Here is a 55910-nt window from a genome sequence, read left to right as displayed (position 1 = left end):
CCGCCAAGGTAGGCCTGGCCGCTCCGCACGCGGTGCTGACGCTGGACGGCCACGCGCTGCGCTTCGGCGCCGCTGCCGCGATCGGCCACCGCTGCTACGTGCAGCGCGGCGCGCGGGTGGCCCTGGTCTCGCTGCGCTACATGCCGCAGGCGCCGCGCAGCGAACGGCTCGACCTGCAGTGAACCGGCTGCGGCGATAATCGCTCCATGCCCGAACTCCCCGAAGTCGAGACCACCCGCCGCGGCATCGCTCCGCACCTCGTCGGCCGCCGCATCACCGCGGTGACGCTGCGCCGCCCCGACCTGCGCTGGCCGATCCCGCGCGAGGTGGCCGAGCGGCTGCCCGGCCAGCGCGTGGACGCGGTGGAGCGCCGCGCCAAGTACCTGCTGCTGCACACTGCCGCCGGCAGCGCCCTGCTGCACCTGGGCATGAGCGGCATGCTGCGCGTGCTGCCGCCGGACGCGCCCGTCGGCCCGCACGACCATGTCGACATCGGCTTCGAGCGCACCGCGGCGGAGGGCCCGCGCGTGTTGCGCTTCACCGACCCGCGCCGCTTCGGCTGCCTGCTGTGGCAGCCACCCGGCGCAACGCACGAGCTGCTCGCCGGCCTCGGCCCCGAGCCGCTCACCGACGCCTTCGACGGCGAGCTGCTGTGGCACCTCTCGCGCGGCCGCCGCGCCGCGGTGAAATTGTTCCTGATGGACAACGCCGTCGTCGTCGGCGTGGGCAACATCTACGCCAGCGAGGCGCTGTTCGCCGCCGGCGTCGACCCGCGCCGCGCCGCCGGCCAGGTCTCGCGCGCACGCTACGCGCGGCTGGCGGCGGAGGTGAAGCGCATCCTCGCCTACGCCATCGAGCGCGGCGGCACCACCCTGCGCGACTTCCTCGCCCCCGACGGCGCGCCGGGCTACTTCTTCCGCGAGCTGATGGCCTACGGACGCGCGGGCGAGCCGTGCAAGGTCTGCGGCACGCCGATCCGCCAGGCGGTGCTGGGGCAGCGTTCCACGTTCTGGTGCCCGCACTGCCAGAGATGATCCGCCGGCGCTAGAGGCGCAGTTCCCGCTCCATCGCCTCGTCGACGTCGCAATAGGCGTGCGCCGCCTCGACGCGCCGCTCGAAGCGGAAGTCGAACGGCGGGCGGCCGGGCAACCCGTCGCTGTTGCGTTCGAAGCGGTAGATGTCGAAATGCACCGGCGCCGCCGCCGCATAGCCGGTGCCGATCGCGCGCCAGGCCCGCACCAGCCGCGCCGCGCTGCCGCTGTCGAAAAGGGCGAAATCCTGCAGCCGGCAATCGGCGCCGCCCGAGACGGTCAACTCGTGACGTTCCTTCAGCGCGTTGCCCGGTTCGCCGAACACGGGCACCAGCAGCAGCCGGCCGGCATCGCCCTTGCCGGGCCTGGCGTAGATCGTCGCCACCGAGAAACCGTGCGCGTTGTAATTCTCGCGCCAGGCATAGGCCACGATCGCCTCGTGACCCGCCAGCGTGATCCGGTTGAAGCCGTTGCGCAACGGGACCTCGCGGAACCCGCGGGACGCCGGCGGGGTCGCGGCCTGCGCAGCCATGCAGGCGAACAGCACGCCAGGCACCCATCGCCGGACGATCGTTTTCATGGGCCCCTCCGCAGGATCACGGCGACCAGCCTACCCGTCGCATCGGCGTTTTCCCCGGCGCCGGGGTGGCAGCCGCATGGAGTTCAGGGCCAGTGCAGCGCGATATGCGTGTTGTTGAACCGCGGGTCATCCATGCCGCCGCCGAGCCGCGCCACGAGGCCGCCCGGCACGCCTTCCACCTCCAGCGCCTGGCCGTCGGCGAAACGTGCGCCCAGCGCCTCCAGTTCCACCAGCCGCTGGCACAACGCGCCGGCGCGGTCGAGTTCGCGGTCGGGCACGCCGTGCAGGCTGATGTCGGGGCGGCCGAACTTGCGCAGGCCGCGGGTGTGGATCCAGTGCCGGCCGGGACCGTCGTCGTCGCGCAGGATCAGCACGTGGTGGCGGATCGGCGCGCCATCCTTCACCAGGTAATGCCGGCGCCAGCTTCCGGCGTCGAACAGGCTGAGCATCTGCGGATCGAGCACGGCCACGCCACCGCTGTCCAGCAGCGCCGCCAGCACGCCCTGCACGTCGCGCAGGTAGCCGGTGTCGGGGCGGTCCGGCAGGCTGCCGCGCAGCACCAGCACTTCGGGGGCGTCGAGCGCGCGCTTGTAGGCCTCGGGCGCGTCGTCCTTGAACATCCGGCCCAGCGCGCCCTTCAACGGATAGCCTTCCCACTGGCGCAGCGCGGCGTGGTGGTGGCTGCTCAACTCGATGCCCTTCGGCAGGCCGGGGCTGCCGTAGCGTTCGGAGGGCACGCGCTCGGGCGTGAAGCGGCCGAACACGTAGAACTGCAGCACGATCGTCTCGTCGCCCGGCTGCCAATGTGGGCGCTGCCAGGCGGGGATGGTCACGGGGGCGGTCATGCGGTTCGTTCCTTGGTGATGGTAGAGAGCCGACGCAGTGCAACGCGACTGTTCGGGCCAGCCGTAATGCCGCCGCCGTGAAGTCGATGCCCGCGCGGAAGCGCCTTCGACTCCGCCGCTATGCGGCTACGCTCAGGGCGAACGACGGCCGGGATCGTCCTCGCCCAGCGGCAATACGGCCTGCTGCAATTCGATCCGGCCGCGGCCCTCGGTGATCTTCTTGAACTCGGCCCGGCTCACCGAGACATAACGGTCGTTGCCGCCGATCTCAACCTGCGGGCCCTCGGTGACCGCGCGTCCCTGTTCGTCGACGCGCACCACCATGGTGGCCTTGCGGCCGGTGTGGCAGATGGTCTTGATCTCTTCCAGGTTGTCCGCCCAGGCCAGCAGGTAGCGGCTGCCCTCGAACAGCTCGCCGCGGAAGTCGGTACGCAGGCCGTAGGCCAGCACCGGGATGTCCAGCCGGTCGACCACGTCGCTGAGTTGCCACACCTGCTGCTTGTTCAGGAATTGCGCCTCGTCGACGAACACACAATGCAACGGACCACGCGCAGCGATATCGGCCCCGACCAGCGCGAAGAGGTTCTCGCCGCCGCCGAAGCGGCGCGCGTTCGCCTTCAGCCCGATGCGCGAGGCCACCACCCCCTCGCCGTAGCGGTCGTCCAGGGCCGGGGTGAGGATCAGCGTGCGCATGCCGCGCTCGTGGTAGTTGTACGCGCTCTGCAGCAGCGTGGTGGTCTTGCCGGCGTTCATCGCCGAATAATAGAAGTAGAGCTTGGCCATGTCGGTACGCCGGGTGCCGGATCGTGCATGGTAGCGCGCCGGGTCGCGGCCGGCCGCTCTGCTACCATCGGCCGCCGCCCCACGACCGCGTCGATCCATGCTCAATCCGCAACAACTGGCCGCCATCGAACACTGCGATACGCCGCTGCTGGTGCTGGCCGGCGCGGGTTCCGGCAAGACCAGCGTGATCACGCAGAAGATCGCCCACCTGATCCAGCGGCGGAAGCTGCCGGCGTCGAAGATCGCGGCGATCACCTTCACCAACAAGGCCGCGCGCGAGATGCGCGAGCGCGTGGGCAAGCTGGTGTCGGCCGAGGACGCCGCCGCGCTCACCGTATGCACCTTCCACGCGCTGGGGCTGAAGTTCCTGCAGATCGAGCACGAGCGCGCAGGCCTGCGCCGCGGCTTCTCGGTGCTGGACGCGGACGACAGCGAGGGCATCGTGAAGGAGTTGGCGCCCAAGGGGGCGAAGCCCGACGTGCTGTTCGGCCTGCGCAACCTGCTGGGCCGGGCCAAGAACGCCGGCCTGTCGCCGGAGGAGGCGCTGGCCGCCGCGCGCAGCCCGAAGGAGCTGGAGGCAGCGACGATCTACGAGCTCTACCAGGCCCGCCTGGCCGCCTTCAACGCGGTGGACTTCGACGACCTGATCCGGCTGCCGCTGCGCATCCTGGAAAGCGACACCGGATGCCGCGACGCCTGGCGCGAACGGCTACGCTACCTGCTGGTGGACGAGTACCAGGACACCAACGACGCCCAGTACCGGCTGCTCAAGGCGCTGGCCGGCGAGCGCGGCCGCATCACCTGCGTGGGCGACGACGACCAGTCCATCTACGCCTGGCGCGGCGCCAATCCCGAGAACATCGACCAGCTCGGCCGCGACTGGCCGGATCTGCGCGTGATCAAGCTGGAGCAGAACTACCGCTGCGGCAGGCGCATCCTGCGCGCGGCCAACCAGCTGATCGCCAACAACCCGCACCTGCACGAGAAGAAACTCTGGAGCGAGCACCCGGAAGGCGCGCCGATCCGCGTGCTGGAATGCAGGGAAGCCGAGCACGAGGCCGAGAAGGTGGCGGCGATCATCGCCACGCTGGCCGAGAAGCACAAGGCGCGCTGGCACGACGTCGCCATCCTCTACCGCGGCAACTTCCAGGCGCGTCCGCTGGAAAAGGCGCTGCGCCTGGCGCGCATCCCCTACCACCTCACCGGCGCGCTGAGTTTCCTCGACCGCGCCGAGGTGAAGGACCTGCTCTGCTACCTGCGCCTGCTCACCAACCCCAGCGACGACGCCGCCTTCCTGCGCGTGGTCAACGTGCCCAAGCGCGAGATCGGCGCCACCACGCTGGAGAAGCTGGGGCAGTTCGCGCAATCGAGGCATTGCTCGCTGCTGGAAGCCACGCGCAGCGACGCCGTGCTGCGCCAGCTGTCGCCGCGCCCCGCCGCGGCGCTGGCCGGCTTCGCCGACCTGGTCGACGAACTGCGCAGCGCCTCGCTGCACGAAAGCGCGGCCGACCTCGTCGAGCGTGTGCTCAAGCGCACCGGCTACGCCGCGCAGCTCGCCGCCGCCACCCCCGACGCCAGCGTGCGCGAGCGCAAGCTCGGCAACCTGCGCGAGCTGGCCGACTGGTTCCGCGCCATGCAGAAGGACGGCAACAGCGCGGGCGACCTCGCCTCGCAGCTCGCCCTGCTCAGCCACGCCGATCGCGACGACCCCGGCAACGCCGTGCGCATGATGACCCTGCACGCCGCCAAGGGTCTGGAGTTCCGCTTCGTCTTCATCGTCGGCTGCGAGGAAGGCACCCTGCCGCACGAAGGCGCCATCGACGAGGGCCGCATCGACGAGGAACGCCGCCTGATGTACGTGGGCATCACCCGCGCCAAGGAAATGCTCACCCTGTCGTGGTCGGCCCGGACGAAACGCTACGGCGAGATTCACGCCAACCAGCCCAGCCGCTTCCTGCACGAACTGCCGCAGGACGACCTGCACTGGCAGGGCAAGGACCCCGAGGCCGACAAGGAAGTGGTGCGCGAGACGGCGGAGTCGCACATGGCGAAGATCGCGGCGATGCTGAACGCCAGGTAGAACCTTCGGCAGTTTGCCGCTCACATGATGGCTTGAGGAAAATACCGTGATCCGGCCATCGTTCCTGTGGCATAAAAGCGAAGCCCTCCTTTTGGGAGGGCTTCGCTTAATTGGAACGCCTTCGGCTTCGATCAATTGCCTGCGTTGCCGAACTTCCAGTCCGCCTGCAGCATGATCTCCCGACCGTACACGTTGTAGTTCTGCGTGTTGTAGTACGGGAAGCTGGCCTGGTACGAGGGATCCCTGGGCGGCATCTTGTTGGTCAGATTGTCGACCATCACCGAGAGGTCCAGGCCCTTTAGGAGCGACGGCGAGTACGTGAGACTCCAGTTCCAGGTAATCCATGGCGACACGCGTCCGGCGCCCGGATAGTTCGCACCATTGACCAGTCCCGTATAGTTCGGGGTCGGTCCGTAGCGATGCCAGTACAAGGTGCTTCCCCAAGTGCCGTGCAGCGACCAGCTGAGGGCTCCGCTTGCAATGCTCTTGAACTCCGAGCTGTAGAGTGGATTGGTCAACTGGTCGATCTTCGGGCTGCCGGGATAGACCTGGTAGTCGTGCTTGAGCATGTCGTTGTAATCAAACTTCAACCCGAAGGTGCCGACCGGCGTCGGGTTGAACTGGTAACTTGCCTGCGCGGTTACCGACTCCGTCGACTCGTTCGAGATGTTGACGTTGTACTGCGTGATGCTGGCGACCTGGCCTGTCGTCGGATCGCGCATGACCTGGTTCAGCGCCGCCTGACAATCCGGCGAGTCCGCCGGAAGTTGGCCCAGCCGACACTGCGCCTCTTCCTTCAGCAGCAGATCTGCGGATTGCGGGGCGATTTCATTGGCGATGTTGATATGCAGATAATCGACCGCCAGGCTCATTCTCTCGATAGGCGCCCATACGAAACCTACCGTCCAGCTCTTGGCGGTCGTGGGTTTCAGCTTGGGGTTCGCCAATGTCTCGCCGGATACTTCGTAGTTCCAATTGGCGTTGCAATCCTTGCCGCCACCTTGCGTGGTGCAGAGGTAGTAATCGGTAATGTTCTGGTAATTGCCGCTCGGGCCTAGGAACAGCGCCGACATGTCAGGCGCGAGGAACGAGGTTGCATAGTTGCCGCGCAACAGCAGGCTCTGGAACGGACGGTACTCGATGCCTGCCTTGTAGGTGAACTTGTGGTTGGCGGCCGCATCCGTCTTGTAGTGGTCGTAGCGTCCGGACAAATCGAGGGTCACCTGCTGGAGCACCGGCAGGTTGAGCTCGAAGGCCGATGCGTAATGCGTGCGCTTGCCACCACCCGACGTACCGGTGAGCCCCCAGACCTCGTTGTTGAGGATCAGAGGGTTGAGCGGCTCGTACCAGGCTTGGCTGCCGCCTTCGATCAGCCATGCAACACCCGCGTCTCCGCCCGGCAGGTGGAACAGGCTGTCGTTGCTGACCGTGGCCCGCGTGTTGTTGACCCAGGTGTTGGAAGACCCGCTGATGTTGCGCATGAAGCCGGCCAGTTGGGCCGTCGTCAGTGGCGTATAGAAGGCCTGGTAGTTCGGGTTGTACATGGCCAAGCCGAGTTCGTCGTAGCCGACAATCGGGCCAAGGATGTTGCTGAAGTATGCATCCACGGGCTCTTTCATACGTTCGGGCGAGCTGGTGTTAGTGCGGTCGCCCGAACGCAGGTAATACACGTCCCAGTTCCAGCCGGAATCACCGAAGGTGCCGTTCGCGCCGATGTCGGCTTGGTAGAGCAGGTCGTTCTGGCGCCCGAGCTGGTTGTAGTAGTCGTTACCCACTTCCTCGGGTCCGAACACGCGTTCTGGATAAAGGATGTCGCCCGTCTTCGCATCGGCAATGTAGCCACCGAGATCGCCTGGGCCCCACCAGTTGAAATTGGAACCCGGAGTCCATTTCTCCTGCTGCCAATCAACCAGCATATCGCTGTAGAAGCGCAGGTTCTCGTTGACGTTGTAGCGTAATTTCAGCATGCCGTCATAGCTGCGGTTCTGGTTCTGCAGCGTGGTGTAGCCCAACACATCGCGCGAACCGCAATACGTGCCCGTACGCGTGGTGACGGTCGAATGCGTTTCATGGGTAGTGCCATGGAACAGGCCGCTCATAGCGGCGCATCCGTCCGCCGGACTGACGTAGCCTATTTCCTTGAGATATCCATTATTGAAATAATCGTCGGGCGTGCCGTAGTTGGCAATCAGCGCGACAGCCTCGGGCGAACGATTCTGACGAGTGAGCGAGCGCTGGTATGCCCAGATCGGCGACTGGTTGTCGAACTCGAACGAGCCGAGGACATTGAGCTTGCCGAAGTCGTGCCCGAACGAGAGGCCAATGCGCTGGTTCGCGCCGCCACCATCCTTGTAGTTGCCCGTGCGCACGAAGACCTCGGCGCCGTCCATGTGCTGCTTGGTGATGATGTTCACCACGCCGGCGATGGCCTGCGAGCCGTAGATCGACGATCCACCGCCAGGGATGATGTCGATATGGTCGATCATCGACAGCGGGATGTTGGAGATGTTGGTGAAGTTGCTCTGGCCGTTATAGAGCTGACCGAACTGGGTGATTGGCTTTCCGTCGATCAGCGTCAACGTGTATTCGGGGTTCAGGCCGTAAAGGCTGATCGTCTGCGCGCCCTGGGTAAAGCCGCCGCTTTCCTGCGGGCCTTGTACCGAACCGGTGGCCATGACCGAATTCTGCAGGACGTCCTGCACGCTGCTGAAGCCGCGTGCTTTGATGTCGTCCGCGGTAATCGTATAGGTGGGCGTGGCCGTCTGGATCTGCGCATTGTTGATCAGCGATCCGCTGACCACCACGGTATCGAGCCTTTTGGCCTGCTTTTCACCGGCAGTTGCAGACCCGGTTTTCGTATCGGTATCAGTGGTCTGCGTGTCGGTGTTCGCTGACTGGCTGTCGCCCTGTGCCTGGCTTGGCGACGGCTGGACCGCGGCATATGAAACCGAGACAGCACCGAACGCCAAAGCTGCCACGACGGCAACCGTAAGCTTAGATTTCAGCATGGTGTTCCCCTAGCTTGAGTACTTGGACTCACGCGTAGATGCGGCTCCGCCAAACCGCTTCCTTATCTTCCCGGATCTTGCTCACGCCCTGACGCGGCGGCGGACCGGCTCCCCACAGGATGACCTGCTTGGCCTCTGTTTAACACAGACATCACTTTTGGTACAGCAAATTAGCCACGTAAAATCATGTAGTTACGTACTTTTTTGCGATTCAAAACGCAATAATTTGCGCATCAAATCAACCGCCCGGCCTCCAGCTCCCGCTTCAGATACGCGTAATAGATCGGTGCCGCGATCAACCCCGCCAGCCCGAACGCGGCTTCCATCGCCAGCATCGCGACCAGCAGTTCCCAGGCGCGGGCGCGGATGCGGGTGCCGACGATGCGGGCGTTGAGGAAGTACTCGAGCTTGTGGATCAGCACCAGGAAGCCCAGCGCCGCCACACCCACCCACAGCGACACCGACAGCGCCGCGATGGTCACGGCGGTGTTGGAGACCAGGTTGCCGACCACCGGCAGCAGGCCGACCACGAAGGTCACCACCACCAGGGTCTTGGCCAGCGGCACGTGGATGCCCAGCAACGGCAGCGCCCCGAGCAGGAACACCGCGGTGAAGGCGGCGTTGATCAGCGCGATCCTGACCTGGGCGAACACGATGTCGTGGAACGCCCCGGCCAGCTGGCGGCAGCGCGCGCCCAGCGCCACCGCCAGCGGCCCGGATTCGTGCACCGGGCGGGTGCGGCTGAGCGCCACGATCGCGCCCAGCACCAGGCCGATGATCACGTGCACCAGGGCGCGCGCGGTTTCCTTGCCGGCCATCTGCAGCTTGCCGGCATGCTTGTGGGTGAGGTCGACCGCCATCACGCGCAGTTCGTAGACGCTGTCCGGCAGCCAGTTGGTCAGTGCCGCGGGCAATTGCTGGCGGGCCTTCTCCACCAGCGGCATCAGCTGCTGCTGCCACAGCAGGCCGGGATCGCCGAGTTCGTGGCGGAAGAAGCTCACCGCGCCCAGCGTGAGCAGGGTCAGCACGCCCACCACCACCACGCCGAGCGCGGCGACTACCAGCATCCGCGCGCGGTCGCCGGAAATGCGCCGGCCGAACAGCGGCGCGATCGACTGCACCAGTTCGTACACCAGCAGCCCCGCCAGCAGGGCCGGCAGCAGGCGCAGCCACAGCACCAGCAGCAGGGCGACGGCGGCCAGCACGATGCTGGAAAGGTAGGTGGCGCGAGGCGGCAGGAAACTCGGTTCCATGCGACATCCGTGGCGGTGGGGAATGCGCCGAGTCTGTCAGCAGCACGCCAAGGCCGCCAGCCTCGGCGCGGTGCCGGCTGTCATGCGCCGTGTCGTACACTCCGGCCCCGCGATAGCCAGACATCGAAGAACCATGTCCCGATCCCTCCCGGCGCTGCTGGGCGCCTTCCTGCTGCTGGCCGGCTGCGCCAGCGTTTCCCATGGACCGGCCGCGCCGACCGCCCTGCCGCCGCCGGCCGCGCAGGTCCCCGCCGTCCCGGCCGACGACAACCTGAACGCGGTGGCCTGGGCGCAGACCGCGATCGAGCACGACCTGATCTACCTCGAGACCTACCGCTCGGCCCAGGCGCAGCTGCTCGCCGCGCTGCGCGATCCCGCCTGGGACGCGCTGCCCGCCGCCGACCGCGTGGCCCCGGCACGCGGCCTGAAGCCGGCCGTGGTGCTGGACATCGACGAGACCGTGCTGGACAACTCGCCCTACCAGGCGCGCCTGGTCCGCAGCGGCGGCGAATACAACGAGGCCGACTGGGCGGCCTGGTGCAAGGAGGAACGCGCCCGCGCCCTGCCCGGCGCGGTGGCGTTCACGCAGTTCGCGGCCAGCCACGGCATCGCGGTGATCTACATCTCCAACCGCGACCAGAGCCTGGACCAGGCCACCCTGGCCAACCTGCGCAAGGCGGGTTTCCCGGTGTCGGGGCCGGACGCCTTCCTCGGCCTGGGCACCTTCGTGCCGGGCTGCGAGCAGGACGGCACCGAGAAGAGCTGCCGGCGCCAGCTGATCAGCCGCAAGTACCGCGTGCTGATGCAGTTCGGCGACCAGCTCGGCGATTTCGTCAGCGCCGTCGCCAACACCGACGCCGCCCGCGCCGAGGCCGCGGCACCCTACATGGAATGGATCGGCCGCCGCTGGTTCGTGCTGCCCAACCCCACCTACGGCGCCTGGCAACCGGCCCTGTTCGGCAACGACTGGCGCGCGCCGCGCGAGGAGCGCCGCCGGCGTACCATTGACGCACTCCGTTATCAATAAATCCTTTGAAAACATTGAACTTCGACCCAACACATAAAGTATTGCCTTAGATTTTACAACTGGGTAACATCTCCCCCGCCGATCCTGCCCACCGCCCTCCGGCGTCGCAGGCAAGGCCATTTCCCTTCCGGCACTGCCGGCATGAACCCCGCGCGGCAAGCCTGCCCGTGGGGTTTTCTTTGGGCGCCGCCGCCCTTACCCTCCGCCCGTCATCGCACCCGTCCGGGTGCCACATCCCGCCGGCGCCCCAGGCGCCCCCTGCCGCGAGATCTCCCATGCGATTCCCTGCCCTGCACCGCTTCCTGTTGCCGTTCGCCGCCGCGCTGGCGCTGGCCGCCTGCCACCACCAGAACGCCGCCGAGACCTCCGGCGGCAGCACGCCGGAAGCCGCCGTGCAGGAATCGGCCCAGCTGATCCGTGACGGCGACTTCAACGGCTTCTGGAAGCACGCGCTGCCGCCGGCGGACTACGCCACCATGCGCGCCGACTGGAGCGAGCTCCGCCCGGCGGACCGGCCGATCAGCCCGGCCGACCGCGCCCGCTTCGAACAGGCCATGCGGCAACTCACCGCGCCGGACGCGGAGAAGACCCTGTACGCCGAACTGAAGCCCAAGCTCCAGCAGATGGAAAAGCAGTACAAGGACCAGATGCCGGTGATGATCGGCATCGGCCAGGCCATCGCCGGCACCGCCATCGCCCAGTCCAAGACCCTCAGCGAGGGACAGAAGAAGCAGGCCAACGACGTGCTGGCCACCCTGCTGCCGTGGGCGCAGCAGGCCCCGTGGTTCGACCAGGACAAGGCCCGGCAGGCCGTCGACGCGCTGGTGGCCACCGCCCGCCAGCTCGACCTGAAGACCCCCGACGAACTGCGCACCCTGGGCTTCGACGACGCCATGAAGAAGTACGGCGAAGCCTTCGGCGGACTGAAGAAGCTGCTGGCGATCTACGGCCTGTCGATCGACGACACGCTGGATTCGGTGAAGGCCACCACGGTCTCGGTGGAACATGGCCAGGCCCACGTGCAGATCGCCTACACCCTGCTCGGCAAGCCGCTGACCGCCGACGCGCAGATGATGCTGGACCATGGCCGTTGGTACGACGCGGCGCTGGTGCGGAGCGTGCGCCAGGCGCACGAACGGGCGCAGCAGAGCCGGGCCGCCGCCGCGGCCAGTGCGGCCGCTCCCGCGCATGCCGCCAGCATCGCGCCCGCCGCAGGCAGCAGCGCCGCCGCGCCGGCGAGCGCCGGCAGCGTGCGGGCGCCGGCCAAGGCGCCGGCGCAGCACTGATCCCCGGCCCTGCCGGTACAATGCGCCGATGCCGATGCCGAACATGATGACCGCGGACAGCCCCGCGCGCAGCCGCACGCCCTGGTGGTTCCGGGCCGCCGGATACCTGCTGGAGCCGTGGGTGCGCATCCGCCGCGAGCCGGCCGAGCCGGCCGGCCTGCTCAAGGCCGGCGCGCCGGTGTGCTACGTGATCGAGCGCGACGGCTTCTCCGACGCGCTGATCCTGGAGCGCGCCTGCCGCGAGGCCGGCCTGCCCAGCCCGATGCAGCCGCTGGCCGGCACGCGCCGGCGCCGCTCGGTGTTCGCGCTGGCCCGCCGCGACGGCCGCCTGCTCGGGCGCAACCGCCACCGTTCGCCGAACGAGCCGCTGGGCCAGCTGGCCCGCGCGCTGGAGGCCGACCCGGAGCGCGACATCCAGATCGTGCCGGTGTCGATCTACGTGGGCCGCGCCCCGGGCCGCGAATCCGGCTGGTTCAGCGTGCTGTTTTCCGAGAACTGGGTCGTGGTGGGCCGTTTCCGCCGCCTGCTGGCGGTGCTGCTGAACGGGCGCGACACGGTGGTGCACTTCTCCGCCCCGGTCTCGCTGCGCGCGGTGCTGGACGAGGGCGGCGACGTACGCCCGGAGCGCTTCGCGCGCAAGATCGCGCGCGTACTGCGCACCCACTTCCGGCGCATCCGCGCGGCGGTGATCGGGCCCGACCTCTCGCACCGGCGCACCGTGGTCGATTCGGTGCTCAACGCCGAGCCGGTGCGCGCCGCCATCGCCGCCACCGCGGCGAAGGAGAAGATCAGCCACGCCAGGGCCTGGCGCAACGCGCACAAGCTCATGCTGGAGATCGCCGCCGACTACTCGCACCCGGTGGTGCGCTCGGCATCGCTGCTGCTCAGCAACTTCTGGAACAAGCTGTACGACGGCATCACCATGCACCACTTCGACAAGGCCCGCGCCGTCGCGCCCGGCCACGAAGTGGTCTACGTGCCCAGCCACCGCAGCCACGCCGACTACCTGCTGATGAGCTACCAGCTGCACATGTCGGGCGTGGTGCCGCCGCACATCGCGGCGGGCGTGAACCTCAACCTGCCGCTGATCGGCCCGTTCCTGCGCCGCGGCGGCGCGTTCTTCCTGCGCCGCACCTTCAAGGGCAACGCGCTGTACTCGGTGATCTTCAACGAGTACGTGGCCCAGCTGATCGACCGCGGCGTGCCGATGGAGTATTTCATCGAGGGGGGCCGCTCGCGCACCGGCCGCCTGCTGGCGCCGCGCGCCGGCATGCTGGTGATGACCGTGCGCGCCTTCCTGCGCGCGCCGCGCCGTCCGGTGCTGTTCCAGCCCGTCTACATCGGTTACGAGAAGCTGATGGAGGGCAAGAGCTATGCCGGCGAGCTGTCCGGCAAGCCGAAGGAGAAGGAATCCCTGCTCGGCCTGCTGAAGGGCCTGAAGGTGCTGCGCCAGCGCTACGGCCACGTGGCGCTGAACTTCGGCGAGCCGATCGAGCTGAACCCGCTGCTGGACGAGGCCGCCGCCGACTGGCGCAGCGTCAGCGGGGATCCCGACGCCAGGCCGGAATGGCTGAACGGCGTGGTCGACCGCCTGGCCGAGAAGATCCAGGTCAACATCAACCGCGCCGCCGACGTGAACCCCATCAACCTGCTGGCGCTGGCCCTGCTGGCCACGCCCAAGCACGCGATGGCCGAGAACGACCTGCTGGCGCAGTTGGAGCTGACCAAGGCCCTGCTGGAGGAGCTGCCGTACTCCGACCGCGTCACCCTGACCCCGATGGACCCGGCCGCGATCGTCGCCTACGGCGAGCAGATGGGCTGGATCCGCCGCGTGGCGCACCCGCTGGGCGACGTGCTGGTGGCCGACGACGAGCCTGCGGTGCTGCTCAGCTATTTCCGCAACAACGTGCTGCACCTGGTCGCCACCGCGGCCTGGGTGGCCTGCTGCTTCCTCAACAACCGGCGCATGACGCGGGCCTCGATCCTGCGCCTGGGCCGGATCATCTACCCGTTCATCCAGGGCGAGCTGTTCCTGCCCTGGGACGAGGACGGCTTCGCCGCGCAGCTGCAGGCCACCATCGACTTCTTCGTGCGCCGCGGCCTGCTGGAAACCGCCAGCGAGGGCCGCGTGCTGGAGCGCGGTCCCGGGCAGGACGACGCCGCGTTCCGACTCAAGGTGATCGCACGCAGCCTGATCCAGGCCTTCGAGCGCTACTACATTGCCATCGCCGCATTGGCCAAGCACGGCCCGCACGCAATCACCGCGGCCGAGCTGGAGAAGGCCTGCACGCTCACCGCGCAGCGGCTCAGCCTGCTCAGCGAGCAGACCGCGCCCGAGTTCTTCGACAAGGCGCTGTTCCGCGGCTTCATCCAGAAGCTGCGCGAGCGCGGCGTGATGTGGACCGACGACGACGGCAAGCTCGACTACGACAGCGCGCTGGAGGACATGGTGCGCGACGCACGGGTGATCCTGGCGCGCGAGATGCGCCACTCCATCCTCAAGATCACCGGCGGCGAAGAGCGGGAATCGCCGCGACCCGCGGCATCCGCCGCCGAGCCCGAAGCCACCGGCACGGAACTGCACGAGCGGCACGTGGAGGCCGAGCGGCAGGAACACGCCGCCGACGCCGAGCGCAGGCACTGACTCTGAAGCCCCTCTCCCGCTTGCGGACGCGGGGAAGGGCCATGGATGGCCCTGCTTTGAGGAGCGAGGAAGAGGAATTGGGGAGAGGGCGCGGCAACGCCGCCACGCCCCGCTCCGCCCGCACCTCTCCCGGCTGCCGCCACCCTCTCCCACGAGTGGGAGAGGGATGCACTCGGAAGCGCCCGGCTCAGCGCGCCGTGCCCGTGCCTTGCCCCAGCAGCGTGCCGTTCACCACGGTGCCGTACAGCGACTGCGGCGTGTCGTGGTATTTCGCGCGCGTGGCCTGCACCGAGCCTTCGTAGCGCGGGTCCTGCGGGCGCTCGTGGGCGTCCATGAAGTACGCCACGTCCCAGGCGTCCTGGTCGCTCAGCGTATCGCCCCGGCCCAGCGGCATGTTGGCCTTGATGAAGCCCGCCGCGTTGTTCACCTGGTGCATGCCCGCGCCCCAGTTGAACGAACCCGGCCCCCACAGCGGCGGAAACACCGTGCGACCAGCCACCCGCTGACCCTGGCCATCGGCGCCGTGGCATAGCGCGCAGTCGCGCTTGAACACCGTCTCGCCGCGCGCGTAATCGGGCGCCTGCGCCGGCCGGGGCAGCTTCGGATAGCCGCGCCCGGGCAACGCCTTGCCCACCGGCGCACCCTGCGACAGCCAGTAGGCGTAGCTTTCCAGCGCCACCAGCACCGGGTCGCCGGCCGGCGGCGCCTTGCCGTTCATGCTGAAGCGGAAGCAGCCCTGCAGGCGCTCGGCGAAGGTGTTCACGTGGCGGTTCTTGCTGCGGTACGCGGGATACATCGGCCACGCGCCCCACATCGGCGCGGCGTTCGCCAGCCGGCCGGCGTCGAGGTGGCAGTTCTCGCAGCTCAGGTGGTTGCCCACCCAGGCGGCGGCATACTTGTCCGGCTCGAGGAAGATCTTCCGGCCCAGTTCCACCTGCTTGCCGAAGTCGTCGTCAGGAATGGCGGAGTCCGGCGGCGGCGTGAAAGCGATCGCCTTGGGCGCGGCCTTTGCCTGCCGGGTAGACGACGACGCCGATGCGGCGGCGCTTGCCGCCGAGACCGGCGCCGCGGGCGGAGCCGGCTGTCCGTCGCGGCCGCAACCGGCCAGCAGCATGAGCAGCACGGATGCGGCGGCCAGTTGCCGGCCGGGTTTCGCGAAGACGGGCGTCATGGCTGCTGTCCTCCCGCGACGGGCTGCGCGGCGTACCACGCACTGACCGCCGCGATGTCGGCCTCGTCGAGCTTGCCGGCCACCGCCTGCATCAGCTGCAGCGGATCGTTGCGGCGCATGCCCTTCTGCCAGGCGTGCAACTGGTTGGCGATATAGACGGCCGATTGCCCGGCCAGCGGCGGGAAGTGCCCGCCCACGCCGACGCCACCGGGTCCGTGGCATTGCCCGCACCCCGGCAGGCCGTGCGACCAGCGCCCACGCGTGGCGAGCCGTTCGCCCAGCGCTTCCTGCCGTGGATCCGTCACCGGTGTTGTCGACATGGCCGGCACCGGCAGCTTGCTGTAGTACGCCGCCAGTGCGGCGCGCTCGTCTTGGCTCAATCCCGCCGCCACCGGCTGCATGGTGGCGTTGCGGCGCGTGCCATGGGCGAAGTCGTCGAGCTGCTTGAGCAGGTAGGCCGACGGCAAGCCCGCCAGGCGCGGGAAGCCCGCCGCCGGCTGGCCGCCGCCGTCGGCGTTGTGGCAGGCCGCGCACGGCGCCACGCCGCGGCCGTTGCCCTGGCGCGCGATGGTCGCGCCGTCGGGCGTGCCGGCCGACGCGGCGCCGGCGAGCAGCAGTCCGGCGAGGCCGGCGATCCACGGCGCCGCCTTCATGGCCGCGGCGGCTGGAAGCCGTACTTGCGGTATACCGCCTGCGCGGCGGGCGACTGCATGAAGGCGAAGAAATCCTTCGCCGCCTGCGGGTGCGGCGCGTCCTTCATGCGCGCGGCGGTGTAGGTGGCCACCGCGTTCTGCGCCGCGGGAATCGCCACCGTCTCCACCGGGTGGTGCAGGATATGCTGCTGGAAATACGCCTCGGTGGCCCATACCGGGGCCGCGTCGGACTCGCCCTGCAGCACGCGCAGCGGTGACTGGCGGTGGTGGATGTGGGTGAGGAAGGTGCTGCCGTCCTTGACCTTGGTCACCATCACGGCGTGGTCCAGCGCCTCGCCGCCGGCCTTGCGGTAGCTGGCCTCGATCTGCTTCGCAATGCCTTCCCATGCAGGGTTGGGCATGCTTACGCGCACCTCGGGCCGGGCCAGGTCCTGCAGTCCTTCGACGTGCTTCGGGTTGCCCCTGGCGACCAGGATCGCCAGCGGGTTGCGCGCGTAGTCGGCGGTGGCGGCGAACCAGTGGTGCTCCTTCTGCCGCGCGGCGATGGCGCCCTTGCCGGCGGTGTAGATGTCCGGCTTCAGCGCGATGCGCAGGTTGCCCATCACCAGCGAACCCGTCTCGATCTGCTTCGCCAGGATCCCCGGCGGCAGCGTCTCGACGTAGATGCGCGTGTACTGCGGATAGGCCTGCTTGAACGCCGCCACCAGGTCGTGCACCACCATGAACTGGTTGCCGGCGAAGAACACGGTGAGCTGCGGATCGACCACGTCGCCGTGCAGGTCGGCGATCGCGTCCACCGGCGGCACGCTGAAGTGCTCGCCGCCGGCGGGCGGCGGGTTCCACGGCGGCAGGTAATCGGCCTGGCCGGCGGACGCGCCGGCGCAGGCGGCGGCCAGCACGCCGGCCAGCAGCGCGCGGCGCCAGCGGGGAGCGGCATGCCTCGCCATCGTCCGCCCCCTCACAGCGGCATCAGGGCGTAGCCCTGCTGTTCCAGTTCGGTGATGGTGGTGAGCGCGGACAGCGCCACGTCCACGTCCTTCGCCACCCAGTCGTCCTGGAAGTGGTTCTCGGCCACCGCCTGCCCGCACACCGCCACGGTGACGCCGGCCTTGCGCAGCTGCGCGATCACCGGCAGGTTGGGATTGGCCGTGCCGAACTTCGCGCGGTAGTGCGCGTCGTCCAGCACCAGCGCGGTGGCCGGCCCGTAGGCGATGGCGACGAACTTCAGGTGGTCCAGCGGCACGCCGGCCGCGGCGTACAGGTTCACCGTGCGGGCCACGCGTTCCAGCGCGGGATTGACCTGGTCCGGCTTGCCCGGCTTGGTCATGCCGAACACCACCTTGTAGGTGGCATTGCGGTCGGGCTGGAAGGCCGCGTGCGGCAGCGGGTGGAAGTTGCCCGCGGCGGTGATCGCCTGCGCCGGCGCCGCGGCGGCGGCAGCGCCCAGCAGCAGGCCGAGCGCGCCGACGAGGAGGGGAATGGGACGGTTCATACGGGCTTCCTCCGGTGAAGGTTCGTGACGTGGGCGCAACGCTACGCCCGCGGCACCGATAAGGCCACTTCATGTTCCGTATACGGCGCATAAGAACGCCTTATCCCCCTCGCCGATCCTGTAGCATGCGCCCCATGAGCGAGCAGCAAACCACCCATTTCGGCTTCCGCGACGTGCCCGTCGCCGAGAAACAGAAGCTGGTCGGCCAGGTGTTCACCTCGGTCGCGCGCAACTACGACCTGATGAACGACCTGATGTCGTTCGGCATCCACCGCCTGTGGAAGCGCCACTTCGTGGCGGTGAGCGGCGTGCGCAAGGGCGACCGCGTGCTGGACCTCGCCGGCGGCACCGGCGACATCGCTGCCCTGCTCAAGCCGGTGGTGGGCGAGGATGGCGAGGTGGTGGTGGGCGACATCAACGCCGCCATGCTCGGCGTGGGCCGCGACCGGCTCACCGACCGCGGCCTGGTCGGCGGCCTGCGCTGGGCCCAGCTCAACGCCGAATGCCTGCCGTTCCCGGACAACTCGTTCGATGCGGTGACCATGGCCTTCGGCCTGCGCAACGTCACCGACAAGGACAAGGCGCTGGCCGACATCTGCCGCGTGCTCAAGCCCGGCGGCCGCGCGCTGGTGCTGGAGTTCTCGCGCGTGCAGAGCGAGCTGTTCGGCAAGCTCTACGACTTCCACTCGTTCAAGGTGCTGCCGAGGCTGGGCCGCCTGTTCGCCGGCGACGCCGACAGCTACCAATACCTGGCCGAGTCGATCCGCAAGCATCCCGACCAGGAGACGCTGAAAGGGATGATGGAGCGCGCCGGCTTCGGGCGGGTGGAGGTGCGCAACCTCAGCCACGGCATCGTGGCCATGCACAGGGCGTACAAGCTCTAGCCACCCGCAGGTCCGCCGCAAAGCACGAAGGTACGAACCCGCCCGGCGCGATGGCCTCCTCTCCCCTCCGGGGAGAGGATTGAGGTGAGGGGCGGGTGCTCGCGGAAGCGCACAGCGAAGGCGCGCTCCGGTGCAGAACTCTCGCGAGGTTGCCCCCTCACCCCGGCCCTCTCCCCGGAGGGGAGAGGGAGAAAGGCCCTGCGCCTATGCGGAGCGACGCAAATCCTCCAGCCATACGCCCGCGCGCCGTGCCTCGTCCTCGTGCTCCGGGTCGCGCCAGGACTCGGCCAGCGCGGCGGCGTACCACTCGCACATCGCGGGCAGGTCGAGCAGGCGTTGCGCGTAGGCCATCGACGCTTCGTCCAGCACCAGGCCGTAGCTCTGGATGCGGAACGCCACCGGCGCGTAGAACGCATCCACCGCGGTGAACGCGGTGCCGGCCAGGAACGGGCCGCCGAAGCGCGCCAGTCCCTCGTTCCACAGCTCGCCGAGGCGGGCGATGTCCTTGCGCAGAGCCGCGTCCGGCGCGTCGACGCGCACGCGCACGCCGCAGTTCATCGTGCACACGCTGCGCAGCGCGGGGAAGCCCGAGTGCATCTCCGCCGCCGCGCAGCGCGCCCAGGCGCGCGCGGCGGCGGCGGCCGGCCATGCGCCGGGATGGCGCTCGGCGAGGTATTCGGCGATCGCCAGCGAGTCCCACACCGTGACGTCGCCGTCGCGCAGGCACGGCACCTTGCCGGTGGGCGAGAACGCCCGGAACGCGTCCCAGCTCGCGCCCGCGCCGCCGGCGAACGGCACCAGCGTCTCGGCGAACGGGATGTCCAGCGCGCGCATCAGCACCCAGGGCCGCAGCGACCACGAGGAGTAGTTCTTGTTGGCGATATGAAGCTCGTACATCCTGGTTCCCCTTCTCGATGGATGGATCGTGCTCACGGCGTCTTGCACGCCCCGGCAGCCTGCACCGCCGCCGGCGCCACGGTACGCCGCCGCGCGTTCGCCAGCACCACGCCGCCGATCACGATGGCGCCGCCCGCCAGCACCACGACGCCGGGAATCTCGTGCAGCCACAGCCAGCCGATCGCGATGGCGATCGGCGGCGACAGGTAGATGAAGCTGGATACCCGCGACGCGCTGGCGCGGTGCACCGCGAGATTCCACGCCAGGTAGCCCACGAAGCTGGGCGCGATGCCCAGCCACAGCAGCGCGGCGGCATGCGGCCACGGCGCCGCGGCCAGCGCCCACGGCAGCCGCCAGCCGAACGGCAGCGTGGCCAGGGTGCCGGCGAAGAAGGTGCAGGCGGTGACGACGAGCGTGCCATGGCGTGCGAACAGCGGCTTCTGTCCCACGAAGTAGACCGCCGAGGCGAGCACGCAGACCAGCACCAGCAGCGCCTTCGGATCGGCCTCCACGCGCTGGCCGCTGGCCAGCACCACCATGACCGTGCCGGCCAGCGCCACGCCCAGCCCGACCCAGGTGCGCAGGCCCAGCCGCTCGCGCAGCCACAGCGCCGACACCGCCGCGGTGGCGGCCGGCACCAGCGAGATGATGATCGCCGCGGTGCCGCTGGCGATGCGCGTTTCCGCGTAGTTCAGGCAGACGTGGTAGACGGTCAGGCCGACCACGCCGAGCAGCGCCAGCCGCGGCCAGTCGCGCCATGCCGGCAGCGGCACGCGCCGGATCGCCAGCAGCGCCGCGAAGCACAGCGAGGCGATCAGCAGCCGCGCCAGCGCCACCTCGCCCGGGGTGAACGAAGGCAGCGCGTAGGCGATCGCGGCGTAGGCCGACGACCAGGTGAGCAGGGCGACGGCAATGGCGAGCAGCGCGCCGCCGTCGAGGCGCTCGGTGGGACTCATGCAGGTGGATTCCGCTGGGTGGGGGACGTGCGCATCCTAGTCTTGGCCCGAGGGCCGCGGAATAATGGATCGACATGCCGACGCGCGGTTTCGCCGTCGATCGAAACATCGCCCGAGGATTCCGACCTTGGTTTCGAAACCCGAACTGGACCACAAGGACTGGCAGATCCTGGAGGCCCTGCAGCACGACGCGCGCCTGGGCTACGCCGAGCTGGGACGCACGGTGCGGCTGTCCGCGCCGGCGGTGGCCGAGCGCGTGAAGCGGCTGGAGGAGGCCGGCGTCATCGCCGGCTACCGCGCGGTGGTGGAGCCGAAGCGGCTGGGCTACGCCATCGACGCGATGGTGCGGCTGCGCTGCGACGGCGGCATCTGCGCCCGCATCGGCCAGCACGTGGCGGACATCCACGAGGTGCTCGACTGCCGCCGCCTGGCCGGCGAGGACTCCGCCCTGCTGCACGTGGTGGCGATGTCCATCGCGCACCTGGAAAGCGTGCTCGACCGGCTGCTGAAGATCCATCCCAGCGTCAGCACGACCACCCTGGTGGTGCTGCAGTCGCCGCACACCCGGCGCCCGATCACCCGCGCGATGTGGGACGCGGCGCGCGCGCTGTCGCACGATTGAATGCCGGTGCGCGGCGCCTGCGTGGCATGCAGGCGCCGCGCGCATCCGGTACTTTTGCCGGACGCGCCGGTCCGTCGCCTCCGCACATACTGCCGGCCCGCCCTTCGCCATCGACGCCCGCCATGACCGAGAAAAAGCCGCCCACCACCGACGCCACTCACGCCACCGAGGCTCCCGCGGACCCCGCGCGCCGGCGCCTGCTCGGCGGCATGGCGCTGGCCGGCGCCGCGCTGGCCGCCGGCGGTTGCCAGCGGCAGGACGCGACGGGCAAGACCGCCGCCTCCGCGGCTGCCTCCGCCGCCACGCCGCGCGACGAGGCCGCGTTCGACGCCGCGCTGCGCGAGCACATCCGCCACGTGGTGGTGATCTACGCCGAGAACCGCAGCTTCAACAACCTGTTCGCCGACTTCCCCGGGTTGCAGAGCCCGCTCTCCGCGCTGAAGCCCGAGCAGTACCGCCAGCTCGACCGCGATGGCACGCCGCTGGCCACGCTGCCGCCGATCTGGCGTGGACTGGTGCCGCACGAGCAGGTGGTGAACCACCGCACCTGGCAGATCGGCGAGGACGCCATCACCGGCCTGCCCAACGCGCCGTTCGCACTGGCCGCGCCGGACGGCACGCCGCTGCCGCACGGCGTGGTCACGCGCGACCTGTGGCACCGCTTCTACGAGAACCAGCGACAGATCAACGGCGGCCGGAACGACGGCTTCGTCGCCTGGGGCGACAGCGGCGCGCTGGTGATGGGCCACTACGGCGACAGCGCCGGCAACCTGCGCCTGTGGCGGCTGGCGCAGCAGTACACCCTCTGCGACAACTTCTTCATGGGCGCCTTCGGCGGCTCCTTCCTCAACCACCAGTACCTGGTGGCCGCGCAGCCGCCGTTCTACCCGCACGCCGACCAGGGCCCGGCGAAATTCCAGATCGCGCGGCTGGAGGGCGACGACCCTGCCGGCATCGTGCTGAAGCTGGCCGGGGATTCGCCCGCCAGCGCGATGCAGGGCCGCCCCAAGGCCGCCGGCCCCAGCGCGCTCACGCCGGACTTCTGGGCGGTGAACACGATGGGCCCGGCCTACGCGCCGGCCTTCACCCGCGACCCGGCCAACCCGGCGCTGGCCGATCCCAACGACTACGGCACGCTGCCGCCGCAGGAGCACGCCACCATCGGCGACCGGCTCAGCGCCAAGGGCATCGACTGGGCGTGGTACGCCGGCGGCTGGCAGATGGCGCTGGACGGCCACGGCGACGAGGGCCTCAGCGCCGAGTTCCCGCCAAGCCCCAACTTCCAGGTGCACCACCAGCCATTCAACTACTTCAAGTCGTTCGCGCCCGGCACCGCGGCGCGCACGCAGCACCTGCGCGACGGCGGCACCGGCGAAACCGCGAACACCAACCGCCTGCTCGCCGACATCGCCGCCGGCACGCTGCCCGCGGTGACCTTCTACAAGCCGCAGGGCGACCTCAACCTGCACGCCGGCTATTCCGACGTGGAGGCGGGCGACCGCCACATCACCCAGGTGGTCGATGCCCTGCGGAAAAGCCCGCTGTGGCCGCAGACCCTGGTCGTCATCACCGTGGACGAGAACGGCGGCTGGTGGGACCACGTGGCACCGCCCAGGGGCGACCGCTGGGGGCCGGGCACGCGCATCCCCGCGCTGGTCGTGTCGCCGCACGCCAAACGCGGGCACGTGGAGCACACGATCTACGACACCGGCTCGATCCAGCGCTTCCTCAACCGCCGCTTCGGGCTGGAACCGCTGCCCGGCATCGTGATGCGCGACAAGGCGATGGTCGCCGCCGGCGGCAAGGCGCCGGGCGACCTCACCGAGACGCTGCAGTTCGGCGCCTGACCCCCTCCCGACCTCCCCCTGCAAGCAGGGGGAGGCGTCCACCCCGCCACCGGCCGGACATCTCCCTCCCCTGCCTGCAGGGGAGGGCCGGGGAGGGGTAAGGCTTTTCCCGCCCCACCCGGATCCCCGCCATGCGCGAGCTGTACCCCGAGATCGAGCCCTACCGCACCCACCGCCTCGCGGTGGACGCGCGCCACACCCTGCACGTCGAGGAATGCGGCAACCCCGGCGGCCTGCCGGTGGTGTTCCTGCACGGCGGGCCCGGCGCGGGGCTGTCGCCCTACCACCGCCGCTTCTTCGACCCGGCGCGCTGGCGCATCGTGCTGTTCGACCAGCGCGGCGCGGGCCGGTCCACGCCCTTCGCCGACCTGGTGGACAACACCACCGCGCACCTGGTGGCCGACATCGAGGCGATCCGCGAGATGCTCGGCATCGAACGCTGGGCGGTGTTCGGCGGCTCGTGGGGTTCCACGCTGGCGCTGGCCTACGCCCAGGCGCATCCGGAGCGCGTGCTCGGCCTGGTGCTGCGCGGCATCTTCCTCGCCCGCGACGAGGAACTGCGCTGGTTCAACGAGATGGACGGCGGCGCGCGCTTCATCTTCCCCGAGCGCTGGGCGCGCTTCCGCGACTTCATTCCCGCGGCCGAGCGCGGCGACATGATCGAGGCCTACTGGCGCCGCCTCGACAGCGACGACGAGGCCACCCGCCTCGCCGCCGCGCAGGCGTGGAGCGCCTACGAGGGCGGCAGCACCACGCTGCGGCACGACCCCGACGGCGCCGGCGACTTCGCCGACCCGCAGGCGGCGCTGAGCGTGGCGCGGCTGGAGGCGCACTACTTCCGCCACCGCATGTTCCTGGAACCGGACCAGCTGCTGCGCGGCGTGCCGGGGATCCGCCGCATCCCCGCCACCCTCGTGCACGGCCGCTACGACATCATCTGCCCGGTGAAGACCGCCATCGACCTGCACGAGGCATGGCCGGAAGCGGAGCTGCGCATCGTGCTGGCCGGCCACAGCGCCGCCGATCCGGCCATCGTGGACGCGCTGGTGCAGGCCACCGACCACCTGGCCGACCGCCACGCCTGAACTTCCCGCGCAAGCAGCGGATGGCGGCCCGCGCGACGCGCATCGACACTGTGCGCTTCCCGCCACGGAGAACGTCATGCTCACCCTGTTCGACTACCCGCCCTCGCAGAACGCCTGGAAGGTGCGCCAGTTGCTGCACCACCTCGGCCGCCCGCACCACACGGTGCTGGTGAGCATCTTCGAGGGCGAGGGGCAGCACGCCGACTACCTGCGCATCAGCCCCACCGGCACGGTGCCGGCGATCCGGCTGGACGACGGCCGCACGCTGGCCGAGTCGAACGCGATCCTCGCGTACCTGGCCGACGGCACGCCCTACCTGCCCGCCGACGCGTTCGGCCGCGCCAAGGTGCAGCAATGGCTGCACTTCGAGCAGGAACGGGTGGAATCGGTGATCGGCACGCTGCGCCACTGGACGCTCACCGGCAAGCTGCCGCGCCGCCCGCCGGCGCTGGTCGACATGAAGCGTGCCGCCGCGCAGCGCACGCTGGCCATCCTCGAACGCGAACTGGCCACGCGCCCGTTCCTGGCCGGCGACGCCTACACCATCGCCGATATCGCGGTGTTCGCCTACGGCAGCCGCGCGGAGGAGGCCGGCCTGCCGCTGCGGCCCTGCCCGCAGGTCCGCGCGTGGATCGCGCGGGTGGAGGCGCAACCCGGCTTCCTCGCCGAGATGCACCCGTACAGCGAGGACCCGCACAGCGGCGGCGAACTGCCCTGATCCAGCCCGTCCGCGCGCAGCGGGCGGGGCGGCAAACGGCGGGGCGTCATGCCTGATCCGGCGGCGTGGCCGGCGGGGGCTTCTTCCGCCGGGCGCCGCCGGCGCGCGCCGGCCTGCGGGCGGCGGCGCCATCCGCGTCATGGCCGGCGACGGCGCCGCCGCCCAGTTGCTCCATCCACGTCAGCACGTCGACATAGGCGACGAAGTGCTGCAGGTAGCCCGGCGAGACATCGCGCATCAGCGTCATCGCGCGGCAGGTCAGCACGCTGGAATGCAGCGGGCCGGCGTCCTCCGGCAGCGCATCCAGGCACTGGCGCAGCAGGCTGTCGATGCGCAGGCGGCTCCACAATTGCTGGAACTCGTCCAGCACGGGCATCGGTGCCGCGTCGACGGCGACCGGCTTGCCGGTTTCAGCCGCCGGCGCCACCGGCGCATGGCGCGGAACGACGGCCAGCCGCGGCGCGTCGGCGAACCGCTCCAGCAGGCGCTTGAGCGGACTTTCGCCTGCATCGCGCGCGGGCTGCGCCACGGGCTGGCCGAGGCGGCCGGCGTAGGCCGTGGCCAGTTCCTGCAGGCGTGCCTCCAGCCGTTGCCGCACGGCGCCGCCGTGGCGCGCGGCGCGGCGCGCCAGCGCAACCATCAGGGCGAAGCGCAGCGGATCGACGCGATCGGCACCCTGCTCGCGCCAGGCGGCCAGCCGCGCGCGGACGTCGGGCTCAGCGCGCATCGACCTTGCCGTCGGCCTGGCGGTGCGGGATCGGGGCGATCTCCACGCGGCGGTTTTTCGCGCGACCGGCCTCGTCGGCGTTGGAGCCGACCGGCTGCTCGGCGCCGAACGCGGCGGCGAACACCGACGACGAAGGCACGCCGTCGGCGATCAGCGCACGGGTGACGGTGAGCGCGCGCGCGGCCGACAGCGCCCAGTTGTCGGCGAAGCGGGCGTTCGTCGCGCGCACCGGCTGGTTGTCGGTGAAGCCGCTGACCATCAGGATCTCGTCGCGCGCGGACAGGTAGTCGCGCAGCGGACCGGCGATGCTCTGCAGCAGCTCGCGCCCCCTGGGCTGCAGCTGGTCGGAGTTGAGCGCGAACAGCACGTTGCCGCTGATGCCGATGCGGCCGTCGACCATGGTCACGCGGCCGGCCGCCAGCGGCGCGGCCAGCGCCCGTTCCAGCATCCTGAGCCGGGCGGCTTCGGCCTGGCGCTGCCTCACTTCCGCGTCCAGGCGCTTGTGCAGTAGCAGCTGGGTGCCGATCACGCTGGCCAGCATCAGCACGAACACGCCCAGCAGCACCGACATCAGGTCGCCGAACGCGGCCCAGGTGGTGGCGCTGGATTCGGCGTCGAATTCGATCTCGTCGCTCATGCGCCTCAGGCCCCGGCGCCGTCGCGCGCGCGGGCCAGCTGCTGCAGCTCGCCGATGATCTGCTGCTGCGAGAGCATGCTCAGCTCGACCACCTCGCGCGCCTGCGCAACGTAATAGGCCAGCTGCTCGTCGCTGCGCGCCAGCGATTTCTCCAGCGCCGCCTCGATGCCCTGCAGGCGCTGGTTCAGCGCGTCGGCGGCCTGGCCGAACGACTGCACCGCCGCGCCGAACGCCTCGCCCAGGCTGGCCACTTCCGTCGCGCTGCCGGTGACGTGGGCGGCGGCCTCGTCGAGCCGGCCGGCCTCGTCCTCGATCCGTGCGGTGAAACGGCTGCCGACGCGCTCCAGCAGCTCGGCCGAGGTGGCGACCAGCGCGTCGATGGCGCTGCGCTGCTCGGTGGAGGCGTGGTTCACCGCGCCGAGCAGCGTTTCCACGGTCTCCAGCAGGCGGCCGCGCTCGTCCAGCATGGCGGTGTCGCGCACCATGCTGTCGGACAGCTTCTGCCGCAGTTCGGCCACCACCTCGGCCGCGGCGCGCGGCGCCTCGGCCGCGGCGTCGACCAGCCGCGCGATCCCGGCCAGGGTGTCGCGGGCATGCGCCTGCGCCTGTTCGCCCATGGCCTGCGCGGTCCTTTCCAGCGTGGCGCACACCTGCTGCTGGTGCGCGGCCACCCGTTCGCTGCCCTGCGCCCAGCGCCGGCCGAATTCGTCGGTCAGCGCGGCGAAGGCGTCGCGCCACTGCGCGAGGCGCGCGGCGTCGCGCGTTTCCAGCGCGTCCTGCAGCTCGCCGTGCGAACGTTGCAGCGACTGGATCATCACGTCACCGCGCGCGGCGAACGCCGACTGCAGTTCGCCATGCGCTTGCCGCAAGGCGTCGATCAACGCGCCGGAACGCTGCTCGAAGCCGGCCGAGGCGGATTCCCATGCCTGCTCGTTGCGCCGGGCCACGGCGTCGTGCGCCGCGTGCTGGCGGGCGAGCGCGCCGTCCCACGCCTCGGCGGTGCGGGCGGCGTGGTCCTCCAGCCGTCCGGCCACGCCGTCGACCAGCGCGGCCGAGCGCTGCTCGAAGGTGGCGGTGAACTGGTGCAGGGCCTGCCGCAGGTCGTCCGCCAGCGCCGCGTTGCCGCGCTGCTGCTCCGCCACGGCGGCGCTCCAGCTTTCGCGCGCCGCGCCGGCGGTGCCCTGCACCGCGGCGGCCAGGCCGTCGAGCTGCCTGCTCGCGGCCGCTTCGATGGTGGCGTGCAGGCGTCCGGACTGTTCGGCCAGCCCCGCCATGGTGGCATCCACCACCGGCCGCAACGCGGCGCCCACGGCGTCGGCCTGTTGCGCGATGCCGTCGTGCAGCGCGTGCTGCAGCGTCGTGGCCAGTTGGATGTAGGCGGCCTCGGTGTGCCGGAGGAAGGCCTGCTGGTCGGCGTGCAGGCGTTCGCCGGCAGCCTGCTGCTGGCGTTCCAATGTATCGGCCAGCGATTGCAGGCGCTCCACCAGCACCGGCATCAGGGCGCTCTGCTCCTGCAGCAGGCGGAACGTCTCGCGACGCTGCACCGCCGGCGAGTGTCGCCCCAGGTGCGCGGCGATGCCGGCGTCCAGCCGCTGCACGGCCCGGGTGCGCTCGCGCCGCAGCAGCGCCGACAGCAGCCCGAGCGCCGCCGAGCTCGACACGCCGGCGATGGAGGTGCCGAAGGCGAAGCCCAGGCCCTTGACCGGCGCGGCCAGCGAGCTGCGGATGGCTTCCAGGTCGGTGGCGCTTTCCAGCGCCAGGCCGGTGCCGCGCAGGGTGGCCATCATGCCCAGCAGGGTGCCGAGCATGCCCAGCAGCACCAGCAGGCCCACCAGGTAGGGCGTCAACGCCGGCGCGGGCAGGCCGGCGCGGGCGCCTTCGATGCGCAGCCGCACGCTGGTGCGCAGGCCCGGCGGCACCCGGTCGAGCCAGCCGCCCAGGTCGGCATCGGCCTGGTCGATCGATGGCAGCGCCCGCACCAGCGCGGCGGTGGCCTGGCCGTAGCGCAGCAGTTCGAGCGCGCCGGCGAGATAGCAGGCGGCGATCAGCGCGGCGACCGCGACGGCCAGCGGATGGTGGTCGAGGTAGCCGATGCCGACCCAGCCCACGACCAGCAGGCCGGCAAGGAACACGACGGGAACGAGGGGGTTTCTGGGCATGGGCGTTTATCGGTTGTGCAGCGCTGCAAGCAGGCCGTCGATGGGGTGGAAGCGGACCTCCAGTTCCGCCCGCAGCGCCATGCGCATGTCCTGGCGGAAGCGCGCCAGCCAGGGGCCGGCGGCGGGGGGCGCGTGGGTGTCGTCCGGCGCGTCGGCATCGCGCAGGCGCCGGTAGTGCAGGCCGAGCAGCTGGGGAACCCGGGCCAGCAGCATCAGTTCGTGCGGACCGAGCGTGGCTTCCATCACCGCGTCGACCTCGGCCAGCCGCGCTTTGGCCGGCGACTGGCCGGCGAGCATGTCGCGCAGCTGCCCGCGCAGCCGGCCGGTGGCCGCCTGCATCGCACGCTGGGCGGCCACGCAGTGCCGGCGGTAGGGCTGGTAGTCCGCGTCGGCATCGCCCTGCCCGGGCGGGGCCGGCTCGATCTCGGCATCGATCAGCTGCACCAGGGCGTGGCGCGCGTCCCCGGCGGCGCGGGCACCGTCGGAAGCGTCGCCGGAAGCCGCCGCGTCGTCCGCGGCAGCGGCAGGCCCGCCGTCCAGCGTGCGCGACAGGGCCAGGGCGCGGCTCCAGTCGAACCACTGGGCCAACCGCTCGGTCAGCACCGGCGGCGTGCGCGGGAGGTCGGCGTCGCCGAGGCGGGCCAGCAGGCGAATGAACGCCGGGCCCAGCACGGGCGCCCGTGTGGAAGCTTTCGCCATGGATCCAGACTGAAAAGGGTCCATTTTACATGGCGGCCCGCATCGGCCGCCTCTGCGCGCGCCAGCGGGCTGTGCCGGTTCAGCAAAGTGGCCGGCGGCAGGCGGTGGCATACTGCGCGTTTCCGTTTCCCGCCGGAGCCGCTGCATGCGCCTGTACCCCGCCCTCGTCCTTGGCGCCCTCGTGCTGCCGCTGGCCGCCTTCGCCAACGACCCGCACTCCTACGCCCAGCCCGACCAGGTGGTGGTCACCCACCTCGACCTGGACCTGAAGGTCGACTTCCCGCACAAGCAGCTCGACGGCCGGGCCACCCTGACGCTGGACTGGAAGAACCCGCAGGCCACCACCCTGGTGCTGGACACGCGCGACCTGAAGATCGCCTCGGTGGAAGCGGTGGACGCGGGCGGCGGGACGCACGCGCTGAAGTACGCGCTGGCGCCGGCCGACAAGGAACTCGGCAGCAAGCTCACCATCCAGGCGCCGCGGCGCCCGCACGAGGTGCGCATCGCCTACGCCACCTCGCCCGACGCCTCCGGCCTGCAGTGGCTGCCGCCCGCGCAGACGGCGGACAAGAAGGCGCCCTTCATGTTCTCGCAGTCCGAGTCGATCCACGCGCGCTCGTGGGTGCCGCTGCAGGACTCGCCGGCGATCCGCTTCACCTACGACGCCCACGTCACCGCGCCGAAGGACATCCGCGTGGTGATGAGCGCGCTCAACGACGCGAAGCATCCGCTCGACGGCGACTTCCGCTTCGACCAGCCCCACCCGATCCCGTCCTACCTGCTCGCGATCGCCGCCGGCGACATCGCGGTGCGCGAGACCGGGCCGCGCTCGGCGGTGTACGCCGAGCCCAGCGTGGTGGACAAGGCCGCGCGCGAGTTCGCCGACACCGAAAAGATGATCGAGACCGCCGAGTCGCTGTACGGCCCCTACCGCTGGGGCCGCTACGACCTGCTGGTGCTGCCGCCCTCGTTCCCCTACGGCGGCATGGAAAACCCCGACATGACCTTCGCCACGCCGACGATCATCGTGGGCGACAAGAGCCTGGTCAGCGTGATCTCGCACGAGCTGGCGCACTCCTGGTCGGGCAACCTGGTGACCAGCGCCGCGTGGCGCGACATCTGGCTCAACGAAGGCTTCACCACCTACGTGCAGGGCCGCATCACCGAGGCGCTGTACGGCAAGCGCCAGGCCGACGAGGAAACCCTGCTGGCGATCCGCGCGCTGCAGAAGGGCATCGGCACGATGCCCGCCAACTCGCAGCGCCTGGCGCCCGAGCCGCGCGGCGTCGGCGCCGACGATTCGCTGTCGAGCGTGGCCTACGACAAGGGCTCGTGGTTCCTGCGCACGCTGGAGCAGCGCTTCGGCCGCAAGGACTTCGACGCCTACCTGAAGGGCTACTTCGACCACTTCGCCTGGCATAGCATCACCACCGAGCAGATGCTGGCGTACCTCAGGGCGAACCTGATCGACAAGTACCCCGGCAAGATGGGCTGGGACGAGGTAAAGGACTGGGTCTACGGCACCGGCATCCCGAAGGATGCGCCGATCCCCGACTCGCCGCAGTTCGACGCCATTGACAAGGAACGCGCGGCCTTCCTCGCCGGCACCCTGCCCGCCGCCAAGCTCGACGCCAAGGGCTGGAACACGCAGGAATGGATGTACTTCCTCGACCGCCTGCCCGACGTGCCCAAGCTCGCGCGGATGCAGCAGCTCGACGCCGCCTGGCACCTCACCGGCACGCGCAACGCCGAGATCGGCATGCGCTGGTACGTGCACGCCATCGCCGCCGGCGACAAGGCCGCCTGGCCCGCCGCCGCCGAGCACATGAGCCGCATCGGCCGGCTCTACCTCACCCTGCCGGTGTACGGCGCGTTCGCCAAGACGCCGGACGGCCTGGCCTACGCCGAACAGGTCTACGCCAGGGCGAAGGACGGCTACCACCCGCTGACCCGGCAGGCGGTGGAGCGGCTGTTCGCCCGGGCCAAGGCGAAGCAGGACAGGATCGCCGAGTAACGTCCTTCCCCTCCCCCTGCGTGCAGGGGGAGGTCGGGAGGGGGTGCTCTGGCGCCCGACCAGAAGCGACCCCTCCCCTAACCCTCCCCTGCACGCAGGGGAGGGAGTGCCTCTCGCAAGGATCTGGATCATGCCCGCTACCGCCCCCTCCACCCGCCCGCTCTGGCAGCGCATGCTCATCCGCCGCCTGAAGTTCCTCGCCATCGTGGCCGTGCTGCTGGCGGTGCTGCTGGGCGGCAGCTACCTGTTCGCGCCGCAGTGGCTGTTCCGCGCCAATGTCGCGCGCGAGGCGATGGCCGCGCACCTGGAGAAGAAATCGGTGCAGGCCGGCGACACGCGCTGGTCGTACTACGAGGGCGGCGAAGGCCCCACCATCGTGCTGCTGCATGGCTTCGCGGACAGCAAGGAGGTGTGGCTGCCGCTGGCCAGGCTGCTCACGCCGCATTTCCACCTGGTCATTCCCGACCTGCCCGGCTGGGGCGAGTCCTCGCGCGACATGGCCGCCCGCTACGACGTCGTGGCGCAGGCCAAGCGCCTGCAGGACTTCGTGCAAGCGCTGGGGCTGGGCCGCGTGCTGCTGGTGGGCCATTCGATGGGCGGCGCGGTCGCCGGCGTCTACGCCGCCGAGCATCCCGAGCACGTGGGCGAACTGGCCCTGCTCGACGCCTTCGGGCTGAAGTTCAAGGAAAACGCCTTCGCGCGCGAGACGCTGGCCGGCAAGGACCCGTTCGTGTTCTCCGACCGCGCCGGCTTCTGGCGCGCCGCCGACCTGGTCTTCGACACGCGGCCGACGATCCCCGGCCGCTTCGTCGACGTGCTGGTGGCGCGCAACGTGAGGGACCACGCCTTCATCGCCAAGGTGTTCGACGAGCTGCGCCAGCCCTCGCAATACCTTGCCGTGCAGGACCGGCTGGACAAGCTGACCATGCCGGTACTGGGCCTGTGGTGCCACGACGACAAGGTGATCGACATCTCCGCGCTGGACAGCCTGCGCAACGGCCTGGTGCACGCCCCCGCCATCAGCGCCAGCACGCTGAACGGCTGCGGCCACATGCCGGAACTGGAGAAGCCGGACGAGACCGCGCGCATCCTCACCGCGTTCGCGCTGTCGCACTGAGCCCGGCTGCGGCATCATAGGGACGGTGCCGACGGCACCCCCTGCCGTCCGGTCATGCGGGAGTCAGCCAGGCGGTGCACATCATGTGAAGTCATGGACGAGCGCCGAAATGGGGGGATGCACAATCCCGGCGGACGGTGCGCCATGTGGCGGGAACACGGGACTATGCAAGCAACGACCAAGCGGAACATCATGCAGGCCTGGCTGGACGCGATCGTCCGGATGTCCTCGACCCGCGCCAACTACTGGCTCGAGGTCGCGCTGGACGTCGGGCTGGGCGCGATCCTGCTGGCGGCCGGCTGGCAGCGCAGCAACGGCCCGGGCATCGCCCTCGCGGCGGTGGCGACAGGGCTGTTCGCCTTCAGTTTCATCGAGTACTTCTTCCATCGCTGGATGTTCCACACGCGCATCCCGCTGTTCGCGCAGGGCCACGACAAGCACCACCGCGAACCACTCGGCTACGACTCGCTGCCGTTCTTCCTGCCCGCGGCGATCCTGCTCGGCCTGACCGGCCTGCTCGTGCTGGTGCTGCCCGCCGGCTTCACCTTCCTGATGGCCGGCGCCGCCACCTTCGGCTACGTGGCCTACGGCGTCAGCCACTTCGTGATCCACCACGTGCGCTTCAAGCGTCCGCTGCTGCGCCGCTGGGCCGCCGCCCACCACGTGCACCACTACCATCCGGACAGCAACTTCGGCGTCACCTCGCCGCTGTGGGACTACCTGCTGGGCACGCGCTACGTGCGCCAGCCTCGCCAGCCGGCCGCCTGACTTCGCTTCTCGGCGCCGTTCCTGCAGGAGCGGCCGGCCACCTCACAGCAAGCCGGGCACCAGCGCCTTTACCCTGCGCATGTAGTCGACGTAGGCCGCGCCGAACTGCTCGCGCATCCAGCGCTCCTCGTGGCGCAGCTTGAGCCAGAAGCCGGCGCCGACCAGGGCCAGTGCGAGCAATCCCGGCCACGCACCGATCGCCAGCAAGGTGCCGAGCACGCCCAGCAGCATGCCGGTGTAGATCGGGTGGCGCACCCAGCGGTACGGTCCCGCCACCACCAACTCGTGATCCTGCTTGAGCTGCACGGTGGCGCTCCAGTTGCGGCCCAGCACCACGCGCGCCCAGCAGGCGAAGCCCAACCCCATCAGCAGCAACAGCCAGCCCAGCGGCGGCGCCCATGCCCCGGCCGATGGCACGTGCCGGTACAGCCACGAGTCTCCCGCGCCCTGCCCCAGCGCGACCAGCAGGCCGAAGCCCAGCATCACCGGGATCCGGTAGGCCAGCATCGCGGCCCAGCCGTCCTCGCGCGCCGCCGCCTTGACGCCACGCGCGCTCCAGAACCAGTACAGCAACCAGACCAGCCAGGTGGCCTCGAACAGGGTGCCCCAGGAAAAGGGATGCATGGCGGATCGTCCGGCCAGGGAGACGGCCGCCAGCATGCGGCCGCGCCCGTCCCGCGGTCGAGTGACGGATGTCAGCCCCACCGGGTGAATCCGACCTCGCGCCGGCGGGTCCGACCCTGTTGCAGGAACGCACGCATCGCCGGATCTCCGCACAGGCCGATGGCGCGGTCGCGTGCCGTTTCCGCCTCGGCGTCGCGGCCCAGGCCTCGCGCCGCCCCGCTGCCAGGACGTGCCGGCGTGGGCGATTTCGACCACGGTTCAACCCGCCGGCAGCACCGCCCGCATCGGATGCACCTCGAAGCGGAAGCCGGTGCCGGCGCGGATCACCGGGTCGGCGTCGACCAGCGGCTGCGGGTCGGCGCCCTCGGGGAGCTGCAGCACCAGGATGCCGTAGGCGCCGGCCGGATCGTCCACCGGGCCGAACACGACCACCGCGCCCTCGTCCATCCGGGCGCGCCAGTAGGCGGCGTGCGTGCCCATCAGGGCGGCTTCGTCCGGCGTGATATCGGCGGGGAAGCTGGGACGGGGCGGCGTCAGCTTGCAGAAGTAGTGCGGCATGCGGCCTCCCGCATGTGGCGGCGAAGCCGCCAGCCTGCGCCGGCGGCGGCCGGGCGTCGAGTGCCACCCGGCGCGCCGGCCTCGTTCAGTCGGCCACGTCGGCCACCAGCCGGTCCAGCTCCGCCTTCAGCGTGGCGCCGTTGATGCGCAGCCAGTCGCGCTGCTCGCGCCAGGCCGGGAAGATGCTTTCCACCAGCGCCCAGAAGCGCGGCGCGTGGCTGCGCACCTTGAGGTGGCACAGCTCGTGCACCAGCACGTAGCGCAGCGCGGCGGGCGGGGCCAGCGCCAGCGCCAGGTCGAGGTTGATGCGGTCGCGGGTATCCAGGCTGCCCCACAGGCTCTTCATCGGGCGGATGCGCAGCGCGGTGGGGGCCAGGCCCAGGCGCGGCACGTAGCCGGCCAGCCAGCGCGACACGTCGCGCCGGATCAGCGTCTCGAAGTGCGAGGCCAGCAGGCCGCGCGCCACCGGCAGCGCGCGCGTGTGCGGGCGCGGGATCACCAGGGTGAGGCCGCGGGCTGACGGTTCCACGCGCGGATACGGGCCCTCGGCCCAGTCCAGCACGGCCGGCTCGCCGCGCAGCGGGAATTCGGTTTCGTAACCCACCCGCAGCGGAGGAAGCGGCTTCACGATCAGGTTCAGCTCGTCGAGCTTCTGCTCCAGCCACTCGGCGTGGCTGCGCAGGAAGGCGCTGACCTGGGCGGGATGGGTGCCGTGCGGATAGGACACGCGCGCGCCCTTCGGCGTGACCGTGAGGCGAAGCCTGCGCGCGCGTGGATGCGCGGCCTTCAACACCCGGATGGTGTTGCCGCCCGCCGTCGCCAGTTCCAGCCAGTCGCCTTCGAGATGCTGCGCCATGTCCTGCCTGCCCGTACCACGGGCGCGCCCCATCGCTGGCGCGCGCCCGGACAGACAGTATGTGGGGAAGCGCCCACCCTTGCGCAAGGGTTGATCGACAGCGAACCCGCGAAGCCTTGCGCGGCGCGGGTCTCAGCCGTCGCTGGGACGCGGCAGGCCGAACCACTCCTCCAGCTTGGCCAGCAACCGCTCCAGCTCCAGGGTGAGCAGGGCGAAGCTGGCGTCGGCCTCGGCGGAGGCGTCCTCGTGGCTGTCGCCCAGCTCGTCCATCACCACGTCGAGGAACTTCAGCTTGCGCAGTACCAGGTCCTCGCCCAGCACGAAGCTGATGCGGTCGTCGAACACCAGGCCGAGCTGGAACACCTGCTTGCCGTTGCGCAGGTGCTCCTTCACTTCCTCGGCGTCGAGGTCCTGCCGGCGGCAGCGCGCGATGGCGCCGGTGGCGCTGGCCGGGTCGCGCAGCTCGCACTCGTCGCCCAGCGCCAGGCCGGCGGGCAGGTTGCCGTTGGCCAGCCAGTCGGTCATCAGCACGCGCGGGCCTTCCTCCGGCGCCAGCGGCACGGCGGGGAAGCTGCCCAGCGCCTCGCGGATCTGGGTCAGCGCGTTCTCGGCCGACTTGCGGCTGGACGTGTCCAGCACCAGCCAGCCGTGCTTCGTGTCCACGTAGGCGGACAGCCGCGAGCTGCGCACGAAGGCGCGCGGCAGCAGTTCGGTGAGCAGGTCCTCCTTCAGCCGCTTGCGCTCGCGGCCGCCAACCTTGCGGCCTTCCTCCTCGGCGATCTTGCGCACCTTGCGCTGCAGCTCGTCGTTGACCACCGCGGCTGGCAGCAGCTTGTCCTCGCCGCCCACGGCGAGCCAGGTGCAGTGCTTCACCGCGTGGGTGAGCGCGGCATCCTCGCCGCGGCCGATCGGCGGCACGAAGCCCTTGGTGAACATCTCCAGCGGTCCGCAGGGACGCAGCCGGTGTTCGCCCAGCGCCTCCTCGAGGCGGGCCAGGTCGGCGGCGACGGCGGGGGAAAAGCGGAACAGCGTGAGGTTGCGGAAGAACATGCGGTATCCAGTAAAGGCACGACACGAAGACCGTTCGCCCCGGGCGCAGTCCCGCAGGGACGGAGTCGAAGGACAGCGGCGTTTCGACTCCGCCCGCCGCGCGGGCTGCGCTCAATGCGAACGGTCAGGCGACAGACGACAGGAATCAGGCGCAGACGTCGGCGACGGCGCGCGCCACGTAGTCGATATTGCCGGTGTTGAGCGCGGCCACGCAAATGCGCCCGCTGGACAGCGCGTAGATGGCGTGTTCGTCGCGCAGGCGGTCCACCTGCGCCTTGCTCAGCCCGGAATAGGAGAACATGCCGGCCTGCTTGTTGATGAAGCCGAAGTCCGGCGCCCCCAGCGCCGCCAGCCGGTCCACCAGGCCCGCGCGCATCACGTGGATGCGTTCGCGCATCGCGCCCAGCTCCTGCTCCCACAGCGCGCGCAGCTCGGCGCTGTCCAGCACGGCGGCGACCAGCTTGCCGCCATGCGTGGCCGGGCTGGAATAGTTGGCGCGGATGGTCTGCTTGATCTTCGAACGCAGCCGCGCCGCCTCGTCGCGGTCGGCGCCGACGAAGGACAGCGCGCCCACGCGTTCGCCGTACAGCGAGAACGACTTGGAGTAGGAGTTCGCCACCACGAAGGCCTCGATGCCGGAGTCGGCCAGCAGGCGCACCGCGAGGGCGTCGGCCTCAGTGCCCTGGTCGAAGCCCTGGTAGGCCATGTCCACGAACGGCAGCAGGCGGCGGTCCTTCAGCAGCGCCACCACCTGCGCCCACTGCGCGGCGTCGAGATCCACGCCGGTGGGGTTGTGGCAGCAGGCGTGCAGCAGCACCACGGCGCCGGGCTCCAGCCGGCCGAGGTCCTCCAGCATGCCGGCGAAGTCCAGGCCGCGGGTGGGCGCGTGGTAATAGCGGTAGTCCAGCAACTTGAAGCCGGCGGTGCCGAACACCGCGTGATGGTTGCCCCAGCTCGGGTTGCTGATCGCCAGCGTGGCCTTGTCGCCCAGCACCTGCTTGAGCAGGTCCGCGCCCACGCGCAGCGCGCCGCTGCCGCCGATGGTCTGCGCGGTGGCCACGCGGCCGGCCTCCAGCAGCGGCGAGTCCGCGCCGAACAGCAGCTTCTGCGTGGCGAGGTTGTAGGCCGGCAGGCCGTCGATCGGCAGGTAGCCGCGCGGCTGGTCGCCGCCCGCCAGCGCCTGCTCGACCTGGCGCACCGCCTGCAGCACCGGGATGCGGCCCTGGTCGTCGACGTAGATGCCCACGCCCAGGTTCACCTTGTTCGGGCGCGGATCGGCCAGGTAGGCCTCGGTGAGGCCGAGGATCGGATCGCCCGGCGCCATTTCAACGGATGCAAAAAGGGACACGGTCTACTCGCTTTCGTGTGAATGGATGGATGGACGTATGGACGTCCGATTATCGCCTGCCGCGGCGCCGTCGGAACAGCCCTCCGCGCGCAGGCCTTCGAAGTCGAACAGGCCGCGGTCGGCCAGCTGGGAGGGGGCCACGTTGCCCAGCGCGCGGAAGATCGTCTCGCTGCGGCCGGGGTGCTCGCGCTCCCACTCGTCCAGCATGCGCCGCACCGCCTTGCGCTGCAGGTTCTCCTGCGAGCCGCACAGGTTGCACGGGATGATCGGGAAGCCGCGCAGCGCGGCGTACTCGGCGATGTCGTCCTCGCGGCAGTAGGCCAGCGGGCGGATCACCACGTGGCGGCCGTCGTCCGAGCGCAGCTTGGGCGGCATCGCCTTCAGGCTGGCCTGATGGAACAGGTTGAGGAAGAAGGTGGCGAGGATGTCGTCGCGGTGGTGGCCCAGCGCGATCCTGGTGATGCCATTGGCCGCCGCCCAGGCGTACAGCGCGCCGCGGCGCAGCCGCGAGCACAGGCTGCACATCGTCCTGCCCGCGGGAATCACCCGCGTCACCGTGCCGTAGGTGTCCTGCTCGATGACATGGAACGGCACGCCGCGGGCACGCAGGTAGTCCGGCAGCACGTGCGCCGGGAAGCCGGGCTGCTTCTGGTCCAGGTTCACCGCGACCAGCTCGAAGCGCACCGGCGCCCGGGCCTGCAGCGCCAGCAGCATGTCCAGCAGGGTGTAGGAGTCCTTGCCGCCGGACAGGCACACCATCACGCGGTCGCCGTCCCCGATCATGCGGAAATCGGCGATCGCCTGCCCGGTCTGGCGCTGCAGCCGGGCGGCGAGGCGCCCGGCCTCGCGGGGCAGGCGGAAAGCGGCGGGATCGGCGGACATGGCTCGCGATGGCACGGAAAGGCGACATTGTAGCGCCTCGCCCTCCCCGTTCCGGCGGCGCTACACTGGTGCGTCGCCACTGACCGTTGCCGCCGTCGCCATGCAGGTCCAGGATTCCGCCCAACTCGCCCGCCTGCTGGCCGAACTGCGCGTGGAGCATCGCGACCTCGACATGGCCATCGACCAGCTCGCCACCGCGATCGGCCGCGACGAACTGCAGCTCACCCGGCTGAAGAAGCGCCGCCTGCTGCTGAAGGACGCGATCGCGCGCATCGAGAGCAAGCTGATCCCCGACCTGGACGCCTGATCCTCTGCGACAAGCGGCGACCGTCATTCCGGCGCAGGCCGGAGGCGCTTTTCAACAGCCGCGGGGCTGGTCCTGCAGTAGCAGGAGCAGCAGGTTTTCGCGATAGCCGTGCACCGACGTCACTGGATTCCGGCCTGCGCCGGAATGACGGCGAGGGAGACAGCGCACAAACGAGAATGAGACGGCTCGGCCATGCCGGGGACTCGGGCGCCGGCAGGCATCCGAAAGCCCGCCGCAGGCGAGCAACCCCGCAGCCCCCAGCATCCAAATCAAAGCAACCGGTTCACCAGCCGATCCAGCCGCACCCGGCTCAGCCGCCGCAGCAGCCTGCGCACCTCCGGCGGATAGCTGCGCGGGCTTTCCAGTGCACGGTAATCCTCGACCGCCACGGCATGGCTCCGCAGCGCCTCGCGCTCGGCGCGGTGCTGCGCCAGCAGCCGGCGCGACGGGTCGCGCAGCAGCAGCGCGTTCTCCAGGTCCAGCGCCCACGCGCGCGGGTTGAGGTTGTGGCCGGTGAGCAGGGCGTACTCGTCGTCCACGAACAGGCCCTTCAGGTGGTAGCTGTTGTCGCCGTCGCGCCACAGGCGGATCGCCAGCTGGCCGCTGGCGAGGTGGCCGCGGTGCGCGCGGGCGTAGCGGCGCAGGTTGTTCTCGTACAGGTACGGCAGCAGGCCGATGGTGCGGAACGGCTGGCCAGGCGGGATGTAGAAGTCGTTGGCGGTCTTGTCGCCCACCATGATCTCGACCGTGCAGCCGCGCCGCAGCGCCTGCCCGACCGCCGCGCGCACCGGCCGCGGCAGGTTGAAGTACGGCGTCAGCAGCACGACCTTGCGCCGCGCGCCGCGCAGCAGCGCCAGCACGGCTTCGTTGAGCTGGTTGTCGGCGCGGCCGAAACCGAGCAGCGGCGACGCCGCCACCTCGCCGTCGGCCAGCGCGGGCGCGGGCGGCGCCGCATAGCGCGCCTGCTGCAGGCGCTGGCGGAAGGCGCGGATCGCCGGCAGCAGGCTGCGCGTGGGCGGCGGCTCGCCGGCGTCGAGCCGGCACACCGCCGGGTCGCCGTGGAAGTGCTGCCGCACGAAACCCGCCATGGCATCGGCCAGCGCGCGTTCGCGCAACAGGTGGTAGCGGTCGAGCCGGTAGCGGCCGTGCTTTGCCAGGTAGACGTCGTTGAGGCTGGCGCCGCTGTACAGCACGACGTCGTCGAACACGAAGCCTTTCAGGTGCAGCACGCCGAACAGCTCGCGGTTCTGCACCGGCACGCCCCACACGCGCACGCCGTCGCCGAGGCGCTGTGCATACTCACGGTACATCGCCGCGTTGCCCGGGCTGCCCTGCTTGCCGATCAGGCCGCGCCGGGCGCGGTGCCAGTCCACGTACACGTCGACCTCGAGCCGCGGGTGCCGCGCCCGCGCCGCATGCAGCGCCGCCAGCACCTCGCGGCCCGCGTCGTCGTCCTGCAGGTACAGCGCCACGATCACGATGCGCCGCGTGGCCTGCGCGATCTGCGCCAGCAGCGCGCGATGGAAGGCCGCCGGCCCGGGCAGCGTCTCGATCGCGCCGGCCGGCAACGCGAAGCCCGGCAGGGCTTCCAGCCACGCCGCGGCGCGCGGTCGGCGCAGCGGCGCGACGAGGCGGCGCGCGATCCGCCGCGGTGCATGGATCAACCTGTTCATCGCTAGAGGATACGCAAAGTCGTGCGGAAAGCCGCCAAGCTTGCCTGCATTGCGCCCGGCCGGGCAATCCGCCGGATCACTCCCCGTAGTCCCGCAGCAGAGCCTCCACCTGGCGCAGCCGCCGCCGTTGCCGGCGGATGTAGACGGCGAAGAACACCAGCAGCGGCACGATGACGACGCCGTTGATGCCCACCTGCACGAGCAGCAGGTGTTCGAGCGCCGGATCGTGCCGCCAGCGCGAGGGCGCCAGCCAGGGCGCCGCCAGCGGCAGCGTGAACGCGAGCAGCAGCGGGACGCTGGCGATGTTCAGCCAGGCCAGCCGGATGCCCGCCCGCGCCCGCCGCGCGGTCAGCCGCAGCAGTTCCGGCATGCCGTCGGCGGCCGCCTGCCAGGTGCCGCGACGCACGCGCAACGACAGGTACGCCGACGTCGATACCAGCAGCAGCGCCAGCCCGGCCCAGGCCTTCCAGCGCAGGCCGGCGCCCGGGTCGAGCAGCAGGCGCAGCACCTGGCCGGTGGCGAACAAGGCGGTGCACCACTCGAAGCCCAGCACCGCCTGCATCTGCCGCCGCTTGCGCCGCACCCGGCGGCGCAGGCGGTCCGCATCGACCGTCGGTTGCCGCTGCCAGTCGTCGCTCCAGCGAGTCCAGTCGTCGCCCGGATTCATGCCGATTCTCCCAATGCATCTTTCAGCGCCTTGCGCGCCCGGTTCAGGCGCACTGCCACGTTGTTGGCGCTGATGCCCAGCGCCGCCGCAATCTCCTGCTGGCTGAAGCCCTCCAGCGCCAACGTCACCGCCTGCCGCAGGGTCAGCGGCAGGGCGCGTACCGCGTCCTGCAGGCGCAGGCGCTTCTGTTCAAGTTGTGCGTGCGATTCCGGGCCGTGGGCCGGATCCGCGAGGTCTTCGTCCAGCCCGTGCGTCGAGGGCCGCCGCGTGCGGCCGATCACATGGCTGGCGCCGCGGTTGTGCGCTACCCGCGCCACGAAGGTCTTCAGCGCCGCCTCGCCGCGCCACGCCGGCAGCGCCTTCCACAGCGCCAGCGCGATGTCCTGCAGCAGGTCGTCACGCAAGGACGGATCGGCCTCGTAGCTGGCCGCGATGCGCGACAGCAGTCCCGCATGCTCGTGCAGAAGCGCGGCGAATTCCCCCTCGCGCATTCCGTCTCAGCCTTCCGTCCGGCGCAGGTCGCGCCAGATCGCATACGTACATGCCATCGACCACGGCGTGAGGAACAGCACCAGCACGAACGTCCAGGGCTTCGCCAGCACCAGCAGGAACACCGCCAGGTTCATTAGCAGGAACACCCCGAACGGTGCAGCATGACGCCATGCCGCGCGCACGCTGCCGCACACCGCACGCCACGGCGACCGCCCGTCGAACAGGCACAGGCAGGGCGCCAGCATCAGCAGGATCGACGGCACCACCCCGGGCACCAGCAGCACCCGCTCGAACGTCGGCGTCATCAATGCACGGTGGGCCATGGCATGTCCCAGCCACACCGCGTCCACCGCCGGCCAGCCGTACGCCAGCCATGCCACGCCCTGCTGCACCGCGAACACGCCCAGCCCCCACGACGCCGCCAATGCCAGCACCGGCGCGAACGGGCGACGGCGCAGGCCGTCGAGCAGGCACGCCCAGCGCATGCGCCCGCCCCGCGCCTGTTCGTCCAGCCCCAGCAGGATACCCATCAGCAGCACCGGCACCACCAGCTTGGACAGCGTCACGCCGACCCACGGGATCAGCTGCAACAGGGTTTCCGCCAGCAACTGCGCGAAGCAGAGCAGGAACAGCCTGAGCGGCACGCGCCGCCACAGGCGCAGGCCATCGAGGCACCAGCGCAGCCCGCGGCTGGCGGGCAGCGGTGTGGTGGCAGGCAGACGGTCGGGAATGGCGGACATGGCGGCAGCCTCGCGGTGCGTTGACGACCCTTGCCTAGTCCCCGCCGGCCGCGAAAACCTTACAGCCGCCCGGCTTCGCGCCACAGCATGTACACCGCCACCGCCGCGATCATCACGGTGAGCAGGCGGTTCAGCGCGCCACGCCGGCGCGCCAGCCGGTGTGCGCCCAGCGCGCCGAGCCAGCCGCCGGCGAGGCCGCCGGCGACGAATTCGGCGGCGACGCGCCAGTCGATCAGGCCGGAGGCGGCATAGCTCGCGGCCGTGGTGGCACCGAACAGGCCGACCGCCAGCAGCGCCGAGCCGACCGCCTCGATCACGCTGAAGCCGCCGGCGAACATCAACCCCGGCACGATCAGGAAGCCGCCGCCGATGCCGAAGAAGCCGGCCAGGCCGCCGGCGCACAGGCCGGTGCCGCCCAGCCAGGGCAACGGATGCGCCCGCGGCACGGCGTCGGCCGTACGCGGACGCCACATCAGCGCCGCCACCACCAGCATCAACGCGGCGAACAGCACCAGCAGGCGCTGCCCGTCCAGCCACTTGCCGAGGCCGGAGCCGATCGCCGCGCCGAGCACGCCGGCCACGGCGAACACCGCCGCCTCGCGCCAGCGCACGTGCCCGGCGCGCGCATGCGGCACCAGGTTGGCGAAGGCATTGAGCGACACCGCCAGCGTACTGGTGCCGATGGCCAGGTGCGCATCGCGCACGCCCACCACGTACAGCAGCAGCGGCACCGCGAGGATGGAGCCACCGCCGCCGATCAGCGCCAGCGAGGCGCCCACCAGCGAACCGCAGAGGATGGCGAGCAGCTGATGCGAGACGTCGATGACCGGCATGGCGCACAGCCTACAGGGCGGGACGGGGACGAGGGACGTCGAGGCGAGGTTGGATGACCCCTCCCCGACCCTCCCCTGCAGGCAGGGGAGGGAGAAGTCAGCTTACGCCATGGACTTGGCTCCTCCCCCTGCTCGCAGGGGGAGGCTGGGAGGGGGTAGGCGGGCTTGCCGCGAGGTTGGGTGACCCTCCCCTGCAGGCAGGGGAGGGAGAAATCAGTTACGCCATGGGCTTGGCCCCTTCCCCTGCTTGCAGGGGGAGGTCGGGAGGGGGGCACGTCCCTCAGCGCGCCGCGCGCGGCCTCACCTCGATGGTGGCGGTCATGCCCGCGGCCAGCACCATGCCCCTGGGCAGCGAGTCCGCGTCGATGGCGATGCGCACCGGCACGCGCTGCGCCAGCCGCACCCAGTTGAAGGTGGGGTTGACGTCGGCCAGCAGGTTGCTGCCGGTGGGGTTGTCGCTGTCGGTGATGCCGCGCGCGATGCCGGTGATGGTGCCCTTCAGGTGCACGCCGCCGGCCATCAGGCGGATGTCCACCGGGTCGCCCACGCGCAGCTGCGGCAGCTTGGTTTCCTCGAAGTAGCCGTAGAGGTAGTAGCTGTGGCTGTCGATCAGCGCCAGGCGCGCGGCGCCGGCGGCGGCGTAGTCGCCCACGCGCACGTCGAGGTTGGTGACGTAGCCGTCCACCGGGGCGCGCACCTCGGTGCGCTTGAGGTTGAGCTTGGCCACGTCCACCGCCACCTGCGCCTGCTGCACCGCCGCCAGCGCCTGCTGGGCGGCGGCGCTGGCCTGCGAGCGCGAAGCCTGCGCGGCGCGCAGGTCGGCCTGCGCGTTGCGCGCGGTGGCCACGGCGTTCTGCCGCGCCTCCTCGGAGATCACGCTCTTCTCGGGCATCTGCAGGCGGCGCCGCGCCTGCGCCTGGTACATCTCGTACTCGGTCCTGCGGCCGGCGATGGCGGCTTCGGCGGCGGCGGTGCCGGCGCCAGCCGCGCGGGCGCTGGCCTCGGCCGCGGCGAGATTGGCCTCGGCCTGCTGCAGGGCGAGGATGTAGCGGTCCTGGTCGACCACCATCAGCACGTCGCCCTTGTGCACGAACTGGTTGTCCTTCACCGGCACCGCGGTGACCAGGCCGGCGACGTCAGGCGCCACCTGCACCACGTCGGCGCGCACGCGGCCGTCGCGGGTCCACGGCGAGTAGAGGTAGTGCTTCCACAGCGCGTGGCCGAGCACGACGGCGACCACCACCACGACGGCGGTGAGCAGGAAACGCAGCAACGAGGTCTTGTTCATGGCGATGTCAGCGAAGCAGCAACAACCCGGCCAGCCCGAACAGGCTGCCGAACAGGGCAAGGCGGAACAGCGGCGGATGCCACACGTAGCGGTACAGGCCGTAGCGGCCGACCAGCGAGTCGACCAGCCACATCAGCAGCAGGCAGCCGACGAAGATCGGCAGCAGGCCGGGCACCAGCACGTCGGAAAAGGCGATTTCACGGGGCATGGGCGGGCTCCATGGAAGGCGTCCAGGCGGCCAGCGGCGACTCGTCGTCGCGCAGCGCGCCCAGCAGCTGGTACAGGCGTGGGCGCAACGCGGGCCGGGCGGCGCAGGCGTCGATCGCGGCGCGCACCGCATCCTCCGCCTGCTGGCGATGCATCGCGTCGGGGCGGCGGTACAGCTGCGCCATCGCTTGCACCGCCGCATCCACCTGGCGGCCGACGTCGACCGGGGCGGGGTCGGCGCGCAGCTGCTGGCGCAGCTCGATCAGCGCGCGGCCGCTTTCCTGCACCGCCAGCGCCCAACCCAGCAGCTCGCGCGACGGGCGGCTGCCCGGGCGGGTGTGCACGATCACCTGGTGGAACAGGTCGCGGCTGACGCTTTCGAAGCGCCACGGCAGGCCGGCCAGCGGCGCGGTGGCGGCCAGCACCACCTGTTCGCGCAGGCGGCGCACCTGGCGCCGGCGCTGCCAGCCGCTGCCGGTCACGCGCGGCACGAACACGAAGGCCGCCGCGGCCAGCGCCACGCCGGCGAGCTGCGCGATGGCGTCGTTCAGCGCGTGCACCGGGTCGTAGGCCATCGGGTTCTTCAGCGCCATGATGTAGACGATGCCGATGGCGTAGCCGCCGCCCACGCCGGCCAGTTCCGCATGCGCGTTGAGCCATGGCCCGATCAGCAGCAGCGGCAGCGTCACCGCGACCAGCATCGCGAAGCCGTCGCTGCCCGGCAGCAGCCAGAACGCCGCGTAGATGCCGGCCAGCATGCCGGCCGCGTAACCCACCAGCATGGTGAAGGCCGAGCTCAGCGGGTTCGGCAGCGCCGCGAACAGGCCGCTGAAGATGGTCGCCAGCAGCATCGCGCTGGAGCCGAACGGCCAGCCGCTGGCGATCCAGAACGCGCTGAGCGTGGTCATGGTGAGGAAGGTGCGCAGCACCGCCACCAGGGCGCCGGTGGCGTCGTTGCCGCGGCGGAAGTGCACGCGTTCCACGCTGCCACGCAACAGGCGGCCACGCAGCGCCAGCTCCACCTCGACGTAGCCGCACAGCTCGTCGAGGAAGCGCCGGAGCAGCGTGTCGCCGGTATCGAAAGCCAGTTGCGCGTGCCCGGGCGCCAGGCCCGCGCGCAGCTCGGCCGCCAGCGCCGGGAGCCGCCGCGCGCATTCGCGCAGGCGCGGCGCCAGCACCGCCGGCTCGTGCAGGTCGGCCGCGGCCGGCGTGGTCAGCGCCGCGCCCAGCGGGCGGTACAGCGCGATCAGCGCGTCCACCTCGGCGGCACGGCCCTCGCGTTGCAGCCGGTTGATCAGGTGGTGCAGCGACTGGAAGCTGGTCGCCGCCGCCATGTTGTGCTGGTTGAGCAGGCGCATGCGGGTACTGCGCGCGCGCACTTCCGGATCCTCGAAGATCACCGAGGCGCGCAGGTCCTCCAGCTGCACCGCGGCGCGCACGAAGCGCAGGTGCGCCTGCTCCATCTCGGCGCGCGGGATGCTGCCGCCGGTGCTGCCGCGCACGAAATCGATGAAGTGCGCGAAGTGGGCGCGGGCGTTCTGCCGCAACACCAGGCGCAGACGCCCGGGGAACACCGCGTCGCTGACCACGCCGGCCACCACGATGCCCAGCATCACCTCGCTCACCCGCATCAGCGCCGAGTCGAACACCTCCAGCGGGTGTGCGATCGCCGGCAGCGCCACGATCGCTGCGGTGTAGCCGGCCAGTACGAAGCCGTAGGACATGAAGTTGCGGTACAGCGTGGCGCCGCCGGCGCACAGCGCCACCCACAGCGACAGGCAGAGCAGGAACAGCTCGCGCTGCTGCGGGAACACGCACATCAGCGCCAGCCCGAACGCGCTGCCGCACAGCGTGCCGATGGCACGGTAGAAACTCTTGGCCAGCACCATGCCGCTGTGCGGATGCATCACGATGGCCACCGTGATCATGGTGGTGGACGGCTGTTCCAGCCGCAGCCACATCGCCAGCCAGGCGGCCAGGTACAGCGCCAGCAGCGACTTGGCCACGAACAGCCAGGCGCGGCCCTCGCCGGCGAACGCTTCCGCCAGCGTCGGCCAGCGGCGCGCCGCCTGCCCTGCCTTCATCGATGCCGCCGACATGGTTTCAATCCCGCTCCGACATCAGTCCTGTTCCAGCTGGTCCAGGAACTTCTTCAGCAGGCGCTCCAGCTGCGCCGCCTCGGCCGGCTTCAGGCCGGTGGTCTGGCGCTCCAGCAGGGCGCAGACGGCGGGCAGGAACGCCTCGATCATCGCCAGCCCGGCCTTGCTCAGGGTCAGGGTGACCTTGCGCCGGTCCTCGTCGCTGGCGGTGCGCTCGATCAGCCCCTTGTCGCACAACTGGTTGGTAAGCCGTGTGATGTTGGCCGACTTCTCGCCGGCCGCGTCGGCCAGCTGCGAGGGGTTCAGCGTGTAGCCCTCGGTGCCGTACATCATCATCAGGATGTTGTACTCGGGATGGCCAATGCCCCAGGGCTTGAGCAGCGCGTTGGCGTCGTCGTGCACGCGCTTGTAGATGTGCTTCACCAGCCGCACCAGCACCGCCGGTTCCCGCGGGAAGGCGGGATACCGCCGGCAGGTGACGGCCAGGCGCTGTTCGGTGGGCTGGAAGCTGTTCATGGGGCGATGCACCGTGGATTTAGTACACATATGTACTATCTACATGTGAATTTTATGCCCGCGTGTTGCGATGCGCAAGAGGCGCGCGGCTGCATGCCGGAAGTCCTCTTCCCCGGCTCCGGCGGCGGTGGGACGATGGCGGAAGGCGCCGTGCGGTCATGCCGGACGCGGCGGAGGGATCCATCCGAACCAGGGAGCACAGCATGAAACGATGGCTGATCGTGGGGTTTTCCGGTCTCCTGCTCGGCAGCGCCGCGGGCGCGATGGCCGACGAGGGCATGTGGACGCTGGACCACCTGCCGGTGAAGCAGCTGCAGCAACGCTACGCCTTCACGCCGAGCCCGCAGTGGATCTCGCTGATCCAGCACGCCACGGTGCGGCTGGCCGAGGGCTGCTCCGGCTCGTTCGTCTCCGCCGACGGCCTGGTGATGACCAACCACCACTGCGCCAACGGCTGCCTGTCGCAGCTGTCCAGGGGCGGCCACAACTACATGGCCGACGGCTACGTGGCCGCGAAGCCGGAGGACGAGCCGAAGTGCCCCGACGTCGAATTGAACCAGCTCGAGTCGATCACGGACGTCACCGCGCAGGTGAACGCCGCCACGAACGGCAAGAGCGGCGCCGGGCGCATCAAGGCCGAGCGCGCGGTCAACAGCAAGATTGAAGAGCAGTGCGTCGCCGGCGACCCCAAGACCTGGCGCTGCGACGTGATCACGCTGTACCACGGCGGCCGCTACGCGCTGTACAAGTACCGCCGCTACCAGGACGTGCGGCTGGTGTTCGCGCCGGAGCAGAGCATCGCCTTCTTCGGCGGCGACCCGGACAACTTCAACTTCCCGCGCTACGACCTCGACGTCACCTTCTTCCGCGCCTACGTGGACGGCAAGCCGGCGAAGACCACACAGTTCCTGAAGTTCGCCCCGCAGGGGCCGAAGGCCGGCGAGCTGACCTTCGTGGTGGGCAACCCCGGCTCCACCGAGCGCCGCACGCCGTGGCTGCAGCTGGCGAACATGCGCGACAACGTGCTGATCCCGTTCTACGGCTACCTGTCCGACCTGCGCGGCGTGCTGTGGCAGTACAGCCGCGCCGGCGCGCAGCAGGCCAAGGAGGCGCAGGACATGCTGTTCGGCATCGACAACACGCTGAAGGTGTTCAAGGGCCGGTTGCAGACCCTGACCGACGAGACGTTCATCCAGGCCAAGCAGAAGGAGGACGCCGCGCTGCGCGACTGGATCGCCGCCGACCCGGCCCGCCGCGCGAAGTACGGCGCCCCGTGGGCGGACCTGGCCAGGGCCCAGCAGCGCGGCGAGGAACTGCAGGACCGCTACACCATGATCGCCGGCGGCCGCGGCTTCGGCGTGGGCACCCGGCTGTTCGCCGACGCGATGACCCTGGTGCGCGGCGCCGCCCAGCGCGCCAAGCCCGACGCCGAGCGCCTGCCGATGTTCCGCAACGCCAACCTGCCGGCGGTGGAGCAGTCGCTGGAAGCGGACGTGCCGGTCTACCCCGAGTACGAGAAGACCATGATGGCGTGGTCGATGGAGAAGATGCGCCAGATCCTCGGCGCCGACGACGCCTTCGTGCACCAGACGCTGGGCAAGCGCTCGCCCGACGAACTGGCCCGGCAGCTCGTCGACGGCACCCGGCTGGCCGATCCCAAGGTGCGCAAGCAGCTGTGGGACGGCGGCGAGAAGGCGATCGCGGCATCCACCGACCCGATGATCGCGTTCGTGCGCGGTATCGAGCCCACCGCGACAAAGCTGCGCAAGCAGTACGAAGACGAGGTGCAGGCGCCCACCACCCGCGCCGACGAGGCGATCGCCCAGGCCCGCTTCGCCCGCGACGGCGCCAGCACCTACCCGGACGCCACCTTCACCCTGCGCCTGTCCTACGGCAAGGTGGTGGGCTGGAAGGAAGGCGACCACCAAGTGCCGCCGTTCACCGATTTCGCCGGCGCCTACGCGCGCGCCACCGGCGCCGACCCGTTCAAGCTGCCGGACAGCTGGATCAGGGCGAAGGGTTCGCTCGACCTGTCCACGCCGTTCGACTTCGTCACCGACAATGACATCATCGGCGGCAACTCCGGCAGCCCGGTGATCGACCGCGACGGTCGCGCGGTAGGCCTGATCTTCGACGGCAACATCCACTCCATCGGCGGCGACTACACCTACGACGGCAGCAACAACCGCGCGGTGGCGGTGGACACCGCCGCGCTGCTCGAGGCCGTGCGCAAGGTCTACAGGCTGCCGCGGCTGGCGGACGAACTGGTCCAGGGGCACCTGTAGGCCCGACACCCGGGGCACGCATGCGTGTCCGGGCTTGCCGCCCGCACCTGCAAAAGCGAAGGGCGCCCACGGGCGCCCTTCGTGTCCGCAGCCGGGAGAAAGACTCAGCGGCCGCCGATCGGGTAGGTCTTGAAGCCGTCGCTGGGCGTAGTCGCCTTCGGCGTGCCGGCCGGCGCCGGCCCCGCCGCCGGGACCGGCCGCGAACCGCACACGTAGGCGCCCCACGGCTGCGCGCCGTCCTTCGGCTCGGCCAGCGGCTTGATGGTGTCGGCGTGCATGGTGGCGGCCTCGTTGCGCGCCATCACCTGCAGCTCGTCGCGCACCTTGATGTCGTTGCGGTCCACCGGGCCCACGTGGTCCATCACCGAGACGGTGATCTTGCCCAGGTCGCGGCAGCCGGAGACGTCGCCGCTCCACGCCGTGCGCACGTTCTGCGATGCCGGGGTCGGCGTGATGCCCCAGGTGCAGGCGCCCAGCAGCAGGGTGGGAACGAGCAGCAGCACGGTCTTGCGCATGGAGGACTCCGCGGTGGTCGAACGAAAGAGGCCGGGCCGTCGCCGGCCCGGCCTCCATCCTAGCGTGCGGACGCGGGCGCGTCCTGTACCCCGGCCGACTACTTCGCGGGCTTCGCGCCTTCCGGCCTGCCGTCGGCGTCGAGCACCTCGACCGGGCCCAGCTTCAGCGCGCGCACCGACGGCCCGATCTTCTTCAGGTCGCCGACGATCACCCAGGTGAGCTGGTCGGGCTTGATCACCTCGTCGGCCGCCGCCTGCACCGCCTTGTCGTCCTGCCCCTCGATGCGCGACTTCAGCGTCTGCACGTAGTCGTCCGGGCGGTGGTACAGGGCGATGCCCTGCATCGCGCCCAGCACGGCACGCACGGTCTGGTACTCGCCGGGCATCGCGCGCACGTCGTTGTCCTTGATCTTCCGGATCTCGGCATGCGTCAGCGGCTTCGGTCCCACGATGGCCCGCGCCTCCTTCAAGGCCTCGCTGACCGACGGCGCGGTCTGGTCGGTCTGCACCGGCGCGTAGATCAGGAACGGCCGCTGCCCCACTGCCGGCTGCAGGAAGCTGAAGGCGCCGTAGGCCCAGTGCTTGCCTTCGCGCAGGTTCATGTTGAGGCGCGAGGTGAAGGTGCCGCCGAAGGCGCCGTTCATGGTGCCGATCTCGAGGTTGTTCGGCGCCTCGGTGGACGGCGCCACCTCGCCGGCCAGGATCACCGACTGCAGCGAGCCCGGGCGGTCCATCAGGAACACGCGCGCGTGGCCGGGGTAGCCGACCTTGGCGATGTTCTTCTTCGGCACCGGCGTGGCCGGGGCCTTCCAGTCGCCGAAGGCGGCGTTGAGTTCCGGCACGATCTTCGCCAGCGTGGTGTCGCCGGCGACTAGGATCCTGACGTTGTCCGGCCGCACGAAGTCGCGCATGAAGGCGCGCATGTCGTCCGCCGTGAGCGCCTTGACCGAGGCCTCGGTGCCCGAGCCGGTGAACGGGATCGCGTAGGCGTGGCCCTTGCCGTACAGCAGCGGCGGCAGGGTGCGCAGCGCGAGGCCGATCGGCCGGGCCTTTTCCTGCTCGATGCCGGCCAGCCACTGGCCGCGCAGGCGTGCGGTGTCGGCGGGGCGGAACGCCGGGTTGCGCGCGATGTCGGCCATCAGCTGCAGCGAGGGCACCACCTGGTCGGCCAGCGCGTCCAGCGTGATGCTGCAGTAGTCCAGCCCGCAGCCGGAGGCGATGTAGCTGCCCAGGCGCTGCCGGCGCTTGGCGATCTCGACCGAGTCGAGGTCCTTCGTGCCCTCGTCGAGCATCGCCATCGTGAAGCTGGACGTGCCCAGCTTGCGGCCCTGGTCGGCGGCGTAGCCGGCATCGAACAGCAGCTCGGTCTGCACCAGCGGCACGCCGTGGCGTTCGGCCAGGGTCACCTCGATGCCGTTGTCGAGCCGGGCATGCTGCAGGGTCGGGAAGCTCAGGTCGGGGAAGCTGGTGACGGCGGGCACGCCCTTGCTGCGGTCGACGTCGCTCTTGACCGTGTGCCAGTCGTGCTTCGCCGCCGGCATCGGCGCGGGCGCGCCGGGCGCGGGGCCGAGGCCGCCGGTCTCGGCCACGTCGGCGGTGGAGGCCTGCTGGCCCTTGGCCAACGGCGACACGGTGAGCGTGTAGTCGCCCTTGCCGATCCACTGCCGCGCCGCGTCGCGCACCTGCTGCGGCGTGGCCGCCATCACCGCGGCCAGGTCCTTGCGCCACGCGCCCGGGTCGCCCTGGTACACCTGCGAGGCCGCCAGCAGGGTGGCCTTGCCGGAGAAGCCGCCGACGTCCTCCAGCCGGCGCACGTAGCCGGCGCGAAGGGTGGTCTTGGCACGCTGCAGTTCGTCCTCGGTGGGACCGTCCTCGAGGAAGGCCTTCCATACGTCGGCCACCGCGGCCTCGACCTTCGCCGGGTCGACCCCCTTCTTCACGTCCACTTCCAGGTTGAATTGCGAGGCCAGCTCGCCGGTGTCCTGGCTGGCGGAGACGTCGTCGGCCAGCTTGTCCTGGTAGACCAGCCGCTGGTACAGGCGCGAGGTCTTGCTGCCGCCGAGCACGGTGGCGGCCAGGCTGAGCAGGTTGTCGGCCTCGGTGCCGCCGTGCGGGGTGTTCCACTCGCGGTAGACGTGTACCTGCGGCACGTCCATCGCCATCGTGCCGCGGGTGGAGGCGTCGCGCGGGAAGGTCCACGGCGCCAGCTTCGCCACCGGCGGGCCGGAGGGGATCTCGCCGAAATATTTCAGCGCCTTGGCCTTCGCCTCGGCCGGGGTGATGTCGCCGACCAGCACCAGGGTGGCGTTGGCGGCGCCGTAGTAGGTGCGGAACCAGGTCCTGAAGTCGTCCAGCGAGGCGGCGTTCAAGTCCTTCATCGAACCGATGGTGTCGTGGTGGTACGGGTGGTTCGACGGGTAGGCGTTGGCTTCGATGTTCTCCTGCACGCGCAGCCCATAGGGCTGGTTTTCGTCCTGGCGCTTCTCGTTCTGCACCACGCCGCGCTGCTGGTTCACCTCGTCCTGGGCCAGGCCGTCGAGCAGCCAGCCCATGCGGTCGGACTCCATCCACAGCGCCATGTCCACCGCGGTGGTGGGCACGGTCTCGAAGTAGTTGGTGCGGTCGTTGGCGGTGGTGCCGTTCATGCCGGTGGCGCCCACCTTCTCGAACGGCTGGAAGTAGTTGCCGTCGTGGTGGCCGGAGCGCTCGAACATCAGGTGCTCGAACAGGTGCGCGTAGCCGCTCTTGCCAATCGGTTCGCGGGCGGAGCCCACGTGGTACCACACCGCCACCGCCACCACCGGCGCCTTGTGGTCCTCGCTGACCACCACGGTAAGACCATTGGGCAGGGTGAAGCGGGTGAAGGGGATGTCCGGCAGGACCGCGGCGGCGGGCGTGTCGGCGGGCGCGGCCAGGGCCGGCGCGGCGCCGGCTCCCAGGGTGAGCAGGCCCGCGATGAGCAGGGCGAGGGGCTTGCGGTTCACGTTCAACCTCCTGTTGCACGGATGGCGGCCGGTCGGGCCGGAAAGTCACGATCTATTCACACCGCCATCACCTTGTCCAGAATCGCAAGTCATGCCACGCCGCGGACAGCGCAGGTGTCCGGTGCACTGTCCGCTGTCGGGCGGGCAGTGTCCGCGAACACTTCGCGCGCCACGGAACCTTCCTGGAAAACTCTATTGAATCATGTAGATGCATGCGAATCGATGGCTGGCACGGTGCTTGCCATATCCCTGGTGCGGGCCAATCACGGCCCATCTGCCAAGGAGACCAGCCATGAACTTCGAGAGCCTGATGCTGCGCAGCCTGTTCGTCGCCACCCTGCTGGCCTGCGGGCTGGCGTTCGTCGCCATGTTCCACCCGCTGCCGCAGGGCGCGCAGCTGGCCAGCACCACCGGCAGCGCCCTGCTGTCGGCCGCCCCGGTGGCCTGCGCCCTGCCGGCGGATGGCGTGGTGTGCCCGCTGCAGCCGGCCGGTTGAGCGTGCGCCGCAGCGGCATCCGGCGATAATGGCCGGATGCTGCATGTCATCCTGTTCAACCCGGAAATACCGCCGAACACCGGCAACGCGATCCGCCTGTGCGCCAATACCGGCGCCGCGCTGCACCTGATCCGCCCGCTCGGCTTCGCGCTCGACGACGCGCGCCTGCGCCGCGCGGGCCTGGACTACCACGAATACGCCCGCGTGGCGGTGCATGACAGCCTGGACGCCTGCCTCGACGCGATCGGCCGTCCGCGCGTGTTCGCCTACTCCACCCGCGGCCGCACGGCCCACGTGGATGCGCGTTACGAAAACGGCGATGCGCTGCTGTTCGGCTGCGAGACCGCCGGCCTGCCGGACATCGTGCTCGATGCGATTCCGCCCGAGCGGCGGCTGCGCCTGCCGATGCGGCCGGAAAGCCGCAGCCTCAATCTTTCCAATGCGGTGGCGGTCGCCGTGTACGAGGCGTGGCGGCAGCTGGGCTTCCCCGGCGCCGCCGGCTGAAGAGCCCCTCGCCCGCGTCCGTCCGCCCGCTACAATCGCGGCATGAATGCCTCCGCCCCCAACGTCTGGCTGCCGCGCCCCCTGCGCAAGCTCGCCGGGCGCGCGCTGGAAACCGCGCTCAACCATACCCTGTCACTGGACCCGGACACGCGACACGCGCTGGCCGCGCTGGACGGCCGCCGCGTGCTGCTGCACCTGCGCGGCCCGGAGCTGGCGCTGGCCGTGACGGTGGAAGGCGAACGCCTGTGCGTCGGTCCACCCGACGACGGCGACGCCCTGCGCGTGGCCGCCACGCCCGGCAGCCTGCTGGCGATGGCGCTGCGCCGCGGCGACGACGGCGTGGCGCCGGGCAAGGTGGAGATCGCCGGCGACGCCGACCTCGCGCGCCGGCTGCAGAAGCTGGCCGACCGCTTCGAGCCGGATTTCGAGGAAGCCTTCGCGCGCAGCTTCGGCGACGTGCTGGGCGTGCCGCTGGCGAAGGCCGTGCGCAAGGCGCTGCTGCACGCGAAGGACGGCGCCAGCCATCTCGCCGAGGACGGCGCCGCCTGGCTGCGTGACGAGACCCGCGTGGCGGTCGCGCCCGGCGAGGTGGAGGATTTCCTCGACGGCGTGGACGCGCTGCGCGAACGCAATGAGCGGCTGGAGGCCCGGCTCGCGCGGCTGGAGCGCCGGCTGAAGGGCGCCGCGGCATGACGCCGCTGTCCGTCGTGCCGCGCCTGTTGCGCGTCGCCGTGGTGCTGCTGCGCTACCGGCTCGACGAGCTGGTCGAGGCCACCCACCTGTTTCGCCCGCTGAAACTGCTGCGCCCGCTGCTCGGCCGGCCGGTGGTCGACGTGCGCGCCCTGTCGCGCGGCGCGCGGCTGCGGCTGGCGCTCACCGAACTGGGGCCGATCTTCGTCAAGGCCGGCCAGGTGCTGTCCACCCGCCGCGACCTGGTGCCCGCCGACATCGCCGACGAGCTGGCCCTGCTGCAGGACCAGGTGCCGCCCTTTCCCGGCGCCGAGGCCAAGGCCATCGTCGAGGCCGAACTGAAGGCGCCGGTCGATCGCCTGTACGCCCGGTTCGACGAAGCCCCGCTGGCCTCCGCCTCGATCGCCCAGGTGCACGCCGCGGTGCTGCACGACGGGCGCGAGGTGGTGGTGAAGGTGCTGCGCCCCGGCATCGAGGCGCGGATCGCGCGCGACGTGAAGCTGCTGCGCTCGCTGGGCGAACTGGCGCAGCGCTGGCACCCCAACGCCGACAAGATCCGCCCGCTCGACGTGGTGGCCGAGGTCGAGAAGATGCTGGAGAACGAGCTGGACCTGCAGCGCGAGGGCGCCAGCGCCAGCCTGCTCCGGCGCAATTTCGCCAGCGGCGTCGACCTGTACGTGCCCGAGGTGCACTGGGAGCTGACCACCGCCCGCGCGCTCACGCTGGAACGCGTGCACGGCGTCAGCTGCGATGACATCGCCGCCATCGACGCCGCCGGCATCGACCGCAAGCGGCTGGCCGCCAAGGGCGTGCGGATCTTCTACGAGCAGGTGTTCCGCGACAACTTCTTCCACGCCGACGCGCACCCCGGCAACATCTGGGTGGACCCGCTGCGCACGGCCGAGCCGCGCTTCATCGCGCTGGACTTCGGCATCATGGGCTCGCTGCCCGAGACCGACCAGTACTGGCTGGCGCAGAACTTCATCGCGCTGTTCGAGCGCGACTACGCGCGCATCGCCAAGCTGCACGTCGACGCCGGCTGGATGCCGCCCAGCGTGCGCCTGGACGAGCTGGAGGCGGCGGTGCGCACCGTGTGCGAGCCGTACTTCACCCGCCCGCTGTCGCAGATCTCGCTGGCCGAGCTGGTGGTGAAGCTGTTCCAGACCGCGCGCCGCTTCGAGCTGACCCTGCAGCCGCAACTGATCCTGCTGCAGAAGACCCTGCTCAACATCGAGGGGGTGGGCCGGTTGCTCGATCCGGACATCGATATCTGGGCGGTGGCGCATCCAGTGCTCAAGCGCATCCTGCGCGAG

52 protein-coding genes (2 of these 52 running past the window's edge) are annotated in these 55910 nt (G+C 70.5%); 20 read left to right on the top strand and 32 right to left on the bottom strand.

Annotated features, from left to right (window positions below; genetic code table 11):
* Both QMK61_RS08790 and mutM read left to right on the top strand, forming a co-directional pair.
* Positions 1–182, top strand: partial view of a hypothetical protein gene (locus QMK61_RS08790; protein ID WP_302071817.1) — the final stretch only. The gene continues 307 nt to the left of window position 1, outside the view; only the last 182 of its 489 coding nucleotides appear in the window; its start codon lies beyond the left edge, outside the window; the stop codon is at positions 180–182.
* A 24-nt stretch (positions 183–206) separates the two neighbouring features.
* Positions 207–1034 (top strand): bifunctional DNA-formamidopyrimidine glycosylase/DNA-(apurinic or apyrimidinic site) lyase, encoded by an 828-nt coding sequence (gene mutM, locus QMK61_RS08785; RefSeq protein ID WP_302071816.1) that lies wholly within the window; start codon positions 207–209, stop codon positions 1032–1034.
* Between the two features lie 10 nt (positions 1035–1044).
* Here the strand turns inward: mutM and QMK61_RS08780 are convergent, their stop codons facing one another.
* The 3 genes from QMK61_RS08780 to QMK61_RS08770 form a co-directional block, all read right to left on the bottom strand.
* Positions 1045–1611, bottom strand: coding sequence for a hypothetical protein (locus QMK61_RS08780; RefSeq protein WP_302071815.1), 567 nt, complete (start codon positions 1609–1611; stop codon positions 1045–1047).
* Between the two features lie 83 nt (positions 1612–1694).
* Positions 1695–2456: a hypothetical protein gene (locus QMK61_RS08775; protein ID WP_302071814.1), complete on the bottom strand. Its 762-nt coding sequence runs from the start codon at positions 2454–2456 to the stop codon at positions 1695–1697.
* Between the two features lie 132 nt (positions 2457–2588).
* A complete protein-coding gene (locus QMK61_RS08770; protein WP_302071813.1) occupies positions 2589–3239 on the bottom strand; it encodes a thymidine kinase in 651 nt (216 codons plus the stop codon).
* 97 nt (positions 3240–3336) lie between these two features.
* On the opposite strand from QMK61_RS08770, the gene QMK61_RS08765 reads away from it, so the two are divergent.
* Positions 3337–5319 (top strand): UvrD-helicase domain-containing protein, encoded by a 1983-nt coding sequence (locus tag QMK61_RS08765; RefSeq protein WP_302071812.1) that lies wholly within the window; start codon positions 3337–3339, stop codon positions 5317–5319.
* Between the two features lie 131 nt (positions 5320–5450).
* Here the strand turns inward: QMK61_RS08765 and QMK61_RS08760 are convergent, their stop codons facing one another.
* A complete protein-coding gene (locus QMK61_RS08760) occupies positions 5451–8327 on the bottom strand; it encodes a TonB-dependent receptor (RefSeq protein WP_302071811.1) in 2877 nt (958 codons plus the stop codon).
* Positions 8328–8560: 233 nt separating this feature from the next.
* Entirely contained in the window at positions 8561–9580 is a 1020-nt protein-coding gene (locus tag QMK61_RS08755; RefSeq protein WP_302071810.1) for an AI-2E family transporter, read from the bottom strand.
* Positions 9581–9713: 133 nt separating this feature from the next.
* Between QMK61_RS08755 and QMK61_RS08750 the strand changes: the two genes are divergently transcribed.
* From QMK61_RS08750 to plsB, 3 genes are all read left to right on the top strand, one after another.
* A complete protein-coding gene (locus QMK61_RS08750) occupies positions 9714–10607 on the top strand; it encodes an HAD family acid phosphatase (protein WP_302071809.1) in 894 nt (297 codons plus the stop codon).
* A gap of 275 nt (positions 10608–10882) precedes the next feature.
* Positions 10883–11893, top strand: a complete 1011-nt coding sequence (locus QMK61_RS08745; protein ID WP_302071808.1) for a hypothetical protein — start codon at positions 10883–10885, stop codon at positions 11891–11893.
* Between the two features lie 34 nt (positions 11894–11927).
* On the top strand, positions 11928–14537 hold the full coding sequence (gene plsB, locus QMK61_RS08740) for a glycerol-3-phosphate 1-O-acyltransferase PlsB (RefSeq protein WP_302071913.1): 2610 nt from the start codon (positions 11928–11930) through the stop codon (positions 14535–14537).
* Positions 14538–14724: 187 nt separating this feature from the next.
* Here the strand turns inward: plsB and QMK61_RS08735 are convergent, their stop codons facing one another.
* Genes QMK61_RS08735 through QMK61_RS08720 form a run of 4 tightly spaced genes read right to left on the bottom strand, consistent with a single transcriptional unit; the run spans position 14725 to position 17853 of the window.
* Positions 14725–15708: a c-type cytochrome gene (locus QMK61_RS08735; protein ID WP_302071807.1), complete on the bottom strand. Its 984-nt coding sequence runs from the start codon at positions 15706–15708 to the stop codon at positions 14725–14727.
* Positions 15705–16361, bottom strand: a complete 657-nt coding sequence (locus tag QMK61_RS08730; protein ID WP_302071806.1) for a c-type cytochrome — start codon at positions 16359–16361, stop codon at positions 15705–15707. The genes QMK61_RS08735 and QMK61_RS08730 overlap by 4 nt, the downstream gene beginning before the upstream one ends.
* Positions 16358–17308 carry a substrate-binding domain-containing protein gene (locus QMK61_RS08725; RefSeq protein ID WP_302071805.1) on the bottom strand — a complete coding sequence of 317 codons (951 nt, stop codon included), beginning with the start codon at positions 17306–17308 and terminating at the stop codon, positions 16358–16360. The genes QMK61_RS08730 and QMK61_RS08725 overlap by 4 nt, the downstream gene beginning before the upstream one ends.
* Positions 17309–17319: 11 nt before the next feature.
* The gene (locus tag QMK61_RS08720) at positions 17320–17853 is read right to left on the bottom strand and encodes a DsrE family protein (protein ID WP_302071804.1); all 534 of its coding nucleotides are present in this window, start codon (positions 17851–17853) and stop codon (positions 17320–17322) included.
* 134 nt (positions 17854–17987) lie between these two features.
* Here QMK61_RS08720 and ubiE point away from each other — a divergent pair, with 134 nt between their 5' ends.
* The gene (gene ubiE / locus QMK61_RS08715) at positions 17988–18737 is read left to right on the top strand and encodes a bifunctional demethylmenaquinone methyltransferase/2-methoxy-6-polyprenyl-1,4-benzoquinol methylase UbiE (protein WP_302071803.1); all 750 of its coding nucleotides are present in this window, start codon (positions 17988–17990) and stop codon (positions 18735–18737) included.
* A gap of 204 nt (positions 18738–18941) precedes the next feature.
* On the opposite strand, the gene QMK61_RS08710 is transcribed toward ubiE, so the two are convergent.
* Both QMK61_RS08710 and QMK61_RS08705 read right to left on the bottom strand, forming a co-directional pair.
* A complete protein-coding gene (locus tag QMK61_RS08710) occupies positions 18942–19634 on the bottom strand; it encodes a glutathione S-transferase family protein (RefSeq protein WP_302071802.1) in 693 nt (230 codons plus the stop codon).
* 32 nt (positions 19635–19666) lie between these two features.
* The gene (locus QMK61_RS08705; RefSeq protein ID WP_302071801.1) at positions 19667–20590 is read right to left on the bottom strand and encodes an EamA family transporter; all 924 of its coding nucleotides are present in this window, start codon (positions 20588–20590) and stop codon (positions 19667–19669) included.
* A 127-nt stretch (positions 20591–20717) separates the two neighbouring features.
* On the opposite strand from QMK61_RS08705, the gene QMK61_RS08700 reads away from it, so the two are divergent.
* From QMK61_RS08700 to QMK61_RS08685, 4 genes are all read left to right on the top strand, one after another.
* Positions 20718–21212 (top strand): Lrp/AsnC family transcriptional regulator, encoded by a 495-nt coding sequence (locus QMK61_RS08700; RefSeq protein WP_302071800.1) that lies wholly within the window; start codon positions 20718–20720, stop codon positions 21210–21212.
* Between the two features lie 122 nt (positions 21213–21334).
* A complete protein-coding gene (gene acpA, locus QMK61_RS08695) occupies positions 21335–23059 on the top strand; it encodes an acid phosphatase (RefSeq protein WP_302071799.1) in 1725 nt (574 codons plus the stop codon).
* Between the two features lie 131 nt (positions 23060–23190).
* A complete protein-coding gene (gene pip / locus QMK61_RS08690) occupies positions 23191–24144 on the top strand; it encodes a prolyl aminopeptidase (RefSeq protein ID WP_302071798.1) in 954 nt (317 codons plus the stop codon).
* A gap of 76 nt (positions 24145–24220) precedes the next feature.
* A complete protein-coding gene (locus QMK61_RS08685; RefSeq protein ID WP_302071797.1) occupies positions 24221–24862 on the top strand; it encodes a glutathione S-transferase family protein in 642 nt (213 codons plus the stop codon).
* Between the two features lie 46 nt (positions 24863–24908).
* Here QMK61_RS08685 and QMK61_RS08680 read toward each other — a convergent pair whose 3' ends face one another.
* The 4 genes from QMK61_RS08680 to QMK61_RS08665 are packed head-to-tail and all read right to left on the bottom strand — an operon-like array spanning position 24909 to position 29084.
* A complete protein-coding gene (locus tag QMK61_RS08680) occupies positions 24909–25589 on the bottom strand; it encodes a DUF2894 domain-containing protein (RefSeq protein ID WP_302071796.1) in 681 nt (226 codons plus the stop codon).
* Positions 25579–26226 (bottom strand): OmpA family protein, encoded by a 648-nt coding sequence (locus tag QMK61_RS08675; protein ID WP_302071795.1) that lies wholly within the window; start codon positions 26224–26226, stop codon positions 25579–25581. Before QMK61_RS08675 ends, QMK61_RS08680 begins: the two co-directional genes overlap by 11 nt.
* A 5-nt stretch (positions 26227–26231) precedes the next feature.
* On the bottom strand, positions 26232–28385 hold the full coding sequence (locus tag QMK61_RS08670; protein WP_302071794.1) for a DUF802 domain-containing protein: 2154 nt from the start codon (positions 28383–28385) through the stop codon (positions 26232–26234).
* Between the two features lie 6 nt (positions 28386–28391).
* Positions 28392–29084, bottom strand: a complete 693-nt coding sequence (locus QMK61_RS08665; protein WP_302071793.1) for a DUF3348 family protein — start codon at positions 29082–29084, stop codon at positions 28392–28394.
* A 145-nt stretch (positions 29085–29229) separates the two neighbouring features.
* On the opposite strand from QMK61_RS08665, the gene QMK61_RS08660 reads away from it, so the two are divergent.
* The 3 genes from QMK61_RS08660 to QMK61_RS08650 all read left to right on the top strand — a co-directional run bounded on the left by QMK61_RS08660 (position 29230) and on the right by QMK61_RS08650 (position 32983).
* Entirely contained in the window at positions 29230–31098 is a 1869-nt protein-coding gene (locus QMK61_RS08660; protein WP_302071792.1) for a M1 family metallopeptidase, read from the top strand.
* A gap of 130 nt (positions 31099–31228) precedes the next feature.
* Positions 31229–32215, top strand: coding sequence for an alpha/beta fold hydrolase (locus QMK61_RS08655; RefSeq protein ID WP_302071791.1), 987 nt, complete (start codon positions 31229–31231; stop codon positions 32213–32215).
* Positions 32216–32380: 165 nt separating this feature from the next.
* A complete protein-coding gene (locus QMK61_RS08650; RefSeq protein WP_302071790.1) occupies positions 32381–32983 on the top strand; it encodes a sterol desaturase family protein in 603 nt (200 codons plus the stop codon).
* A gap of 42 nt (positions 32984–33025) precedes the next feature.
* Here QMK61_RS08650 and QMK61_RS08645 read toward each other — a convergent pair whose 3' ends face one another.
* From QMK61_RS08645 to ttcA, 6 genes are all read right to left on the bottom strand, one after another.
* A complete protein-coding gene (locus tag QMK61_RS08645; RefSeq protein ID WP_302071789.1) occupies positions 33026–33607 on the bottom strand; it encodes an isoprenylcysteine carboxylmethyltransferase family protein in 582 nt (193 codons plus the stop codon).
* A 258-nt stretch (positions 33608–33865) separates the two neighbouring features.
* Positions 33866–34165 carry a YciI family protein gene (locus QMK61_RS08640; RefSeq protein ID WP_302071788.1) on the bottom strand — a complete coding sequence of 100 codons (300 nt, stop codon included), beginning with the start codon at positions 34163–34165 and terminating at the stop codon, positions 33866–33868.
* Between the two features lie 85 nt (positions 34166–34250).
* Entirely contained in the window at positions 34251–35021 is a 771-nt protein-coding gene (locus QMK61_RS08635) for a YgjP-like metallopeptidase domain-containing protein (RefSeq protein ID WP_302071787.1), read from the bottom strand.
* Between the two features lie 132 nt (positions 35022–35153).
* The gene (locus QMK61_RS08630) at positions 35154–36071 is read right to left on the bottom strand and encodes a recombination-associated protein RdgC (RefSeq protein WP_302071786.1); all 918 of its coding nucleotides are present in this window, start codon (positions 36069–36071) and stop codon (positions 35154–35156) included.
* 145 nt (positions 36072–36216) lie between these two features.
* Positions 36217–37419: an amino acid aminotransferase gene (locus QMK61_RS08625; RefSeq protein WP_302071785.1), complete on the bottom strand. Its 1203-nt coding sequence runs from the start codon at positions 37417–37419 to the stop codon at positions 36217–36219.
* Positions 37420–37422: 3 nt separating this feature from the next.
* Complete coding sequence (gene ttcA, locus QMK61_RS08620) at positions 37423–38301, bottom strand: tRNA 2-thiocytidine(32) synthetase TtcA (RefSeq protein WP_302071784.1); 879 nt, start codon at positions 38299–38301, stop codon at positions 37423–37425.
* A 100-nt stretch (positions 38302–38401) separates the two neighbouring features.
* On the opposite strand from ttcA, the gene QMK61_RS08615 reads away from it, so the two are divergent.
* Complete coding sequence (locus QMK61_RS08615; protein ID WP_302071783.1) at positions 38402–38608, top strand: DUF465 domain-containing protein; 207 nt, start codon at positions 38402–38404, stop codon at positions 38606–38608.
* A gap of 269 nt (positions 38609–38877) precedes the next feature.
* Here the strand turns inward: QMK61_RS08615 and pssA are convergent, their stop codons facing one another.
* From pssA to QMK61_RS08570, 9 genes are all read right to left on the bottom strand, one after another.
* Positions 38878–40281, bottom strand: a complete 1404-nt coding sequence (pssA, locus tag QMK61_RS08610) for a CDP-diacylglycerol--serine O-phosphatidyltransferase (RefSeq protein ID WP_302071782.1) — start codon at positions 40279–40281, stop codon at positions 38878–38880.
* 76 nt (positions 40282–40357) lie between these two features.
* The gene (locus tag QMK61_RS08605) at positions 40358–40948 is read right to left on the bottom strand and encodes a hypothetical protein (protein WP_302071781.1); all 591 of its coding nucleotides are present in this window, start codon (positions 40946–40948) and stop codon (positions 40358–40360) included.
* A complete protein-coding gene (locus tag QMK61_RS08600) occupies positions 40945–41439 on the bottom strand; it encodes a sigma-70 family RNA polymerase sigma factor (protein WP_302071780.1) in 495 nt (164 codons plus the stop codon). The genes QMK61_RS08605 and QMK61_RS08600 overlap by 4 nt, the downstream gene beginning before the upstream one ends.
* A 6-nt stretch (positions 41440–41445) precedes the next feature.
* Positions 41446–42180 (bottom strand): hypothetical protein, encoded by a 735-nt coding sequence (locus QMK61_RS08595; protein WP_302071779.1) that lies wholly within the window; start codon positions 42178–42180, stop codon positions 41446–41448.
* Between the two features lie 59 nt (positions 42181–42239).
* Complete coding sequence (locus QMK61_RS08590) at positions 42240–43013, bottom strand: sulfite exporter TauE/SafE family protein (RefSeq protein WP_302071778.1); 774 nt, start codon at positions 43011–43013, stop codon at positions 42240–42242.
* Positions 43014–43293: 280 nt separating this feature from the next.
* Positions 43294–44301 carry an HlyD family secretion protein gene (locus QMK61_RS08585; protein WP_302071777.1) on the bottom strand — a complete coding sequence of 336 codons (1008 nt, stop codon included), beginning with the start codon at positions 44299–44301 and terminating at the stop codon, positions 43294–43296.
* Positions 44302–44308: 7 nt separating this feature from the next.
* On the bottom strand, positions 44309–44509 hold the full coding sequence (locus QMK61_RS08580) for a DUF1656 domain-containing protein (protein WP_302071776.1): 201 nt from the start codon (positions 44507–44509) through the stop codon (positions 44309–44311).
* Positions 44499–46607 (bottom strand): FUSC family protein, encoded by a 2109-nt coding sequence (locus tag QMK61_RS08575; RefSeq protein WP_302071775.1) that lies wholly within the window; start codon positions 46605–46607, stop codon positions 44499–44501. The genes QMK61_RS08580 and QMK61_RS08575 overlap by 11 nt, the downstream gene beginning before the upstream one ends.
* Before the next feature lie 21 nt (positions 46608–46628).
* On the bottom strand, positions 46629–47123 hold the full coding sequence (locus QMK61_RS08570; protein ID WP_302071774.1) for a MarR family transcriptional regulator: 495 nt from the start codon (positions 47121–47123) through the stop codon (positions 46629–46631).
* A gap of 203 nt (positions 47124–47326) precedes the next feature.
* Here QMK61_RS08570 and QMK61_RS08565 point away from each other — a divergent pair, with 203 nt between their 5' ends.
* A complete protein-coding gene (locus QMK61_RS08565) occupies positions 47327–49408 on the top strand; it encodes a S46 family peptidase (protein ID WP_302071773.1) in 2082 nt (693 codons plus the stop codon).
* 104 nt (positions 49409–49512) lie between these two features.
* On the opposite strand, the gene QMK61_RS08560 is transcribed toward QMK61_RS08565, so the two are convergent.
* Positions 49513–49923 (bottom strand): DUF4156 domain-containing protein, encoded by a 411-nt coding sequence (locus QMK61_RS08560; RefSeq protein WP_302071772.1) that lies wholly within the window; start codon positions 49921–49923, stop codon positions 49513–49515.
* 98 nt (positions 49924–50021) lie between these two features.
* Positions 50022–52907, bottom strand: a complete 2886-nt coding sequence (locus QMK61_RS08555; protein WP_302071771.1) for a pitrilysin family protein — start codon at positions 52905–52907, stop codon at positions 50022–50024.
* A gap of 292 nt (positions 52908–53199) precedes the next feature.
* Here QMK61_RS08555 and QMK61_RS08550 point away from each other — a divergent pair, with 292 nt between their 5' ends.
* The 4 genes in view from QMK61_RS08550 to ubiB are tightly spaced (at most 42 nt apart) and all read left to right on the top strand, a layout consistent with a single transcriptional unit that may run on beyond the window.
* Positions 53200–53403: a hypothetical protein gene (locus QMK61_RS08550; RefSeq protein WP_302071770.1), complete on the top strand. Its 204-nt coding sequence runs from the start codon at positions 53200–53202 to the stop codon at positions 53401–53403.
* 36 nt (positions 53404–53439) lie between these two features.
* On the top strand, positions 53440–53907 hold the full coding sequence (gene trmL / locus QMK61_RS08545) for a tRNA (uridine(34)/cytosine(34)/5-carboxymethylaminomethyluridine(34)-2'-O)-methyltransferase TrmL (RefSeq protein ID WP_302071769.1): 468 nt from the start codon (positions 53440–53442) through the stop codon (positions 53905–53907).
* A 42-nt stretch (positions 53908–53949) separates the two neighbouring features.
* The gene (locus QMK61_RS08540; RefSeq protein ID WP_302071768.1) at positions 53950–54600 is read left to right on the top strand and encodes an SCP2 sterol-binding domain-containing protein; all 651 of its coding nucleotides are present in this window, start codon (positions 53950–53952) and stop codon (positions 54598–54600) included.
* Positions 54597–55910, top strand: the 5' portion of a protein-coding gene (gene ubiB, locus QMK61_RS08535) for a ubiquinone biosynthesis regulatory protein kinase UbiB (protein ID WP_302071767.1). The gene runs 336 nt beyond the window's last position; 1314 of the gene's 1650 nt are visible here — the first part of the coding sequence; its start codon is at positions 54597–54599; the stop codon falls past the right edge of the window. Before QMK61_RS08540 ends, ubiB begins: the two co-directional genes overlap by 4 nt.

The sequence above is a fragment of the Fulvimonas sp. R45 genome, assembly GCF_030504985.1.
In the GTDB taxonomy this organism is placed as follows: Bacteria; Pseudomonadota; Gammaproteobacteria; order Xanthomonadales; family Rhodanobacteraceae; genus Rhodanobacter_A.
Note: the sequence above shows the minus strand (reverse complement) of the source record. Positions and strands in the feature narration are given on the sequence as shown.

Coding starts and splice junctions, on each gene's coding strand:
- mutM (WP_302071816.1), top strand. CDS start 207: ATGCCCGAACTCCCCGAAGTCGAGACCACCCGCCGCGGCATCGCTCCG.
- QMK61_RS08780 (WP_302071815.1), bottom strand. CDS start 1,611: ATGAAAACGATCGTCCGGCGATGGGTGCCTGGCGTGCTGTTCGCCTGC.
- QMK61_RS08775 (WP_302071814.1), bottom strand. CDS start 2,456: ATGACCGCCCCCGTGACCATCCCCGCCTGGCAGCGCCCACATTGGCAG.
- QMK61_RS08770 (WP_302071813.1), bottom strand. CDS start 3,239: ATGGCCAAGCTCTACTTCTATTATTCGGCGATGAACGCCGGCAAGACC.
- QMK61_RS08765 (WP_302071812.1), top strand. CDS start 3,337: ATGCTCAATCCGCAACAACTGGCCGCCATCGAACACTGCGATACGCCG.
- QMK61_RS08760 (WP_302071811.1), bottom strand. CDS start 8,327: ATGCTGAAATCTAAGCTTACGGTTGCCGTCGTGGCAGCTTTGGCGTTC.
- QMK61_RS08755 (WP_302071810.1), bottom strand. CDS start 9,580: ATGGAACCGAGTTTCCTGCCGCCTCGCGCCACCTACCTTTCCAGCATC.
- QMK61_RS08750 (WP_302071809.1), top strand. CDS start 9,714: ATGTCCCGATCCCTCCCGGCGCTGCTGGGCGCCTTCCTGCTGCTGGCC.
- QMK61_RS08745 (WP_302071808.1), top strand. CDS start 10,883: ATGCGATTCCCTGCCCTGCACCGCTTCCTGTTGCCGTTCGCCGCCGCG.
- plsB (WP_302071913.1), top strand. CDS start 11,928: ATGCCGAACATGATGACCGCGGACAGCCCCGCGCGCAGCCGCACGCCC.
- QMK61_RS08735 (WP_302071807.1), bottom strand. CDS start 15,708: ATGACGCCCGTCTTCGCGAAACCCGGCCGGCAACTGGCCGCCGCATCC.
- QMK61_RS08730 (WP_302071806.1), bottom strand. CDS start 16,361: ATGAAGGCGGCGCCGTGGATCGCCGGCCTCGCCGGACTGCTGCTCGCC.
- QMK61_RS08725 (WP_302071805.1), bottom strand. CDS start 17,308: ATGGCGAGGCATGCCGCTCCCCGCTGGCGCCGCGCGCTGCTGGCCGGC.
- QMK61_RS08720 (WP_302071804.1), bottom strand. CDS start 17,853: ATGAACCGTCCCATTCCCCTCCTCGTCGGCGCGCTCGGCCTGCTGCTG.
- ubiE (WP_302071803.1), top strand. CDS start 17,988: ATGAGCGAGCAGCAAACCACCCATTTCGGCTTCCGCGACGTGCCCGTC.
- QMK61_RS08710 (WP_302071802.1), bottom strand. CDS start 19,634: ATGTACGAGCTTCATATCGCCAACAAGAACTACTCCTCGTGGTCGCTG.
- QMK61_RS08705 (WP_302071801.1), bottom strand. CDS start 20,590: ATGAGTCCCACCGAGCGCCTCGACGGCGGCGCGCTGCTCGCCATTGCC.
- acpA (WP_302071799.1), top strand. CDS start 21,335: ATGACCGAGAAAAAGCCGCCCACCACCGACGCCACTCACGCCACCGAG.
- pip (WP_302071798.1), top strand. CDS start 23,191: ATGCGCGAGCTGTACCCCGAGATCGAGCCCTACCGCACCCACCGCCTC.
- QMK61_RS08685 (WP_302071797.1), top strand. CDS start 24,221: ATGCTCACCCTGTTCGACTACCCGCCCTCGCAGAACGCCTGGAAGGTG.
- QMK61_RS08680 (WP_302071796.1), bottom strand. CDS start 25,589: ATGCGCGCTGAGCCCGACGTCCGCGCGCGGCTGGCCGCCTGGCGCGAG.
- QMK61_RS08675 (WP_302071795.1), bottom strand. CDS start 26,226: ATGAGCGACGAGATCGAATTCGACGCCGAATCCAGCGCCACCACCTGG.
- QMK61_RS08670 (WP_302071794.1), bottom strand. CDS start 28,385: ATGCCCAGAAACCCCCTCGTTCCCGTCGTGTTCCTTGCCGGCCTGCTG.
- QMK61_RS08665 (WP_302071793.1), bottom strand. CDS start 29,084: ATGGCGAAAGCTTCCACACGGGCGCCCGTGCTGGGCCCGGCGTTCATT.
- QMK61_RS08660 (WP_302071792.1), top strand. CDS start 29,230: ATGCGCCTGTACCCCGCCCTCGTCCTTGGCGCCCTCGTGCTGCCGCTG.
- QMK61_RS08655 (WP_302071791.1), top strand. CDS start 31,229: ATGCCCGCTACCGCCCCCTCCACCCGCCCGCTCTGGCAGCGCATGCTC.
- QMK61_RS08650 (WP_302071790.1), top strand. CDS start 32,381: ATGCAAGCAACGACCAAGCGGAACATCATGCAGGCCTGGCTGGACGCG.
- QMK61_RS08645 (WP_302071789.1), bottom strand. CDS start 33,607: ATGCATCCCTTTTCCTGGGGCACCCTGTTCGAGGCCACCTGGCTGGTC.
- QMK61_RS08640 (WP_302071788.1), bottom strand. CDS start 34,165: ATGCCGCACTACTTCTGCAAGCTGACGCCGCCCCGTCCCAGCTTCCCC.
- QMK61_RS08635 (WP_302071787.1), bottom strand. CDS start 35,021: ATGGCGCAGCATCTCGAAGGCGACTGGCTGGAACTGGCGACGGCGGGC.
- QMK61_RS08630 (WP_302071786.1), bottom strand. CDS start 36,071: ATGTTCTTCCGCAACCTCACGCTGTTCCGCTTTTCCCCCGCCGTCGCC.
- ttcA (WP_302071784.1), bottom strand. CDS start 38,301: ATGTCCGCCGATCCCGCCGCTTTCCGCCTGCCCCGCGAGGCCGGGCGC.
- QMK61_RS08615 (WP_302071783.1), top strand. CDS start 38,402: ATGCAGGTCCAGGATTCCGCCCAACTCGCCCGCCTGCTGGCCGAACTG.
- pssA (WP_302071782.1), bottom strand. CDS start 40,281: ATGAACAGGTTGATCCATGCACCGCGGCGGATCGCGCGCCGCCTCGTC.
- QMK61_RS08605 (WP_302071781.1), bottom strand. CDS start 40,948: ATGAATCCGGGCGACGACTGGACTCGCTGGAGCGACGACTGGCAGCGG.
- QMK61_RS08600 (WP_302071780.1), bottom strand. CDS start 41,439: ATGCGCGAGGGGGAATTCGCCGCGCTTCTGCACGAGCATGCGGGACTG.
- QMK61_RS08595 (WP_302071779.1), bottom strand. CDS start 42,180: ATGTCCGCCATTCCCGACCGTCTGCCTGCCACCACACCGCTGCCCGCC.
- QMK61_RS08590 (WP_302071778.1), bottom strand. CDS start 43,013: ATGCCGGTCATCGACGTCTCGCATCAGCTGCTCGCCATCCTCTGCGGT.
- QMK61_RS08585 (WP_302071777.1), bottom strand. CDS start 44,301: ATGAACAAGACCTCGTTGCTGCGTTTCCTGCTCACCGCCGTCGTGGTG.
- QMK61_RS08580 (WP_302071776.1), bottom strand. CDS start 44,509: ATGCCCCGTGAAATCGCCTTTTCCGACGTGCTGGTGCCCGGCCTGCTG.
- QMK61_RS08575 (WP_302071775.1), bottom strand. CDS start 46,607: ATGTCGGCGGCATCGATGAAGGCAGGGCAGGCGGCGCGCCGCTGGCCG.
- QMK61_RS08570 (WP_302071774.1), bottom strand. CDS start 47,123: ATGAACAGCTTCCAGCCCACCGAACAGCGCCTGGCCGTCACCTGCCGG.
- QMK61_RS08565 (WP_302071773.1), top strand. CDS start 47,327: ATGAAACGATGGCTGATCGTGGGGTTTTCCGGTCTCCTGCTCGGCAGC.
- QMK61_RS08560 (WP_302071772.1), bottom strand. CDS start 49,923: ATGCGCAAGACCGTGCTGCTGCTCGTTCCCACCCTGCTGCTGGGCGCC.
- QMK61_RS08550 (WP_302071770.1), top strand. CDS start 53,200: ATGAACTTCGAGAGCCTGATGCTGCGCAGCCTGTTCGTCGCCACCCTG.
- trmL (WP_302071769.1), top strand. CDS start 53,440: ATGCTGCATGTCATCCTGTTCAACCCGGAAATACCGCCGAACACCGGC.
- QMK61_RS08540 (WP_302071768.1), top strand. CDS start 53,950: ATGAATGCCTCCGCCCCCAACGTCTGGCTGCCGCGCCCCCTGCGCAAG.